The sequence below is a fragment of the Streptomyces sp. ATCC 21386 genome (assembly GCF_018728545.1).
GTDB lineage: Bacteria > Actinomycetota > Actinomycetes > Streptomycetales > Streptomycetaceae > Streptomyces.
On the sequence record NZ_JAAVVL010000001.1, the window covers coordinates 7726222 to 7783892 of the forward strand.

Annotated in this window: 45 protein-coding genes (2 of these 45 only partly in view); 30 read left to right on the top strand and 15 right to left on the bottom strand. The window is 71.8% G+C overall.

The window, feature by feature from the left end; translation table 11 throughout:
- The 3 genes from GWK25_RS33180 to GWK25_RS33190 form a co-directional block, all read left to right on the top strand.
- Positions 1-67 carry the 3' end of a hypothetical protein gene (locus GWK25_RS33180; protein ID WP_215455248.1) on the top strand. 539 nt of this gene lie to the left of the window's left edge, so only the last 67 of its 606 coding nucleotides appear in the window; the start codon falls outside the window, past its left edge; it ends in the stop codon at positions 65-67.
- Between the two features lie 170 nt (positions 68-237).
- Positions 238-1158, top strand: coding sequence for an MEDS domain-containing protein (locus tag GWK25_RS33185; RefSeq protein ID WP_215455249.1), 921 nt, complete (start codon positions 238-240; stop codon positions 1156-1158).
- On the top strand, positions 1155-1622 hold the full coding sequence (locus tag GWK25_RS33190) for an ATP-binding protein (protein ID WP_215455250.1): 468 nt from the start codon (positions 1155-1157) through the stop codon (positions 1620-1622). The genes GWK25_RS33185 and GWK25_RS33190 overlap by 4 nt, the downstream gene beginning before the upstream one ends.
- Here the strand turns inward: GWK25_RS33190 and GWK25_RS33195 are convergent.
- The 3 genes from GWK25_RS33195 to GWK25_RS33205 all read right to left on the bottom strand — a co-directional run bounded on the left by GWK25_RS33195 (position 1600) and on the right by GWK25_RS33205 (position 6276).
- A complete protein-coding gene (locus tag GWK25_RS33195; RefSeq protein WP_215455251.1) occupies positions 1600-4167 on the bottom strand; it encodes a LuxR C-terminal-related transcriptional regulator in 2568 nt (855 codons plus the stop codon). The two genes, GWK25_RS33190 and GWK25_RS33195, sit on opposite strands and share 23 nt — an antisense overlap.
- A gap of 130 nt (positions 4168-4297) precedes the next feature.
- Positions 4298-5185, bottom strand: coding sequence for a RimK family alpha-L-glutamate ligase (locus tag GWK25_RS33200; RefSeq protein WP_215455252.1), 888 nt, complete (start codon positions 5183-5185; stop codon positions 4298-4300).
- A gap of 239 nt (positions 5186-5424) precedes the next feature.
- Complete coding sequence (locus GWK25_RS33205; protein ID WP_308404374.1) at positions 5425-6276, bottom strand: DUF3152 domain-containing protein; 852 nt, start codon at positions 6274-6276, stop codon at positions 5425-5427.
- Between the two features lie 327 nt (positions 6277-6603).
- Between GWK25_RS33205 and GWK25_RS33210 the strand changes: the two genes are divergently transcribed.
- Complete coding sequence (locus GWK25_RS33210) at positions 6604-7674, top strand: MerR family transcriptional regulator (RefSeq protein ID WP_215455253.1); 1071 nt, start codon at positions 6604-6606, stop codon at positions 7672-7674.
- A 54-nt stretch (positions 7675-7728) separates the two neighbouring features.
- On the opposite strand, the gene GWK25_RS33215 is transcribed toward GWK25_RS33210, so the two are convergent.
- On the bottom strand, positions 7729-8439 hold the full coding sequence (locus GWK25_RS33215) for a FadR/GntR family transcriptional regulator (RefSeq protein WP_215455254.1): 711 nt from the start codon (positions 8437-8439) through the stop codon (positions 7729-7731).
- Between the two features lie 253 nt (positions 8440-8692).
- Between GWK25_RS33215 and GWK25_RS33220 the strand changes: the two genes are divergently transcribed.
- The 5 genes from GWK25_RS33220 (at position 8693) to GWK25_RS33240 (ending at position 15208) form a co-directional block, all read left to right on the top strand.
- Positions 8693-10093, top strand: a complete 1401-nt coding sequence (locus tag GWK25_RS33220; protein ID WP_215455255.1) for an SLC13 family permease — start codon at positions 8693-8695, stop codon at positions 10091-10093.
- 91 nt (positions 10094-10184) lie between these two features.
- Positions 10185-11654: an acyl-CoA synthetase gene (locus tag GWK25_RS33225; protein ID WP_215455256.1), complete on the top strand. Its 1470-nt coding sequence runs from the start codon at positions 10185-10187 to the stop codon at positions 11652-11654.
- Positions 11651-13156 (top strand): carboxyl transferase domain-containing protein, encoded by a 1506-nt coding sequence (locus GWK25_RS33230; protein WP_215455257.1) that lies wholly within the window; start codon positions 11651-11653, stop codon positions 13154-13156. Before GWK25_RS33225 ends, GWK25_RS33230 begins: the two co-directional genes overlap by 4 nt.
- A gap of 177 nt (positions 13157-13333) precedes the next feature.
- A complete protein-coding gene (locus tag GWK25_RS33235; protein WP_215457781.1) occupies positions 13334-14371 on the top strand; it encodes a rod shape-determining protein in 1038 nt (345 codons plus the stop codon).
- A 345-nt stretch (positions 14372-14716) separates the two neighbouring features.
- On the top strand, positions 14717-15208 hold the full coding sequence (locus GWK25_RS33240; protein WP_251829145.1) for a hypothetical protein: 492 nt from the start codon (positions 14717-14719) through the stop codon (positions 15206-15208).
- An 11-nt stretch (positions 15209-15219) separates the two neighbouring features.
- Here GWK25_RS33240 and GWK25_RS33245 read toward each other — a convergent pair whose 3' ends face one another.
- Positions 15220-16134 carry a DUF4231 domain-containing protein gene (locus tag GWK25_RS33245; RefSeq protein WP_215455258.1) on the bottom strand — a complete coding sequence of 305 codons (915 nt, stop codon included), beginning with the start codon at positions 16132-16134 and terminating at the stop codon, positions 15220-15222.
- A 258-nt stretch (positions 16135-16392) separates the two neighbouring features.
- Here GWK25_RS33245 and GWK25_RS33250 point away from each other — a divergent pair, with 258 nt between their 5' ends.
- From GWK25_RS33250 to fxsT, 5 genes are all read left to right on the top strand, one after another.
- Positions 16393-16575 (top strand): hypothetical protein, encoded by a 183-nt coding sequence (locus tag GWK25_RS33250; protein ID WP_215455259.1) that lies wholly within the window; start codon positions 16393-16395, stop codon positions 16573-16575.
- Between the two features lie 103 nt (positions 16576-16678).
- Entirely contained in the window at positions 16679-18841 is a 2163-nt protein-coding gene (gene fxsB / locus GWK25_RS33255; RefSeq protein ID WP_215455260.1) for a radical SAM/SPASM protein FxsB, inactivated metallohydrolase extension form, read from the top strand.
- The gene (locus GWK25_RS33260; protein ID WP_215455261.1) at positions 18834-19616 is read left to right on the top strand and encodes an AAC(3) family N-acetyltransferase; all 783 of its coding nucleotides are present in this window, start codon (positions 18834-18836) and stop codon (positions 19614-19616) included. The genes fxsB and GWK25_RS33260 overlap by 8 nt, the downstream gene beginning before the upstream one ends.
- 111 nt (positions 19617-19727) lie before the next feature.
- Positions 19728-21065, top strand: coding sequence for a TIR-like protein FxsC (locus tag GWK25_RS33265; protein WP_215455262.1), 1338 nt, complete (start codon positions 19728-19730; stop codon positions 21063-21065).
- On the top strand, positions 21062-25000 hold the full coding sequence (gene fxsT / locus GWK25_RS33270; RefSeq protein ID WP_215455263.1) for an FxSxx-COOH system tetratricopeptide repeat protein: 3939 nt from the start codon (positions 21062-21064) through the stop codon (positions 24998-25000). Before GWK25_RS33265 ends, fxsT begins: the two co-directional genes overlap by 4 nt.
- On the opposite strand, the gene GWK25_RS33275 is transcribed toward fxsT, so the two are convergent.
- Positions 24939-25940, bottom strand: coding sequence for an alpha/beta fold hydrolase (locus GWK25_RS33275; protein WP_215455264.1), 1002 nt, complete (start codon positions 25938-25940; stop codon positions 24939-24941). The genes fxsT and GWK25_RS33275 overlap by 62 nt on opposite strands.
- A gap of 288 nt (positions 25941-26228) precedes the next feature.
- Between GWK25_RS33275 and kstD the strand changes: the two genes are divergently transcribed.
- On the top strand, positions 26229-28022 hold the full coding sequence (gene kstD, locus GWK25_RS33280; RefSeq protein WP_215455265.1) for a 3-oxosteroid 1-dehydrogenase: 1794 nt from the start codon (positions 26229-26231) through the stop codon (positions 28020-28022).
- A gap of 7 nt (positions 28023-28029) precedes the next feature.
- Here the strand turns inward: kstD and GWK25_RS33285 are convergent, their stop codons facing one another.
- Positions 28030-28491 (bottom strand): GNAT family N-acetyltransferase, encoded by a 462-nt coding sequence (locus GWK25_RS33285; RefSeq protein ID WP_215455266.1) that lies wholly within the window; start codon positions 28489-28491, stop codon positions 28030-28032.
- Between the two features lie 73 nt (positions 28492-28564).
- Positions 28565-29245 (bottom strand): cyclase family protein, encoded by a 681-nt coding sequence (locus GWK25_RS33290; protein WP_251829146.1) that lies wholly within the window; start codon positions 29243-29245, stop codon positions 28565-28567.
- 71 nt (positions 29246-29316) lie between these two features.
- Between GWK25_RS33290 and GWK25_RS33295 the strand changes: the two genes are divergently transcribed.
- The gene (locus GWK25_RS33295; protein ID WP_215455267.1) at positions 29317-30240 is read left to right on the top strand and encodes a LysR family transcriptional regulator; all 924 of its coding nucleotides are present in this window, start codon (positions 29317-29319) and stop codon (positions 30238-30240) included.
- Positions 30241-30350: 110 nt separating this feature from the next.
- Here GWK25_RS33295 and GWK25_RS33300 read toward each other — a convergent pair whose 3' ends face one another.
- Positions 30351-31985, bottom strand: a complete 1635-nt coding sequence (locus tag GWK25_RS33300) for an MFS transporter (RefSeq protein ID WP_215455268.1) — start codon at positions 31983-31985, stop codon at positions 30351-30353.
- A gap of 268 nt (positions 31986-32253) precedes the next feature.
- Between GWK25_RS33300 and GWK25_RS33305 the strand changes: the two genes are divergently transcribed.
- Positions 32254-32472: a hypothetical protein gene (locus GWK25_RS33305; RefSeq protein WP_215455269.1), complete on the top strand. Its 219-nt coding sequence runs from the start codon at positions 32254-32256 to the stop codon at positions 32470-32472.
- Between the two features lie 106 nt (positions 32473-32578).
- On the opposite strand, the gene GWK25_RS33310 is transcribed toward GWK25_RS33305, so the two are convergent.
- Positions 32579-33253: a TetR family transcriptional regulator gene (locus GWK25_RS33310; protein ID WP_215455270.1), complete on the bottom strand. Its 675-nt coding sequence runs from the start codon at positions 33251-33253 to the stop codon at positions 32579-32581.
- Between the two features lie 384 nt (positions 33254-33637).
- Between GWK25_RS33310 and GWK25_RS33315 the strand changes: the two genes are divergently transcribed.
- Positions 33638-33925 carry a hypothetical protein gene (locus GWK25_RS33315; protein ID WP_215455271.1) on the top strand — a complete coding sequence of 96 codons (288 nt, stop codon included), beginning with the start codon at positions 33638-33640 and terminating at the stop codon, positions 33923-33925.
- Positions 33926-34030: 105 nt separating this feature from the next.
- Here the strand turns inward: GWK25_RS33315 and GWK25_RS33320 are convergent, their stop codons facing one another.
- Positions 34031-34900, bottom strand: a complete 870-nt coding sequence (locus GWK25_RS33320) for a PaaX family transcriptional regulator C-terminal domain-containing protein (RefSeq protein WP_215455272.1) — start codon at positions 34898-34900, stop codon at positions 34031-34033.
- A 360-nt stretch (positions 34901-35260) separates the two neighbouring features.
- On the opposite strand from GWK25_RS33320, the gene GWK25_RS33325 reads away from it, so the two are divergent.
- Positions 35261-35926 (top strand): response regulator transcription factor, encoded by a 666-nt coding sequence (locus tag GWK25_RS33325; protein WP_215453096.1) that lies wholly within the window; start codon positions 35261-35263, stop codon positions 35924-35926.
- A gap of 46 nt (positions 35927-35972) precedes the next feature.
- On the opposite strand, the gene GWK25_RS33330 is transcribed toward GWK25_RS33325, so the two are convergent.
- Positions 35973-37628, bottom strand: a complete 1656-nt coding sequence (locus GWK25_RS33330) for a histidine kinase (RefSeq protein ID WP_308404375.1) — start codon at positions 37626-37628, stop codon at positions 35973-35975.
- Positions 37629-37867: 239 nt separating this feature from the next.
- The gene (locus tag GWK25_RS33335; RefSeq protein WP_215455274.1) at positions 37868-39136 is read right to left on the bottom strand and encodes a DUF418 domain-containing protein; all 1269 of its coding nucleotides are present in this window, start codon (positions 39134-39136) and stop codon (positions 37868-37870) included.
- A gap of 498 nt (positions 39137-39634) precedes the next feature.
- Between GWK25_RS33335 and GWK25_RS33340 the strand changes: the two genes are divergently transcribed.
- Positions 39635-41566, top strand: a complete 1932-nt coding sequence (locus GWK25_RS33340) for a Xaa-Pro dipeptidyl-peptidase (RefSeq protein WP_215455275.1) — start codon at positions 39635-39637, stop codon at positions 41564-41566.
- 1125 nt (positions 41567-42691) lie between these two features.
- On the opposite strand, the gene GWK25_RS33345 is transcribed toward GWK25_RS33340, so the two are convergent.
- Together GWK25_RS33345 and GWK25_RS33350 are read right to left on the bottom strand one after the other, a co-directional pair.
- Positions 42692-44095 (bottom strand): cytochrome P450, encoded by a 1404-nt coding sequence (locus GWK25_RS33345; RefSeq protein WP_215455276.1) that lies wholly within the window; start codon positions 44093-44095, stop codon positions 42692-42694.
- 238 nt (positions 44096-44333) lie between these two features.
- Entirely contained in the window at positions 44334-45689 is a 1356-nt protein-coding gene (locus GWK25_RS33350) for a tol-pal system YbgF family protein (RefSeq protein WP_215455277.1), read from the bottom strand.
- 606 nt (positions 45690-46295) lie between these two features.
- On the opposite strand from GWK25_RS33350, the gene GWK25_RS33355 reads away from it, so the two are divergent.
- The 10 genes from GWK25_RS33355 to GWK25_RS33400 form a co-directional block, all read left to right on the top strand.
- Positions 46296-47396 carry a polyprenyl synthetase family protein gene (locus GWK25_RS33355; RefSeq protein ID WP_215455278.1) on the top strand — a complete coding sequence of 367 codons (1101 nt, stop codon included), beginning with the start codon at positions 46296-46298 and terminating at the stop codon, positions 47394-47396.
- Complete coding sequence (locus GWK25_RS33360) at positions 47393-48454, top strand: polyprenyl synthetase family protein (RefSeq protein WP_308404376.1); 1062 nt, start codon at positions 47393-47395, stop codon at positions 48452-48454. The genes GWK25_RS33355 and GWK25_RS33360 overlap by 4 nt, the downstream gene beginning before the upstream one ends.
- A gap of 244 nt (positions 48455-48698) precedes the next feature.
- The gene (locus tag GWK25_RS33365) at positions 48699-49724 is read left to right on the top strand and encodes a terpene synthase family protein (RefSeq protein WP_215455279.1); all 1026 of its coding nucleotides are present in this window, start codon (positions 48699-48701) and stop codon (positions 49722-49724) included.
- Positions 49721-51202, top strand: a complete 1482-nt coding sequence (locus GWK25_RS33370; RefSeq protein WP_215455280.1) for an FAD-dependent oxidoreductase — start codon at positions 49721-49723, stop codon at positions 51200-51202. The genes GWK25_RS33365 and GWK25_RS33370 overlap by 4 nt, the downstream gene beginning before the upstream one ends.
- Entirely contained in the window at positions 51199-52569 is a 1371-nt protein-coding gene (locus GWK25_RS33375; protein WP_215455281.1) for an NAD(P)/FAD-dependent oxidoreductase, read from the top strand. The genes GWK25_RS33370 and GWK25_RS33375 overlap by 4 nt, the downstream gene beginning before the upstream one ends.
- A gap of 145 nt (positions 52570-52714) precedes the next feature.
- Positions 52715-53713 carry a mevalonate kinase gene (gene mvk, locus GWK25_RS33380; RefSeq protein WP_215455282.1) on the top strand — a complete coding sequence of 333 codons (999 nt, stop codon included), beginning with the start codon at positions 52715-52717 and terminating at the stop codon, positions 53711-53713.
- Complete coding sequence (mvaD, locus tag GWK25_RS33385; protein ID WP_215455283.1) at positions 53700-54701, top strand: diphosphomevalonate decarboxylase; 1002 nt, start codon at positions 53700-53702, stop codon at positions 54699-54701. Before mvk ends, mvaD begins: the two co-directional genes overlap by 14 nt.
- Positions 54701-55903, top strand: coding sequence for a phosphomevalonate kinase (locus GWK25_RS33390; protein WP_215455284.1), 1203 nt, complete (start codon positions 54701-54703; stop codon positions 55901-55903). The genes mvaD and GWK25_RS33390 overlap by 1 nt, the downstream gene beginning before the upstream one ends.
- Positions 55878-56954, top strand: a complete 1077-nt coding sequence (gene fni, locus GWK25_RS33395; protein ID WP_215455285.1) for a type 2 isopentenyl-diphosphate Delta-isomerase — start codon at positions 55878-55880, stop codon at positions 56952-56954. Before GWK25_RS33390 ends, fni begins: the two co-directional genes overlap by 26 nt.
- Positions 56951-57671 carry the 5' portion of a hydroxymethylglutaryl-CoA reductase gene (locus tag GWK25_RS33400; protein ID WP_215455286.1) on the top strand. 356 nt of this gene lie beyond the right edge of the window, so 721 of the gene's 1077 nt are visible here — the first part of the coding sequence; its start codon is at positions 56951-56953; its stop codon lies beyond the right edge, outside the window. The genes fni and GWK25_RS33400 overlap by 4 nt, the downstream gene beginning before the upstream one ends.

The following is a 57671-nucleotide window of genomic DNA, read 5'->3' on the forward strand; positions in this document are numbered from 1 at the left end:
CGGGGACGGGGCGCGGCGGGAGTGTGTCGCGGAGTTCACGTGGGGGTTGTTGCAGAGGGTGGCCTGAGCGGAAACACCCGGTCACCCCCGGTCGGGTGGCGCACACTCTCGATCGGACTTCTCTCCGAACCGCCCTGAAATCCTCCCAAGCAGAAGATTGGCGATCATCCGGACGTCTCAGGCGCCGGTGGGCCTACTGTCCGTGCAGAGTTCTGATCCTCACGGGAAGGCGCCCCCATGACGACCCAGCACCCCGCGGAGCGAACCGTGCCCGTCGAGCGGCTGCGGCTGGGGGATCACGCGTGCATGGGGCCGAGGGACCTGGAGGGGGCCGACGAGTCACCGTGGAAGGTCTTCACCGCGTACACCCGGACGAGTCTGGCGCGCGGCGAGAAGGTCCTGCTGGTCATGGACCCGGACGATCTGAGCGACGACGAGGTGGTCGCGCTGCTGGACCGGGGCAGCGGGCAGGTGGCGGCGGCGCGGGACGCCGGGCAGCTGTCGCTCAGGCGCAACACCGAGATGTACGTGCCCGACGGCCGCTTCCAGGAGCGGCGCACGATCGACACGTACGCCGCCGAGGTCGACCGCGCCTGCGACGAGGGCTGGGCGGGGCTGCGGGTCACCGCCGACATGAGCTGGGCGCCCCGGGTCAACCTCGGCCACGACCGGCTGCTCGACTACGAGGCCTCGGTGGCACCGCTCTTCGCGGACCCGCTGTTCACGGCGATCTGCTGGTACGACCGCCAGCGCTTCGACGACGAGCTGACCTCCCGCGTCGGCAAGGTCCATCCGCTGCGGGTCTTGGAACGCCTGGACTCCCTGGACGTCACCGGCACACCGGACGGCGGCCGGATGGCCGGCACCGCCGAGCTGAGCACCCGCAGCGAGTTCGTCGAGGCGCTGCGCGAGGCACTGGAACACCGTGACGACTCGGGACCCGGTCATTTCGTCCTCGACCTCCGCGACCTGTGCTTCATGGAGGCCCACTGCGCCTGGCAGCTGATCAGCCTCGCCGCCTCGCTCCCGGCCGGCAGCGAGGTCACCGTGCGCTGCGGGGAACTGCTGGGGCTGGTGCTGGAGCAACTGGGCGCCGACGAGGTGCCCCAGCTCGTGGTCCGGGTGGAGGGCGAAGGAGACGAGGGGGACGCCGGGTGAGCGAGGGCCTGCGGCTGCGGATGGAGTTCCGTGGTCCCGAACTCCCCCTGGTGCGCGCCCTGCTGGAGGAGGCGTCCCTGCGCGCCCGTCTCCCGGCCTCCGCCAGGGGTGCCTTCCTGCAGGCCGCGGTGGAGATCGCCACGGACGCCGCCACCCGGGGCGCCGACCCGCAAGTCGTCGAACTCCGCGTAGAAGAGGGCGAGTTGCTCTGCGAGGTGGGGTACGGCGGTGCTGTCCCCCCGCCGGACCGGGCCGAGGGGCACGGCGCGGAGCTCGCGGAGTCGCTGATCGCCGGTATCGGCGCTCCCGCCCGGATCGACGTCCGCGACACGCCTCACGGCACCACGGTCACCCTGTCCGCCCCGCTCCCCGCCCCGCTGTCGGCTCCGTCGCCCGGCCCGGTGCCGGCTCTGTCGCCCGGCCCCGTGCGTACGCCGCCGGCTACAGCCCCGCCCGCGCGCTGAACCAGGCCGCCACCTGACTGCGGTTGTGGAACCCCAGCTTCACCAGGATGCGTTCGACATGGCCCTCGGCGGTACGGCGGGCGATGACGAGGTGATCGGCGATCTGCTTGTTGGTGCGGCCCTGGGCGACGAGGGCCGCGACCTGCAGTTCACGGCGGGTCAGCGGGACCGGGTCGACCACGGGCGCGGTGACGGGGGCCGGGGCCTTCGTCGACGCCAGGGCGCGGGCCGGACCCCCGGCCGCGAGGGCGTCCTCCCGGGGGCCCGGGGAGAAGTTCCGCACGTTCCGGCGTACGGCGGAGGCCTCCCCCGCACGCGAGCCGGGGCCCGAGGCGTCCCGCCCGTCGTCCACGCTCGGCCCGAAGGCCGCGCCGTCACGCCGTCCGCCGGTGCGGGAGGCCGGCCCGGCGCCGTCCCGTCGTCCGCCCGTCCGCGCGGCGGCCGTGCCCTCCCCCGGCTCGCCCAGGGCGTAGGCCACCGCCTGCTCGGGTGTGAGCCGGCCGCCCCGGCGGTGGGCCAGGGCGTAGGCGTGGTCGCCGAGGACGCGGCGGGCGTGGTGTTCGGCGGCGCGGGCGCGGCCGGGCTGGAGGGCCTCCATGGGGTTGCCGCCGATGTCGTGCCAGATCCGGTCGACGGCACCGCGCAGCACACCGGCCCGCTCGGCGTCACCCGCCAGCGCCTCGGCGGCGGCGAGCAGATCGAGGGTGCGGGCGAGACTCTGGTGCTGGCTGACGGTGTACGGCAGCCGCAGACAGGCGCGGGCGTGCTCGGCGGCCCGGTCGTACTGCCCGGCCGACCAGTGCGCGAGGGCGAGGGTGCGCAGCGCCCAGGAGCGGGCCCACTGTTCCCCGTGGGCCTCGCAGAGGGCGACGGCCTCGGCGCACAGCGGGATCGCCTCGTCGGCGCGGCCCCGGCTGACGAGGGTGCAGGCCAGTTCGACGCGGGTGAGGACGACGAAGGCGGTGGAGGCGCGCGCCCGGCCCGGGGCGAGGGCACCGGCCGGCACGGGCGGGGGCGCCGGCACCGGGAGTTCCTCGTCGGCCTCGGCCGCGGTCCGCACCGGGTCGAGGCCGGCCAGGACGGCGGCGGAGCGGCTGTGCACCAAGGAGGTCAGGGCGCCCGCCCACATGGCGCGGGTCAGGGCCACATCGGGCCGGGCACCGGCGCGCAGGGCCCCGTCCATCCAGTGCCGTCCCTCGCCCCAGATGCCGCCCGCGACCCAGTGGAACCACAGCCGGGCGGCGAGCCGCAGCCCGGCTTGCGCCTCGCCGGGGGTGGTGAGGCAGAAGTCCAGGGCGGCCCGGAAGTTGTCCTGGTCGATCCGGATGCGTTCGGTGATCTCCGTCTGGTCGGGGCCGAACCACGCCTGCTCGTACTCGGCCCCCAGGCGCGCGAAGTGGTCCCGGTGCCGTCGCCGGGTCTCGGTCGCCTCGCCCAGGGCGTGCAGTTTCTCCAGCCCGTAGTCGCGCAGCGACACCAGCAGCCGGTAGCGGACCTGACCGGCGTGCTCCTCGCGGACGAGGACCGACTTGTCGACGAGTCCGGCGACGGCGTCCAGCACCGCGCCCGGGGCGATCCGCTCCCCGCTCCTGCCGTCCTCCCCGGTCCCGGCGTCCTCGCCGGCGCAGACGGCCTCGGCGGCCGCCAGGTCGAAGCCGCCGACGAACACCGACAGCCACGCCCACACCAACTGCTCCTGCGGGGTGCACAGTTCGTGGCTCCAGTCGACGGCGGAGCGCAGGGTGCGATGGCGGGGCGCGGAGGTCGGGCTGCCACAGGTCAGGAGCTGGTAGCGGTCGTCGAGGCGTTCGACGAGCTGGTCCACGCCGAGGGCGCGCACCCGGACCGCCGCCAGTTCGATGGCGAGCGGCAACCCGTCGAGGCGGCGGCAGAGCCGGGCCACGGCCTGCTGGTTCGCCTCGCCGACAGTGAAGCCGGGGACCACGGCCGCCGCCCGGTCGGCGAACAGCCGCAGCGCGGGGAAGGACTCCACCGCCGACGAACTCGTGGGCGGGCTCAGCTCCTCCGGCGCGGGCGCGGGCAGCGGCGGCACCTCGAACAGCTGCTCCCCGGCCAGCCCCAGCCGATGCCTGCTGGTGGCGAGGATCCGTACGCCCTCCGTGGCCGCCAGCACCGTCCCCGCGAGGACCGCGCAACTACGCAACAGATGTTCGCAGTTGTCCAGGACGATGAGTAAGCGCCGCTCGCGCAGATGGTCGACGAGGATTTCCAGCGGGGGCCGCACGGTCTCGTTGCGGACGCCGAGCGCGTCGCCCACGGCGTGCGGGACGAACGCCTCGTCGCTCAGCGCGGCCAGTGGCACGAGCCACACGCCGTCCGGGAAGGCCCGTGCGACCTGTCCCGCCACATGCCCGGCGAGCCGGGTCTTGCCCACCCCGCCGGGTCCCGTCAGCGTCAGCAGTCTGCCTGCCGACAACAGCCGCCTGACATCGGCCGCCTCGTCCCGTCGCCCCACGAAGCTCGTCAGCTCCGCCGGGAAACCGGAAGTGCGCCGCGACTCCGATCCGCCCACGATGCTGGTCACGCCCTCAGTTGTGGTTCCCGTACGCGCTGTTGTAACCCCGAAGGGTAGGCAGCGGGCACGGGCGGGACGCCCGCTTCGTGGATTTCCCGCCTCTTCGGGTGAGGCGGCTCACGCGTGCGCGGGACGCGGGTCAGGCGGTCGCGGCGGCCAGGATCGCGTCCACGGCCCGGGGCAGCGAGTCCGGGTGCAGCCACAGGAAGAGGTTGGGCTCGACGAGCTCCAGCTCCATCACACACGGCTGCCCGTCGGCCCCGGTGACCAGGTCGACCCGCGCGTACAGCAGCTCGGGCCGGTCCGGTACGGCGGCCAACGCCCGCTCGGCCACGGCGAGTTCGGACTCTGTCGGGGTCCAGGGCACCAGGTCGGGGTGGGCGGTCTTCTCGGCGTCGTACGCCGTGTCGGGCGCGAGCACCGCGCCCTTGCGGCTGGCGTGCAGCAGTCGGCCGCCGAAGAACTGCAGGGCCCGCTCGCCCTCGGTGTCGATGCTGGTCACGAACGGCTGCACCATCGCGGTGAGCCCCTCGCCGTGCATCCGCTCGACATGTGCCGCCGCGGTCTCCCGCTGGTCGGGGGTGTAGCGGGCGGCGTACCGGGCGCCCGCGCCGGAGGTGGGCTTCACGACGTACGGGTGCGCCTCGGGCAGCCGCAGGGGGTCACCGGGTGCGAGATAGTCCGTCGGCACGACCGGCACCCCGGCCCGCGCGAGATCGCCGATGTACCGCTTGTCGGTGTTCCAGCGCACGACCTCGGCCGGGTTGGCGAGCCGGGTGGCCTCGCCGGTCTTCCCCGCCCAGGCCACGAACTCGGCCGCGCGCCAGCTGTAGTCCCAGGTGGACCGGATGACGACCAGGTCGTGTGCGGCCCAGTCGACCGCCGGATCGTCCCAGTGCACGGCCCCCGCGCCGGCCCCGGCCGCCCGCAGCGCCTCCACCAGCACCGGCAGATCCCGGTCGTGGTTGATCCCGGGCCCGGGATCGTAGGTGGCGAGGGCGATACGGGGAGCGGCTGTGCGGGCCACGGGAACTCCGATCTCGTACGTCTGGCTGCGCCCCGACGAGGGGCCCGGAAGGCGGATGTCCGCCGAGGCTAACAACCTCGGACACCATGCGGGGAAGGGGTTTCCGCGGGGCTCCGGGAACACGACCGGAGGATCTCCCGATCGAGGCGTGCACGGGGCCGCGGCAGCGCGGCGCCGTGCGTCGGCTCACCGTGTCGCGAGGGCCGGCCCTGCGTCCGCTCACCGTGGCGCGGCGCGGGTCACGGCACCGCCGGTCCCGTGATGAGGCGGCCGTCGCGGTCGTAGGGCCAGACGTTGGGGACGCAGCCCTTCATGCCCTTGATCTGCTGCATCATCGCCGGAGCGGGCTTGCCCTTGCCGGGGCACGTGACGTGGCCGTGGTCGAGGAAGTGGCCGACCTCGTGGTTGATGATCAGGGCTCGGTAGGCCTTGACGTCGTCGGCGTAGACGGGAGTCGCCAGCTCCCAGCGCTCCAGGTTGACCATGACGTCGTCACCGGCCCGGCAGTTGTACTCGCCCCGGGTGTTCAGCCCGGCCCGGCCGCAGACGTCGTCGACGGTACCCGGGGTCGCGACCTTGACGACGAAGTCGGCGGGACCGTCGGAGACCCGTCGGAAAGCCGACTTTCCGTCGGCGGTCCAGCCGCGCGGGTCGGCGAGGACGGCCTCCACCTCCTCGGCGACGGCGGCGGCCGACAGCGACAGCCCCTTCTCGACGTCGACCCGGTAGCGCAGCGGCGTCCCCTTCCCCACCTTGTCGCTGCCCCCGGACGCCGTGGTGAACGTGCCGGGCCCGGTTGCGGGGATGGTGATCGGCCCCGAACCGCTCGGGGAGGGCGACCCGGACGCGCTCGGTGAGGAATTCGACGGGGAACTGCGCGAGGAGCTCGGGGACGAGCTGGGTGAGGAACTGGGCGAGGAACGGCTTCCGGAAGGAGGGCCGTCCGCCTGGGCGCTCGGCCCGGACGAGCGCCCAGGCCGCTCGGCCGAGGACTCGGCGGACGCGTTGCTGCCGCGCTCGCCCGCCGACTCGCCCGTCCCGCCGTTCATCCACCCCACCGCGGCGAACCCGGCGACACCGACGACCGCCACCGCCCCGAGGCCGCTCCACAGAGGCGCCCTCGCGCGCGACGCGGGAGCCTTCCGCCGGCGGCTACGGGTTCGACTGCGGCTGCGAGAACGTGGTGCCTTGTGCGCGCTCATATTCCCTCAGAGTGTGATCAGCATGTGATCGGATGTGGCCGACTCGATCACGAAAAGATAACGGATGATCGACTGAACTCCGTACGACCGCTTGACCTTCACCTTCGGTGAAGCCCCAGCATCGATCGCGGAACGAGGACCGCCGGGACCGACCGGACCGACAGACCCGACGGACCCGACGGACCCGACGGACCCGACAGGAAGCCAGGGGGAACCATGCGGATGCTGACGATCGGGGCCTTCGCCAAGGCGTGCCGGCTGTCACCGAAGGCACTGCGGCTCTACGACGAGCTGGAGTTGCTGCGGCCCGCCCGGGTCGACCCCGACACCGGCTACCGCTACTACGCCGCCGAGCAGTTGGAGCAGGCCCGGCTGGTGGCCTGGCTCCGCCGGCTCGGGATGCCGCTGGCCCGCATCCGTACGGTGTGCGCGCTGGAGCCGGGCGCCGCGGCCCGGGAGATCCGGGCGTACTGGGCCGGGGTCGAGGCCGAGACGGCGACCCGACGCGACCTGGCGGCCTTCCTCGTGGACCACCTCACCCACACGTCCGAGGAGGACACCGCGATGCTCGAACTCCGTTACGCCGCCCTTTCCGACACCGGCCTCGTCCGCGCCGCCAACCAGGACACCGCCTACGCCGGCGCCCGCGTCCTCGCCGTCGCCGACGGCTTCGGCCCCGCCGGGGCCCCCGCGAGCACGGCCGCCGTGGAGGCACTGAAGACCCTGGACCGCGAGACCCTCCCGGCGGGCAGCGTGCTGAACCTGCTGGAGGACGCGGTACGGGGCGCGAGCGACGCCGTACGGGACGTCGCGGGGACCGGGGACGACGGCACGACCCTGACGGCGATGCTCTGGACCGGCTCGCAGCTCGCCCTCGTCCACATCGGCGACTCACGCGCGTATCTGCTGCGCGACGGCGAACTGTTCCGGATCACCCATGACCACACGGTCGTCCAGTCGATGATCGACGAGGGCCGGCTCACCCCGGAGGAGGCCACCGCACACCCCCAACCCGCCCTGCTCCTCAAGGCGTTGACCAACGGTGAGGCCACCGCGACACCAGACCTGCGCCTCCATGACGCCCACCCCGGCGACCGCTACCTCCTCTGCTCCGACGGCCTCTGTTCGGTCGTCGCCGACCCGGCCATCCGGCACACCCTGTCCTCGGCCACCGACCCCGACACCGCCGTACGCGCCCTCGTCACCGAGGCGAACGAGGCGGGCGGCCCCGACAACGTGAGCTGCGTGGTGGCGGACGTGGTGGGCCGGCGGAGCGGGGAGCGGTAGGGGCCAGAGGGCCGGGAGGGCTCCGGTGGACGCCCCGGGGGGCTCAGGGACTCCTCAGGAAGGCGATTCGCCTGGGTCCCAGTCCAGCAGGCGGACCTTGGCGACCGTGCGGACATGGCGGCGCATCGCGGCGGCCGCCTGCTGGGGCTGCCGGGCGGCGATGGCGTCGAGGATCGCCTGGTGCTGGGCGAGGGAACGGTCGGGGCGGCCGGGCTGGCGCAGCGACTCGGTGCGGCTCTCGGCGATCTGGTCTGCGATGGAGCGCATGAACTCGGCGAGCAGGCTGCTGTGCGCGGCCGCCGTGACCGCCGCGTGGAAGAGCCGGTCGCCCTCGACGCCGTGCCCGTCCCGCTCGATCTCCCCGACCATGTGCGTGAGCGCGTCCCGCATGGCCGCCAGGTCGTCCTCCGTACGGCGCTCGGCGGCCAGTTCGGCGAGCTTCGTCTCCAAGGCCTCGCGGGCCTCCAGCACATCGGGCAGCCGCCGACGCCGTTCGACCATCCGCTCGACCGGCTCGACGTCCAGGCTGTCCCGGACGAGATACGTGCCGCCACCGTGCCGGGCCTCCACCAGCCCCTGGACCTCCAGCACCACGATGGCCTGCTTGACCGAGGCCCGGCTCACCCCGAGCCGCTGGGCCAGGTCCCGCTCGGGCGGCAGCCGGTCACCGGCCCGCAGCCCGCCCTCGACGACGTACTGGCGCAGCCGGTCGAGGACCTGCTCGTAGAGCCGCTGCTTGGCCATGGGGCGCAGGGCGTCGCTCACGATTCCCCCTCGTGCTGCTCACGGCGCGTCGTCTCGTCCGACGTCGACGTCCGGAGCGTAACACCGGGGGTGCCGGTGGACCGGTGGTCGAGTGGCTGAACCAATTTCCGCACACCCTCTTGACGCCAGCGCCGTACGCCCCCACGCTGACGACCCGTAAGTGGCTCATCCACTCGACCACTCAACCACTCGGCACTCAACCCTCGCCTCAGCGCCTCCCCTGCCGTTCCGGGACCCAACGACGGGAGCCCGTATGTCCCCCGAACTGATCTCGATCCTCGTCCTCGCCGTGGTGTTCGTCATCGCCACGACCCGTTCCGTGAACATGGGCGCGCTCGCCTTCGCCGCCGCCTTCGGGGTGGGCGAACTCGTCGCCGACCTCGACGCGGACGGCATCTTCGCCGGCTTCCCCGGTGACCTGTTCGTCGTCCTCGTCGGCGTCACCTATCTCTTCGCGATCGCCCGCGCCAACGGCACGACCGACTGGCTGGTGCATGCCGCGATACGCCTGGTGCGGGGGCGGGTGGTGCTGATCCCCTGGGTGATGTTCTTCCTCACGGGCGCGCTCACGGCGATCGGTGCGGTGAGTCCGGCGGCGGTCGCGATCGTCGCCCCCATCGCCCTCAGCTTCGCCTCGCGCTACGGCATCAGTCCCCTGCTGATGGGCGCGATGGTGGTCCACGGCGCGCAGGGCGGCGGCTTCTCCCCCATCAGCATCTACGGCACGATCGTCAACGGCATCGTCGAACGCGAGAACCTCCCCGGCAACGAACTGGCCCTGTTCCTGACGTCCCTGATCGCCAACCTCGTGATCGCGGCCGTGGTATTCGTACTGTTCGGGGGCTTGAAGCTGAGGCCCGGCCCAGCTGCGGGCAGTCGTACCGCTGGGCCGGCACCGGTGGGCGCAGCCGCACCTCGCACCGACGAGCAGCGAACCCACTCCCCGGCCGACCCCACCCCCGGGCACCCGAAAGCCACCGACGCCGACACATCCACCGGCACCGGCACCACCCTCGCCGACACCGACACCGACACCGACGCCGACACCGCCCCCACGCTCACCCCCGCCCGCACGGCCACCCTCGCCTCCCTCGCCGCCCTGGTCATCGCGGTCCTCGCCCTCGACCTGGACGCCGGTCTCACCGCCGTCACCCTCGCCGCCCTCCTCAGCGCCCTCTGGCCGGACGACAGCCGCAAGGCCGTGACCCAGATCGCCTGGTCCACGGTCCTCCTCATCTGCGGCGTTCTGACCTACGTGGGCGTGCTCGACGAGATGGGCACCATCACCTGGGCCGGCGAGGGTGTCGGCGACATCGGCATCCCCCTCCTCGCCGCCGTACTCCTCTGCTACATCGGTGCCGTGATCTCGGCCTTCGCCTCCTCCGTCGGCATCATGGGCGCCCTGATCCCCCTGGCCGTACCGTTCCTGGCCCAGGGCGAGATCGGCGCGGTCGGCATGGTCGCGGCGCTCGCCGTCTCCGCGACGGTCGTGGACGTCAGCCCCTTCTCCACCAACGGCGCCCTGGTCCTGGCCGCCGCACCGGACGTCGACCGCGAGCGTTTCTTCCGACAGCTGATGATCTACGGAGGGATCGTGGTGGCCGTGGTACCCGCCGTGGTGTGGCTGGTGCTGGTGGTCCCGGGATTCGGGTAACCCCATCGGGAGCCCCGCCGATCGGGGCGCCCGAGGGCAGTGCGGTACCTCGAACGGCGAGGACCGAGGCGACGACCAAGGAGTGCAGAACGTGTCCTCTCTCTTCCCGGCCCTCACCGGCGAAGCCCGAACCCCCGGCCACCCCGCCCTGCGCTTCGGTGACCGCTCCCTGACGTACGCGGAACTCTCGGCGGTGACCGACGCGCTCGCCGCCCGAATCCGCGACGCGGGCCGCGTGGCCGTCTGGGCGACACCGACGCTGGAGACGGCGGTGGGCGTCGTGGCCGCGCTACGGGCCGGCGTCCCCGCCGTACCGCTCAACCCGAAGTCGGGCCAGAGCGAGCTGGGACACATCCTGAAGGACAGCGCCCCCACACTGATCCTCACCGCTCCCGACGTCGAACTCCCGTCCGCGCTGGCCGACTTGGAGCGTGTGGACGTCGACGTACGGGACCGCCCGACCTCGCGCCCGGCACTCTCGGACGAACCGGCTCCCACGGCCCCCGCCCTCATCGTCTACACCTCCGGAACGACCGGCCCGCCGAAGGGCGCCGTCATCCCCCGCCGCGCCGTCGCGACCACCCTGGACGCGCTGGCCGACGCCTGGCGGTGGACCGCCGACGACGTACTGGTCCACGCCCTGCCCCTCTTCCACGTGCACGGTCTGATCCTGGGCATCCTGGGCCCGCTGCGGCGCGGCGGCGCGGTCCGCCACCTCGGCAGGTTCGACACGGGTGCCGTCGCCCGGGAGCTGTCGTCGGGCGCGACGATGCTGTTCGGCGTCCCGACGATGTACCACCGCATCGCCGAGACCCTCCCCACCGACCCGGACCTGGCGAAGGCGCTCGGCCGCGCCCGCCTCCTCGTCTCCGGCTCGGCCGCGCTGCCGGTGCACGACCACGAGCGGATCGCGGCGGCGACCGGCCGCCGGGTCATCGAGCGGTACGGCATGACGGAGACGCTCATGAACACCAGCGTCCGCGCCGACGGCGAGCCCCGCGCCGGCACGGTCGGGGTCCCGCTGCCCGGCGTGGAGTTGAGGCTGGTCGAGGAGGACGGGACGCCCCTGACCGCGTACGACGGCGAGTCGGTCGGCGAGATCCAGGTGCGTGGTCCGAACCTCTTCACCGAGTACCTCAACCGGCCCGACGCCACCGCCGCCGCGTTCACCGCCGACGGCTGGTTCCGCACCGGCGACATGGCCGTCCGCGACCCCGACGGCTACGTCCGCATCGTCGGCCGGAAGGCCACCGACCTCATCAAGAGCGGCGGCTACAAGATCGGTGCGGGCGAGATCGAGAACGCGCTCCTGGAACACCCGGGCGTCCGGGAAGCGGCCGTCACCGGCGCACCGGACCCCGACCTCGGCGAACGCGTGGTCGCCTGGATCGTCCCGCAGGATCCCCAATCCCCGCCGCCAGCAGCAGAGTTGGCGTCCCACGTCGCCGCTCTCCTCTCCCCCCACAAGCGCCCCCGCACCGTTCACTACCTCGCCTCCCTCCCCCGCAACGACATGGGCAAGATCATGAAGCGCGCGCTGAAGACGGACGAAGCCGGATGACCGGCCGCCACTCGGCCCGCGAGGCCCTCGCCCTCCTGACCGACGACTTCGCCGAACTCCCCACACCCCAGCGGGAGTACGCCCCCGACGGGCCCCTGGCCTGGCCCGGTTACGACGCCTCCCACGCCCGCGCCGCCGAGCGCACCGGGGAGGAGGAGTCGGTGGTGTGGGGGCGAGCGACCGTCGGAACCGCCCAAGCGGTCCTGATCTCCTTCGAGTTCGGCTTCCTGGGCGGCTCCCTCGGCGAACGCACCGGCGACCGCCTGGAAGCCGCCCACGTATATGCCCGCGAGCACCGCCTCCCGGTCGTCTCCCTGATCGCGACCGGTGGCAGCCGTATGCAGGAGGGCATGCGCGCCCTCACCCAACTCCAGCGCGTGGCACGCCAGTCGGCGCTGACGGGCGAGGCCGGGCTGCCGCAGATCGCGGTCCTCCGCGACCCCACGACGGGCGGCGGCTGGGCCGCCCTCGGCGCCGCCGCCGACATCGTCCTGGCCCTCCCGGACGCCCAGGTGGGCTTCGCCGGCTCCCGCGTCCGCCCCCCGGACGCGGACCCGACGGCGTACACGGCGGAGTCGCAACTCGCGGCGGGCTCGATCGACGCGGTGGTCTCCCCGACCGACCTGCGCGACACACTGGCCCTCTGGCTGAGCCTCCTGACCACCCCGTCCACAGAACCGGCACCCCCACCCCACGCCCTCCCAACCCATGCCCTGCCACCCGACGCGGCCCTTCACGAAGGCCGCAGGCCCGCAAGGGGCGCGAGGAACTGCGCGCCCAGCCCTCACGAGCCGGCAGCCGCCGGGCAACCGAACCCCCCACCCCAACAGGCGCCCCTCCCCGCCCTCCCCACCACCGGCTGGGACGCCGTACAACGCGCCCGCTCCTCCCACCGCCCCCGAGCCGAGGCCTATCTGGACGCCTACTTCACCCGCCGAGCCCCCCTGCGAGGGGACCGCGCCGGCGGCACCGACCCCGGCATGCTCTGCGGCTTCGGTGAACACGGGGGCCGGACCGTCGCCTACGCGGCCCAGTGCGGCACCCCGACCCGCCCGGCGGGCTACCGCACCGCCGCCCGCCTCGTCCGCCTCGCCGACCGCCTCGGCATCCCCGTCCTGACCCTGATCGACACCCCCGGCGCCGCGAACGACGCCGACGCCGAACGCCAGGGCGCGGGCCCCGCCATCGCCGCCCTCTTCACCACCGTCGCCACCGCCCGCACCCCCGTCACCACCCTCCTCATCGGCGAGGGCGGCTCGGGCGGCGCCCTCGCTCTCGCCGCCCCCGCCCACACCTGGGCCACCCCCGACTCCTACTTCTCGGTGATCGCCCCGGAACTGGCGGCCGCGATCCTCAAACGCCCGGGGGACCAGGTGCGGGCGACGGCCGACGAACTCCGCCTACGACCGCAGGACCTGGTCGAGCTGGGCGTCGTACGCGGAATCGTCACCCCCGCGACGACCCCCACGACGACCCTCGCGACAACACCCCCACCCGACTGAAGCGAAGAGGCGCGGCCGTCCCGCCCCACCGAACCACCCGTCCAGCCGCACCCCCACCCGGCCCACCCCAACAGGCACCCCACCCCCGCCCCCCGCACGATGCAAAGGGAACCCGGAACCGCCGACCGGCGGCGGTCCGTACGGTCCGTGCTCTCGGGAGGATCCGCAATGACCGCGATGACCGCCAGTCTGGAGCAGCTGCGCCGCTGCCACTTCGGCGTCGACCTCGGGGCCGCGCGGACCCGGGTGTATGTGAAGGGGGCGGGCCTGGTCGTGGACCAGCCGAGCGTCGCCGCCGTGAACACCCGGACGGGCGCGCTGATCGCGGTCGGGGAGTTCGCGGAGAAGATGACGGGCCGCACGCCCGACTACATCCGCGTCGTCCGGCCCGTCTCCGGCGGTACGGTCGTCGACATCGAGATGGCCCAGCGGATGCTGCGTCAGCTGCTGGGCGACCGGGTGCGCCGCACCCTGCGCCGCAAGCCCGTGCTGCGCGCCGCCGCCTGCACCCCGCACGGCGCGGACCCGCTCGCCCAACGCGCCACGATCGAGACCCTGGTGGGCCTCGGCGCCCGCCGGGTGGAACTCGTGGACACCCTCATCGCGGCGGCGGTCGGCTGCGGCCTGCCGGTGGAGCAGCCCGAGGCCACCATGATCATGGTGTGTGGCGCGGGTGCCACCGAACTCGCCGTCCTCTCCCTCGGCTCGGTCGTCAGCGCGGTGCGCATCCCCGTCGGCGGCGAGACCATCGACCACGCGATCGTGCAGCACCTGCGCCTGCGCCACGAACTGACGCTGCCGAGCCAGTCCGTACGGCCGCTCCAGCTGGCCCTCTCCGGCAACGGCCTCACCCCGCACGGGCCCACCTCCACCGAGATCCACGGCCTGGACGTGGCGACGGGGCTGGCCCGTTCCGTCCAGGTGGACACCGCGGCCGTACGGGACGCCATCCAGACCCCCCTCACCGCCGTGGTCGACGGCATCGGCAAGGTGCTCCGCGACTGCCCGCCCGACCTGGTGGCCGACCTCGCCGACCGGGGCATCATGATGGTCGGCGGCAGCGCCCTGCTCCCCGGTTTCGACCAGATGCTGCGCCACGCCACCGGCATGCCGGTCCACATCGCCGAACGCCCCGACGTCTGCGCCGCGCTCGGTGTCGGCGCGATGCTCGACGGCCGGATCGAACCCATCAGCCTGGACCCGGTGGGAGACTGACCGACGCGCCCCGGCCGCCGCGCCCGCACCCCACCCCACCACACCACACCGCGCCGGACCGCACCGCACCGGACCGCACCGGCACCGGCACCGGCACCGGCACCGGCCCACTCCGGAGGCCGCCCCACCCGGCCCTCGCTCCTCCTCCTACGAACAGTTCTCCGAACATGCCCACGAGCGGCAGCACCCGGGGCACACGAGGGCGGTCGGCACCACGTCGGTCACCCGATCGTCGCCCCCGTGAGCCCGTGACGCCCCACCGAACGCCCGTACGTGTCGTTCTCGCCGAAGTCCCCCGACGCTAGGGTTACTTGGAGGAACACGGTCAGGGAGGTGAGCGTGCGGATGCCAGGGCCCGTGACCCGGATCGGTATCACCGGACACCGGGAGATCCCGGAGGCCGCCCTGTCCGCCGTCCGCTCGGGCATCCGGGCGGAGTTACGCGGCCGCCCCTCCACCACCCGGGCCCTCAGCAGTCTCGCCGCCGGCGCCGATCAGCTCTTCGCGGAGATCGCCCTGGAGAGCGGACTCCAGCTCACGGCGGTGATCCCCGGCATGGACTACGAGACCCACCTCGGCGACGACCAGGTCCGCGGCGCCTACCGCCGCCTCCTCAAATGCTGCACCGAACGCGAGCAACTGCCGTACGAACGCACCCACGAGGAGGCGTACTACGCGGCCGGGCGCTACATCGTCGACCACACCGACCGCATGATCGCCGTCTGGGACGGCGCCCCGGCCCGCGGCCTGGGCGGCACGGCCGACATCGTCGACTACGCACACCACACGGGCGTCCCGGTGACGGTCCTGTGGAGTCCGGGCGTACGCCGCGCCTGACCCCCGCCCCGTCAGGACCCGAACCGCACCAGCCAGTCCGTGTGCTGCGGCGACACCAGCCGCTCCGCCTCCGCGACCGCGTCGGCCCACCCGTCCTCCGTGACGGTCGTGACCATGGTGACACGGTGCGTGTCGAGGTCCTGCTCCACCAGCTTGTGGGCGTACGTGAGCGGGCGGTGCCGTCGCATCTCCTGCCAGGCGACGCCGGCCGCGGCGGCGGCACTGAGGACACCGGTCGGGTCCCAGCGGCTGCCGATCACCCCGGTGGCCCGCGCGACGGCGGTGGCCAGGGCCAGCGCCGTCAGGGTGGTGGTGACGCCCGACCAGCGCACGGACGCTTGGTGCGCCTCCCCGGCCTTGCCGCGATACCAGGCCAGTTGTTGCAGGACCCGGTCACGGAGATAGATGTCACGCCGCGTGGCGAACGCCTTGGCGCGCACCGCACGCATCATCGGCGTGATCTGCCCGAGTCCGAGTTCGGTGACGGTCTCGCGCGGGTCCTGCCACCCCACCTTGCGCAGCTCGCTGAGCCGTAGCTCCAGCCGTTCGGCGAACAGCGCCTCAGGGTTGACGAGCCGTGAGTGGAAGGGCCCGCCGTGCACCATGAACTGCCAGGCCAGCGACTTGACCACCTCGGCCGCCGCCCGATGGGCCTGCCACTGTGCCCGCGCCCGCCGACGGGACACGTACAGACCGATCCCGAACGTCAGGGCGTACAGCACGGCCGCGACGGCCGAGGGCACCCGGCTCCCGACCCGCTCGGCCAGCGAAGCGGTCGCGGTCGCGAGCAGCAGGACGACGAGTTGCCACCGGACGACCTTGAAGCTTTCACCCTGATGGGTCACCGCCTTCTCATCGCACACCTGGAACAACGGGGACAGATCACGATCACTCACCGTAGTACTGGGGCCGGGCGTCACAGCCATGCAGACCTCATACGGATACCGGGAAGCAGACGGAACGGTCATGCTCTCGTCAATTTTGAATTCGCGCCAGGCCGCCTGCCGGAGAACACGGCCGAGCACAGGCACCCTTTACCGTCGGAGGCGTGCGTGGTAAAGGGCGTGCATGATAGAACCATGCCCTACAGTGTCGTCCGAACCTCAATGACCAGGCCCTTGCCACGGGATCTCGTCGGCCAGGGGCTGATGACGCATTGGTCTCCTGAGGAGGACGAGAAATCCATGAACGTTCCGGGCACGAAGCCGATCCGCCGACCGGGCGCGACTCGACCGGCCACCAAGCGGACGGCCACACTCGCGACGATCGACACGCGTGAGCCCCGCGTCCAGCGGTTCACCGGTCGTGTGACCGAGGTTCGCGAGTCGCGCCCCGCAGGAGCGGGCGAGTTCAACTCGTCCATCTGACTCCCGAGCACGACATCCGAGACCCCAACCTTCTTGATCAACAAGGGCGTTGGGGTCTCGCGCCGCCTCCACGGGGACGCCTCGGCGCGTACACTTCCGGAAAGTGACGGACTTCCGCGGCCAGCGACCGATCCAGCAACTGGTCCTCAAGGTGCACAGCCGCTGCGACCTGGCATGCGACCACTGCTATGTGTACGAACACGCCGACCAGAGCTGGCGTGGGCGGCCGGTGGTGATCGCCGAGGAGACCCTCGGCCAAGTGGCTCGCCGCCTCGCCGAATACGCGGTCGAGAGCGAACTGGAATCCGTCGCCGTGATTCTGCACGGTGGAGAACCGCTCCTCGCCGGACCTGCCCGGCTACGGAACATGTGCGCGGAACTCACCCGCGTATTGGCGCCGGTCACGACATTGGACCTGCGCATTCATACGAATGGCGTACAGCTGAACAAGCGGCACCTGGAAGTGTTCCGGGAATTCGGTGTGAAGGTCGGAATTTCACTCGACGGTGATCGGGTGGCCAACGATCGGCATCGACTGGACCGCCGAGGTCGCAGCAGCTACGACCGGGTGTTGCGGGCGATCGGGCTCCTCCGCCTGCCGGAGTACCGGGACCTGTTCCAGGGCCTGCTGTGCACGGTGGACGTGGCCAACGACCCGGTCGCGGTGCACGACGCCCTGACCGCCCTGGAACCTCCCCGCGTCGACTACCTCCTCCCCCATTCGACGTGGGACAGCCCCCCTCCCGGACACGGCACGGGAACGCCCTACGCCGACTGGCTGCTGAAGGTCTTCGACCGCTGGGAGGAACAGGGGCGCCCCATGCCGGTCAGAACCTTCGACTCGGTGCTCAGCACCCTGCGCGGCGGCCCCAGCCTGACCGAGGCGCTGGGCCTCGCCCCGTCCGACCTGGCGGTGATCGAGACCGACGGCACCTTCGAGCAGGCCGACAGCCTCAAGACCGCCTACGAGGGCGCACCCGCCACCGGCTACGACGTCTTCCGGCACGGCTTCGCGGAGTTCGCCGAGCACCCCGGCGTCCGGGCCCGTCAGCTCGGCATCGCCGGCGTCAGCGAGACCTGCCGCCGCTGCCCGGTCGTCACGTCCTGCGGCGGCGGCCTCTACGCCCACCGGTACAGCGGCGAGCGAGGCTTCGACAACCCCTCCGTGTTCTGCTCCGACCTGCGGGGCCTGGTCGAGGGCATCGCCGAGCGGATCACCGAGCGCGCACTGCACCCGGCGGTCGCGGACACCGGCAGCCTCAAGCTGGCCCAACTGGAGCTCAACCGGACCCTGTTGGCCCGGCTGAACACCGAGCTGTCCGGTCACCCCGACTGGGCCGAGACCTGGGACCTGCTGGTCGAGCTGGACTCCGACGCCGCCACCGCGCCCCACCTCGACACCGTCCTCGCTCACCCGTATCTGCGTACCGTGCTGCTGCGCGCCCTGGAGGGGCACGCCGACCTCGCGCGGCTGGCGGCGACCGCCTCGGCGGCCGCCGTGCTCGCGGAGAGGGAAGCCACCCGCACCTGGTGGCAGCAGGACCGGGACCTGTACCTCCCGACCCTCGGGACCCTGCGCCTCTCGGCACCCGGACGGGTCGAGTGCGCGATCACGGCGGACGGCCTGAAAGTGACCGGAAGGGACCAGGACGGCGGCGAACTGCACGTCGAATGGCGCCCGTTGAAGTCGCTGAAGCCCACCGGCGGACCGACGCTCCTCATCGACGACGCCGACCCGTACCGCGACGGCTACCCGGCACCGGCCGCGGCCCCGCTGAACCCCAGCGACCTGGCGCTCTTCACCAAACGGCTGCGCGCCGCGTACGACGCGCCGGACGCACACGAACCGAGCCCGCGGCCCGGCCCGGACGTCTCCCTCTGCACCACCATCACCCCTCTCGCGGCCGGCACCGGCCTGCTGCCGGGAACGGACACACCGGGCGCGCTGGGGGTGGCCGTCGACTTCGAGCCCGAGGAACTGGCCCGCGAACTTCCCCTGCTGCTGCGACGGTCCAGGCTCGCCGCTCTGCGGCAGGTCGCGGACCTGAACGTGCCCGGCACCGGCGCCGGACGGCTCCTCGACGAGGCGAGCGATGCCATCGGCCGGGCCACCGTGTCGGCCGACCGGGCGGCCCGCACCGAGGAACTGCTCCGCGCCGGACACACCCTGGACCGGATCGGCGCCCTACCCGATGCCCAACTCACCGAGAGTGGAGTTCACTTGGCAGAGGAACTACGAAGAGAATGGGTGACGCTGCATGGCTGACGCCACTCGACCGCAGGGCCCGGCGGCCCGTCTCCACGACGACCTGGCCGAGTGGGGTGTCCGCCCCGGAGGCGTCCTGATGGTGCACTCCTCACTGAGCGGCACCGGCCTCGCCCCCGTCGCCGTACGCGACGCGCTGCTGAGCGCTCTGGGCCCCGACGGCACCCTCGTCGTCCCCGCCTTCACCCCGGAGAACTCCGACACCTCCCGCGAGTACCAGGCGTTCACGGAGGGCATGTCCGAGCGGGAGAAGGCCGAGTTCCGGGCGGGGATGCTGCCGTTCGAGAAGGACGCCACGCCCTGTCCGTCCATGGGCGCGCTCGCCGAGTGCGTGCGGAGCACACCGGGGGCCGTGCGCAGCGCCCACCCCCAGACCTCCTTCGCCGCCCTCGGTCCGCGCGCGGCGGAACTGCTCGCCGACCACGATCCACGCTGCCATCTCGGTGAGCGGTCCCCGATGGCGGCGCTCTACGCGGCCAACGCCCAGGTACTCCTGCTGCGCGTGGGGTTCGAGGTGTGCACCGCGTTCCACCTCGCCGAGTACCGGACGAGTCCGCCGCCGCCGACGCGGACGTACCGCTGCGTGCTGGAGGAGAAGGGCAACTGGTTCGCGTACGAGGATCTCGCCCTGTTCGACGGGGACTTCGGGGTGATCGGGGCACAGCTGCCGAGTGAGCTCATCAGCGTGCGGGAATGGGCGGGGAAGCCCGTCCTCCTCCTGGACATGCGGGCCGCTGTCGACACCGCAGCTCTGGTCATGTCCGGATATCGCTGACAAATGACGTGAAACAAGCCATGCGGTCACGGGGGTGGTCGGGCACATTGTTGGTTCCGGCCAGATGACTCTCCGGCGGGGGAACAGAGGGCATCGACAGGCGGGGGGCGCGTGAACAGACATGTACGAGGGCGAGGCGCACCGGACAACCGGCCCTACTTCTTTCTGAGCTATGCCCACACTCCGTCCGGCCCCGACAGCGGGGACCCGGACCACTGGGTGTACACGCTCTACAAGGACCTGTGCGCCGACATCCTGGCCATCACCGATCTGCCGGCGGGCACGCCCCCGGGCTTCATGGACCGGGAGATGCGCTCGGGAGAGGGCTGGCCCGTCCGGCTCAGCGACAACCTGGCGCACTGCCGGGTGTTCGTGCCGCTGTACTCCCCGCGGTACTTCAGCAGCGAGGCCTGCGGTCGGGAGTGGTTCGCGTTCAGCGACCGCATACGTCAGGCCAGGGACGCCGGGGCCGGCGACATCCCGGCGATCGTGCCGGTGCTGTGGAGTCGCGTCGGCATGGACCGGCTGCCCGAGTCCGTGCGCCACCTCCAGGTGGAGCGGAACGCGTTCGGGGAGCGCTATCTGGACCACGGGATCTACGGGTTGATCAAACTCAAGCGGCTGCGGGACGAGTACGACGAGACGGTGTTCACGCTCGCCCAGCGCATCGTGCAGGTAGCCGAGGAGTCGCCCCTGCCGTCGAGCACCCCGAGGCCCTTCGAGTCCACACCGAGTGCCTTCGCTCCGCCGGGCGACGGGCCGCGCCGTATCCATCTGACCGTGGCGGCACCCGCCCGTCACATGGTCCCGGAGTCCCGCAAGAACGGCCGCTATGGCGAGAGTTCCCTGCAGTGGAACCCCTACGGCGACGAGACTCCCCGGCCCATCGCCACGCTGGCGGAGGAACTGATCCGGTCGCTGGACTACCGGATCACCGTGTCCGACTTCGACAACGAGGATCCGACCACCGAGGACCTCGTGGCCGGCGGTTCCGACGAAGACCCCGAGGCCGAGGAGCCCGACCCCGGCCACCCGGCGATCCTGCTGGTCGACTGCTGGGCGGTCCTCGACGAGGACCGGCGGCGCAGACTCAAGGCGTTCGACGCCAACGCCCGCCCCTGGGTCGGCGCGATCGTCCCCTGGAACCACAACGACGAGGAGTGTCACGGCGCGGAAGGACGACAGGTCAAGGCGAAGCTGGAACGCACCCTCCCCCTGATCCTGGAGCGGGGGCGCCGGACCGACTGCCGGATCGCGGCCAACGGCGTGCCCTCGCTCCAGGTGTTCGCCGACGTGCTGCCGGCTCTGGCGGCGCACACGACCCGGCAGTACCTCAGGCACGCGCAGGCGCATCCGCCCGAGGGCCCACAGTTGCCACAGCCCCGTCTCATGGGCCCCACCTACCCGCAGCAGCCCGCCGCGGGTTCCGATCACGGAGGAGAAGCATGACGGCCGGGGAGCGTGGACGGATCATCACCTTCTATTCGTACAAGGGTGGTACGGGCCGCACGATGGCCCTGGCCAACACGGCGTGGATCCTCGCCGCGAACGGCAAACGGGTCCTGACGGTCGACTGGGACCTGGAGGCCCCGGGTCTGCACCGCTTCTTCGAGCCGTTCCTGGACCCGAACGTGCTCGCCGCCACCTCCGGCGTGATCGACATCATCACCGAGTACTGCTGGGCCGCGACCACCGGCGGGCCCCGGTCCGGGGCCTGGCACCGGGAGTACGCCCGTGTCGAGGACCACGCCATCTCGCTCGCGCCCGAGCGCCTCAACCTGGCTTTCCCGAAAGGCGGTTCGCTCGACTTCCTGTCGGCCGGGCGGCAGAACCGCGAGTACTCGGCGACCGTGTCGTCCTTCGAGTGGGACAACTTCTACGAGCGGCTGGGCGGGGGCCTGTTCCTGGACACGCTCCGCGAGGACATGAAGGCGTCCTACGACTACGTCCTCATCGACAGCCGGACGGGACTGTCCGACAACGCGGACATCTGCACCATCCAGATGCCCGACGTGCTGGTCGACTGCTTCACCCTCAGCGGCCAGGCGCTGGACGGCGCGGCCGCCGTGGCGCACAGCGCCGAGAAGGGGTACGGCAAGCGGTGGATCCGGGTGCTGCCCGTCCCGATGCGGGTCGACGAGGCCGAGAAGGAGAAGGCCGACGCGGGACGGGCCCTGGCCCGGCTGAAGTTCGAGGGGTTACCCAAAGGGGCCGACCGCCAGGACCTGGCGCCCGAGGAACTGAACACGTACTGGGGCAAGGTCGAGATCCCCTACCGCCCTTATTACGCCTACGAGGAGACCCTCGCTACCGTCGGCGACAAGAGCGGCAACGCGAACTCCCTGCTGTCCGCCTTCGAACGGCTGACCTCGGTGCTCTCCGACGACGAGGTCACCACACTGCCGCCCGTACCGGAACAGGCGCGGCTGCGCTGTCTGGAGGCGTTCACCCGGCAGTTGCCGCAGACCCAGGCCGTGGAGGTCCTGGTGGTCCACGCGGCGGAGAACCGTATGTGGGCCGAGTGGGTGGAGGGGGTGCTCAAGCGGTCCGGCTGCCGTGTCACCCTGCACGACGTGGCCCTCGGCCCTCCGGAGCCCCCGGACCCGGACACCCGCGTCCTGCTGCTGCTGTCGCACGCCTTCGACAAGTCCCGGCACGCGGGCAGAGTCCGCCAGGCCCTCACCACCGCCGCACCGAACGCCCCGACCGCCCTGCCGGCCCTGGCCCGCGTCGAGGAGGTCCGGCCGACCGGCGCCTACACCGAGGTGGTGGACCTGCACCGGCTCGGCGAGGCGGACGGCGCCGACGGACTCCACGAGATCCTGCGGCTGCGGGCAGAGCCCGGGGCCCCCGCCGGGTCGGACCCCAGGTTCCCGGGCCGGGCACCCGACATCTGGGACGCGCCCCAGCGCAACACCACCTTCACCGGCCGGAGCGTGATCCTCGACCAGCTCCGTGAACAGCTGCGCGGCGGCATCTCCGTCGTACTGCCGCGCCCCCAGGCGCTCTTCGGGCTCGGCGGTGTCGGCAAGACCCAGGTGGCGCTGGAGTACGTGCACCGCTTCATGGCCGACTACGACCTGGTGTGGTGGATCTCCGCCGAGCACATCGACAACGTCGTGGCCTCGCTCGCCGAACTCGGCGCCCGGATCGGCGCCCCCGGTGGCGAGGACATGGCGCTGGCCTGCCAGGAGGCCGTACGCATGCTGGGCCGGGGGGTACCCACCAAGCGCTGGCTGCTGGTCTTCGACAACGCGGACACCCCCGAGGAGCTCACCCGCTTCTTCCCCACCGGCGGCGGCGGGCACATCCTCGTCACCTCCCGGAACCAGGCCTGGGCGCAGCAGGGCGCGTCACTGCCCGTCGACGTGTTCCTCCGCCAGGAGAGCGTGGAGCACCTCTCCCTGCGGGCACCCGGCCTCAGCCCCGAGGAGGCCGACCGGGTGGCGGAGGCCGTGGGCGATCTCCCGCTCGCCGTGGAACAGGCGGCGGCCTGGCTCGCCGAGACGGCCACACCGGTCGAGGAGTACCTCAGCGAACTCGCCGAACAGACCACCCATGTGCTCGACCTCAACCAGCCCCCCGACTACCCCACCACGGTGGCCGCGACCTGGAACATCTCCATCACGCGGCTGCAGGAACGTTCTCCTGCCTCGGTGCGGCTGCTGCAGCTGTGCGCGTTCATGGCGCCCGAGCCGATATCGTCCCGCCTGCTCTACAGCAAGGAGATGCGGGACGAGCTGCGCAAGGTGGACCCCGCTTTCCAGGAGAGCCTGATGGTGGGCCGGGCCATCAGCGAGATCGCCCGGCTCGCCCTCGCGAAGGTCGACCAGGTCAGCAACAGTGTCCAGATCCACCGGCTGGTGCAGGCCGTCATCCGCTCCCAGCTCAGCGAGGAGGAGCAGCGGCACGCCCGGCATGTCGTCCACACCGTGCTCGCGGGTGCGCGGCCCGACGACGACGAACCCACGGACAATCCCGAGGACTGGCCGCGGTTCGAGGTGATATGGCCCCATCTGCGCGCCTCGGACATCCGTAACTGCGTGGAGGCGGAGCCCCGTCGGCTCCTCATCGACCGCGTCCGGTACATGTGGAAGCGCGGGGACTTCCCCGGCGCCCAGCGCCTCGCCGACGATCTGCTGGCGCACTGGAAGCCCGAACTGGGCGAGAACCACCGGCAGTACCTGTATCTGCGCTGCCAGCTCGCCAACGTGCTCCGTTCGCAGGGGCGTTACGTCGAGGCCGAGGAGATCGACCGGGATCTGCTGGACCGTCAGCGCCGCGTGCTGGGGCCCTCGGACGCCCATACGTACATCACCACGTCGTCCCTCGCCAGTGACTACGCGGCCCTGGGCGAGTACAGCAAGGCTGAGAAGCTGGCCCGCGAGGCACGGGAGGGCTTCAGCCGCACCTTCTACCCCTCGCACCCCCGGACCCTGAGCGCGGCGAACAACCTGGCGCTGGCCCTGCGCATGGTCGGGCGTTACGACGACGCGCGGGACATCGACCAGGACACCTACTTCCGCCGCAAGGACGTTCTCGGACCCGACCACCCCTACACCCTGTCGTCGGCCTCCAGCCTCGGCCGGGACCTGCGCGAGGTGGGCCGCTACACCGAGTCGGTCACGCTGCTGTCGGGGGCGTACGAGGCGCACAAGCGGGTGCTCGGCAAGGATTTCCCCGGCACGCTCAGCTGCGCGAAGTCGCTGGCCGTGTCGCTGAGGCGGGCGGGCGAGTTCAAGGACGCGCACCGCCTGACGCAGGCGACCCGGGACCAGTACCACGCGCAGTACGACGCCCACACCCCCGACTCGCTCGCCTGCGACCTGAACCTGGCCGCCGACCTGTATGCCGCCGACAAACGGGAGGAGGCGCGCCGGATCGCGCTGGAGGCGCTGGCCGAGTACCGCAAGGTACCGGGCGAGGAGCATCCGTACACCCAGGCCGCGCTGAACAACCTGGGCGTCTACCACTGGGGCTGCGGCGACGCGGAGGAGGCGGAGAAGGTGTTCCTGCGGGTGATGCTCCGCATGGTCGAGGTGCTGGGCGACCACCATCCCCACACGCTCTTCTGCCGCACCAACTACGCCAACGTACTGGCCGAGCAGGGCCGCGCGGAGGAGGCGTGGGTGCTGGAGGAGCCCGCCCGCGAGGCCCTGACGGAGGTGCTCGGTGAACACCATCCGGAGGCCCTCGCCGTGGTCGCCAACTCCACGCTGACGCTGCGCGCGCTGGGCCGGGTGACAGAGGCGGACCGGCTGCGCGAGCAAGTGGTAGCCGAACTGGCCAAGCTCAGGCGGCAGTTGGGCGAAGGCAGCGGTGTCACCCAGCTGGTGGCACAGGGTCGGCGGGTCTACCGCGACCTGGAACCCCTGGCGGTGTGACGGCCCCGTGCACGGGGCCGCGCGCAGGTCGGACCGGCGGGGCCAGGGACAGCAGCGTGCCCCGCTGGAGCCAGCTGAGGACCTCCGGCAGGGCGCGGAGCGAGGCGAAGTGGGCGGCGGCGGGTTCGAGGACGGCGGTGGCGCGGGGGACGCGGTCGGCCAGCCAGGAGGAGTGGGCGGCCGGGGAGAAGACGTCCTTCGCGCCGTACCAGAACAGCACCGGCACCCGTATCTCGCCGGGCTCGAACCCCCAGGGGGAGGTCAGCGCGAGGGCGTCGTCGATCCATCCGTAGGGTGAAGTCCGCACCGCCTCCTGATAGTTGCGCAGCAGCATCGCCCGGATGCCGTTGTCGGAGACGATCAGCCGGTCCTCGTCGGTGAGGTCGTCGCGCAGTTGCTCCAGCAGCCGCGCGGGGTCGGAGCGGATCGCCGCGGAGCGTGGGATCAGCCGGGCGGTGAAGCCCTGGGGGTCGGTGTGCGCGGATTGGAACTCATGGACGTTGGAGGGGGCCATCCCGGCGTACCAGTCGAGTCCGGCGGCGTCCTGCGGCGCCAACGTCACCAGCGCCGCCGCTCGCGTCACCCGGTGCGGCAGCAGTGCCGCGCAGGCCAGGGCGTGCGGGGCGCCGCCGGAGCGGCCCACCACGGCGAAGCGGTCCACACCCAGCGCGTCGGCGACGACGGTCACGTCCTCGACGGCGTCGACGACCCGGCGGCCGGGTCTGCGGTCGGAGCCCCCGTACCCCGGTCGGTCGTAGCTGATGAGCCGGGTCCCCCGCTGGTAGAGGAACATCGGCCGCGGCCGGGGGCCGACCCGGCTGCCGGGCATGCCGTGGAACAGGAAGACGGGCCGCCCGGCCGGATCCCCCGAACACTCGACCCTCAGCAACCGCCCGTCGGGCGCCCGGACATGGGTCGGTGCCCGTGCCAGGTCATACACAGCGCTCCCCTCCCTCGGCCCGCGGGCCGAGAACACGCTGCCGGAAGATTTCCCGGCCGCCCACCCCACGAAACGAACCGCGCCGGCGCTCCTCTCCCCCGGGGACGGGCACGCGTGCGTGCGGCTCGCACCCCACAAGCACCATGCCCGACGCGTGTCTTGACTTCACCATGCCTTCACGTCAGATTCGAGGCTTCGCACACAGCCCGGGGGCGTACGGGAGCGTTGCCGCCGGGGGATCAGCACCGCCACCCGTCCCTTCGCGAGGCTGGAGCGTCCCGCATGTCCATGAGCGCGGATCCTGAGAGACGTACGGGGGCCGAGGGGGGCCCGAGTCGGCGGCGGGTGCTGGGGACGGCCGCGGGCGCGGGGGCCGCGATCGCCGCGGGCGGGGGGCTCGCGGGGACCGCCGTCGCCGCAGCGCCGCCCCTGCTCGGCACCTACGACGTGGTCGTCGTCGGTTCCGGCGCGGCCGGGATGACCGCCGCGCTCACGGCGGCGAAGCAGGGGCTGAGTTGTGTCGTCGTGGAGAAGGCGCCGACCTTCGGCGGGTCGGCGGCGCGCTCGGGCGCCGGTATCTGGCTGCCGAACAACAGCGTGATCAAGGCGGCGGGGGTGCCGGACACCCCGGCCAAGGCGGCGCAGTACCTCGCGGCCGTGGTCGGGGACGACGTGCCCGCCGACCGGCAGAAGGCGTTCCTCGACCACGGGCCCGCGATGCTGTCGTTCGTCATGGCGAACAGCCCGCTGAGGTTCCGCTGGATGGAGGGGTACAGCGACTACTACCCCGAGCTGCCGGGCGGGCTGCCGAACGGACGGTCCATCGAACCGGACCAGTTCGACGGCAATCTGCTGGGGGCCGAGCTCGCGCGGCTGAATCCCGCCTATCTGGCGACCCCCGCCGGGATGGTGGTGTTCAGCGCCGACTACAAATGGCTCGCGCTGACCGCCGTGAGTGCGAAGGGGCTGGCCGTCGCCACCGAGTGCCTCGCCCGGGGCACGAAGGCCGCCCTGCTCGGGCAGAAGCCGCTCACCATGGGGCAGGCGCTGGCGGGCGGGCTGCGGGCCGGGCTGCTCGGCGCCGACGTCCCCGTGTGGCTCGACACCCCGCTGACCGACCTGTACACGGAGAGCGGGGCGGTGGAGGGAGTGGTCGTCAGCAGGAACGGCTCCCCCGGGCTCGTCCGCGCCCGCCGCGGCGTCGTCGTCGGCTCCGGCGGCTTCGAGCACAACGCGGCCATGCGGGCGCAGTACCAGGAGCAGCCCGTCGGGACACGGTGGACGGTGGGGGCCAAGGAGAACACCGGCGACGGGATACGGGCCGGTCAGCGGGCCGGTGCCGACGTCGCGCTGATGGACGACGCCTGGTGGGGACCGGCCGTCGACACCCCGGGCCAGGCCTGGTTCTGTCTCGCCGAACGCACGCTGCCCGGTGGGCTGTTGGTCAACGGGTCCGGTGCGCGGTTCGTCAACGAGGCCGGCCCGTACAGCGACGTCGTCCACACGATGTACGAGAAGGACACCTCGTCCGCCTCCCACATCCCGGCCTGGCTGATCGTCGACCAGAACTACCGCAACCGGTACCTGTTCAAGGACATCGCGCCGACCTTCCCGTTCCCCGACGAGTGGTACGACGCCGGGGCCGTCCACAAGGCGTGGACGCTCGACGCGCTGGCCGGCGCGATCGGCGTACCGGCCGCCGCCCTCCGCTCCACCGTCGACCGCTTCAACTCCCTCGCCCGGCAAGGGGACGACAGCGACTTCGGGCGCGGCGACAGCGTGTACGACCATTACTACACGGACCCGTCCGTGCGCCCCAACTCCTGCCTGGCACCCCTGTGGTTGCCGCCCTACTACGCCCTGCGCATCGTCCCGGGCGACCTCGGCACCAAGGGCGGGCTGCTTACCGACGCCCGCGCCCGCGTCCTGCGCCCGGACGGCACGGTGATCCGCGGCCTCTACGCGGCGGGCAACGCCAGCGCGGCCGTGATGGGCCGCAGTTACGCGGGCGCCGGGTCGACGATCGGACCGGCGATGACCTTCGGGTACGTGGCCGCACTGGACCTCGCCGGGAAGCTGTAGCCGCGCACTAGCCGAGGGCGGCGTCGAGCCTGAGGTCGATCCACGGGATCGTGTCGCCGTCCAGCAGATAGCGCTCGGTCTCCACGAAACCGTGGTCGAGCGCGAACCGCAGGCCGTCCTCGTTCGAGGAGAGGACGCAGGTCTCGATCGTCCGGGCGCCCAGTTCCCGCGCCCGCCGCACGGCCCGACCGTACAGCTGCTCGCCGAACCCCCGGCGCCGGTGTTCGGCGAGCACGCGCGCGATCACTGTGGCCGTGGCGCCGTCCCCCTCGGGCGGCCGGACGGTGGAGTTGCCGACGAGGACGCCGTCGACGTACGCGAGTTCGAGATGGTTGCGTACGGCGCGCTCCCGGACGTCGTCGAGGGAGAGGATGTGGGCCGGGATGATCGTGTTGTGGACGTGCCGCCAGGCTTCGAGTTCCTCGTCCCCGGCCGCACCGTCCACGCGCTTGATGTCGAGGTCGGTCACGGCGTCAGCCTAGACAGAGTCCTGGGTCGGGGACATCGGCTTTGTTCGCTCGTCTTCGCCCGCTCGTCTCCGCCTACTCGTCGAGGAGTGCGTACGCACGTACCGGGAAGGTACCCATGCCCTCGACCGCCGGGGGCGCGGCGAAGAAACGGAAGCCCTGCGGGGGCAGTTGCTCCAGGCCCCGCAGGTGTTCGACGACGGCAACGCCGGCGGCGAGGAGACCGGTGTGGGCCGGGCGGGTGCCGTCGTCGGTGTCGTCGATGTTGAGGGTGTCCATCCCGACGAGGACGGCGCCCTGCTCCACCAGCCAGGCCACGGCGTCGGCGGTGAGGTAGGGGTGGCCGTGGCCGTACCGGTCGGTGCCCCAGTGCCGGTCCCAACCCGTATGGATCAGCACCGCCCGGCCGCTCACCTCGTACGGCAGCAGCGCCGCCCGGTCCACGGCCCGGCCGCGGTCGGCGACACCCTCGACGCGCACGACGACTGCGTCGAGGTCGATCAGCCGGTCGAGCGGCAGGCCCGCGAGGTCCTGACCGTCGTCGAAGCGGTGGTGAGGGCTGTCCACGTACGTGCCGGTGTTCGACACCATCGAGATGCGGCCCATGGCGAACTCGGTGCCGGGCGCGTAGATCTCCCGTGACGCCTCACGGGTGAGGTGCTCGCCGATCTCGGGGCCGGGGAGCCCGGGATAGGTGATCATCCCGTGTCTGATGGGGTGGCTGAGATCGACGATCCGCCGTTGCCTGTTGCTCATGCCACGCATCTTCCCTGTAGCGCCACTTCACCACAAGCAAGAGTTACTGAAGCAGTACTACAGTGAGGCTTATGGAACTGGATCCCCGTCGGCTGCGTGTCCTGCGCGCGGTGGCGATGCGCGGCGGTGTGGTGGACGCGGCGAAGGTGCTGCATCTGACGCCGTCGGCTGTGTCGCAGCATCTGGCGCAGCTGGAGCGGGAGGTGGGGCAGCCCCTGGTGGACCGGTCGCGGCGCCGGGCGGGGCTGACCCCGGCGGGGCGGTTGCTGGCGGCGCGGGCCGAGCGGATCGAGCGGGAGCTGGCGGAGGCCCGCCGTGAACTCAGCGAACTGACCGGGCGTTCGACGGGGCCGGTGACGGTCGCCGCGTTCTCGTCGGCGGTGTGCCATCTGCTCGTCCCGGCCCTCACCGCCCTCGCCCGGACCCACCCGGAGCTGGCGCCGAGAGTGGTGGAGGCGGAGGGCCCGGACGCCCTGCGCGAGCTGCGCACCGGCGGCCTGGACCTGCTGGTCGTCGAGTACGACGGCGACGACCCCGACCCGCACGAGCAGTGGCCCGACCTCGCGTCCGCGGCGGTCGCCGACGACGAGTACCGCGTGGTCACCCCGGCCGACTGGTCACCACCGCCCCGCTCGGTCAGGGACCTGGCCGAGCGGCCCTGGGTCACCGCCCCGCCCGGCACGGCGTGCGGCAGGGCACTCGCGCGCATCTCCGCGCAGTACGCCTTCACTCCGCGCCACGCCCACACCGCCCTGGAGTTCCCGACCTCACTGGCCCTGGTGCGGGCGGGCCTCGGCGCGGCGGTGGTCCCCACCCTCGCCCTCACCGACGCCCCTCCCGCGACCGTGGCCCTGCCCATGGTCCCGGTAGCGGGCCACCGCCGCATCGCCGCCGTCTGGCCCGCCTCCCCCTCCGGCCCGCAGCCCCGGACCTCGGCCGTGGTCGAGGCCCTCCGCAGGTCGGCCGAGAACTTGGGGCTCACACCTGCGCCGTGACGGGGTGTGGGGTCGGGAGGGGCGCGATTTTCGCGAGGGGCGTGGGGCGCGACTGGGGCAGCTTCGGGCACAGCCGCCCGGCAGCTCGGCAACGCCCTTGAGCACAACGCCTAGCGGGTGGACCCGGCGTGCTCCCGTACGCCCGCCTCGCTCGCCGTCCCGGCCTCGCGCTCGGTCCGCTCGGCGTCCTTCCTGGCGAACCCCCACCGGCCCGGCAGGACCGCGAAGACGATCAGCGTTCCGACGGCCATGATGACGCCGCCGACGAGGCTGGTCTGGGCGACGCCGTGGGCGAACGCCTGGTGGACGGCGTCCACGACGGCCTGGGCCTGCTGAGGTCCCGCGGACGGTTCCTGGGCGATGCGCTCGGCGACGGCCAGGCCACCACCCACCGAGTCCTTGGCCGTCTCCATCGCCTCGGCCGGGAGCCGGTTGCCGACCAGGTCGGTCAGCTCGTCCCGGTAGGCCGTGCCCAGCAGCGAGCCCAGGACCGCGATACCGAGCGCACCGCCCAGCTCCAGCGCGGTGTCGTTGGCACCGCCGCCGACGCCCAGCTCGGACTCGGGGAAGGAGTCCATGATCGTGTCGGTCGCCGGGGAGACGCTCAGTCCGATCGCGAAGCCCAGCATCATCATCGGCGCCAGGAAGTCGCCGTACGTCGAACCCTTGTCGATCTGGGTCAGCAGGAAGACCCCCGCCGTACCGATGACCATGCCGGTCACGACCATCGCTTTCACGCCCAGCCGCGGGGTCAGCTTCCCGGTCACCACGGCCCCGAGGAACACCGCTCCGGCCAGCGGCAGCAGCCGTACACCCGTGTCGAGCGCGTCGTAGCCGAGGACGAACTGCAGGAACTGGGTCGAGTAGTAGATCGCGCCGAACGTACCGAAGAAGAAGAACAGCACCGCGAGCATCGAGCCGCTGAAGGGCCGCAGCGTGAACTTGCGGACGTCCAGCATCGGGTGCGGGTGCCGCAGCTCCCAGGCGACGAACGCGACCAGTCCGACACCGGCGACCACGGCCGCGGTGACGGGGCCGGCACCCCAGCCGAAGTGCGGGCCCTCGATGGCCGCGTAGACCAGGGAGCCGACGGAGACGATCGACAGCAGACCACCGACGTAGTCGATGCGGCCCATGCCCTCCGCCTTCGACGGCGGCACCAGGGCGAGCGCGCCGATGACGGCGACGAGGGCGATCGGCACGTTGATCAGGAAGGTCGAGCCCCAGGCGTGGTCCTCCAGCAGCCGGCCGGCGACCAGCGGTCCGACGGCTATCGCCAGGCCGGAGGTCGCTGTCCAGGCGGTGATGGCCTTGACGCGCTCGCTCCGGGGGAAGGTCGCGACCAGCAGGGACAGCGTGGCCGGCATCACGACCGCGGCACCGACGCCCATGATCGCGCGGGCCGCGATGACCAGCGAGGTCTCGTCGACCATGCTCCCCATCACCGAACCACCCGCGAAGACGAGCAGCCCCAGGACCAGCGCACCACGCCGGCTGTACTTGTCGCCGATCGAGCCCAGCACCAGCATCAGCGCCGCGTACGGGACGGTGTAGCCGTCGACGACCCACTGCAGATCGCTGCTGCTCAGACCCAGGTCGGTGGTCATGTCGGGGGCGGCGACGATCAGCGACGTGTTCGCCATCACCACGATCAGCAGGCTCAGGCACAGCACGAGCAGCGCCCACCAGCGCCGCGCGTACGGCCCGGTCATCTTCTCCACGGGGGTGTTCGCGAGGAAGGGCATCGGAAGCTCCTAAGAGGACGGGGCGACGAGCGGAAGCACTTAATTGCTCATCGATGTGCATGTTATTTTATTGCCCGTCGATGAGCAAATATCGCGTCGCCCCTTCTCCCGCCCGCCCCGAGGTACCGCTGTGACCACCCACCGAGCACCGCCACCACCGACGCCGACGCCGTCGCCGTCGCCACCCGCATCGATACGCCGCCGTGCTCACGCCCCGGCCCGGGCTCCCGCCCCACAGCGTCGTGACGCGCGCGCCACTCGGGCACGGGTGTACGTCCACTTCGCCGGCCGCGCCGCGCTCGTGGAGGGCCTGGCCATCGAGTCCCAACTGCTGACCCTGCTCGACTGCGTGAGCCGTGGCATCTGGTCCGACGACGGCACCGGTGCCGCCACCGCCGCCCTCATCACCGCCGGAGTCGCCCCCGACACCGCCGCCGCGAAGGTCGCCCACGTACGCGGGACCGGGTCGCCCCCGAGCCCTTTCTGAAACCCCGGGTCCGTGCCCTACTCACACGTCGGGGCCGACCGGGTAGTCGCGCAGGTACACGGCCCCCGTGATCGCGCCGCGGAACATCCCGGCCGGGTACGTCGGGTCAGGCCTCGTCGGCCGGGGCCGCGCGCATCGCCGACGCGACCTCCTCGACCACGGCACTCGCCCGCTTCTCCGGTACGCCGGCCGCGATGAGGATGGCCGTGGCGATACGGTGCCCGGCGTCCTCCAGCGCACCGGTGTTGACGGACTCCAGCAGGGAGACGTGCATCGCTTCCAGTCCGGCGCTCAGCACAGCGGGGGGCAGATGGGAGTGGAAGACACCGTCGCGCTGCCCGCGCTCCAGGATCCCGGTGGTGGCCTCACGGGCCGGGGCGAGCACTTCGGCGACGCGTTCGGAGCCGAGGTCCCGCCGGGCGAGTGCCAGCAGCATCCGGTAACGGTCGCCCACGGGCCACATCCGGAACACGAACCGCGCCAGTGCCCGCTCGGCCGATTCCTCCGGCTCCTCCGCCCCTGCCGCCGCTCCCTCCCCGGCCCCGGCCTCCACCGTGCTCCGCAACGTCTCGGCGGCTTCCTCCGCGAGCGCCTCCAACAGGGCCGCCCGCCCCGGAAAGTGACCGAAGAGCGTGCGCCGGACGACTCCTGCGGCCCGCGCCAGCTCCTCCAGCGTGACATCGGGGTTCCGCCCCAGCTCCTCACGGGCCGTGGCCAGAATGCGCGCCCGGTTGGACCGCGCGTTACGACGCAGCGGCTCGCGGGCCACGGGCTTGGTCACAGAGAACCTCGAAGGACTCGAAGGAAGCGAAGGACTCGATGGAATCGGAAGGTGGACCGAGTTGACGGAGGTGACGGAGGCGAAGGAGGTGACGGAGTTGAAGGGATCGTCGGGTGCCGAGGAAGGGGCAGGGCGACCCATTTTGTCACGCTGAGCCGGAGTCCCCACCCCGTCTCCCGCCTGTCTGGCTCGCAGGCCGCAAGTGCCCCCGGCCGGAGGGCATTTCGTGAGATCTACGGGCGAGCCGGTCCAGGCTCTGGCAGGCAGCCCCCACCGCCCACTGAGGCCACCCGCTACAACGGGTCACAACATGGCGACACAGGGGTTGCCCCACCACCGCCACGCGCATGATGCTGCCCTGACAACCGCCTCACAGGGAGCCCCATGCGCCGCACCGCAAACGTCCTGATCGCCGCCAGCCTGCTCCTCGTCGCCTGCGGCACCAGCGACGACACGACCGCCTCGACCCCCAGCAGCACCGCTCCCACAGGGGACGAGGCACGCTACGACGAGATCTGGAACGCCCGGAGCCCCGGGATGCAGGCAACGGTGTGCAAGCTGCTGGTGGCGGACGACGCGAAGGGCGCCGGCGATCTGCTGCGCGAAACCCTCGACGACGCGTCGGTGGACCTGGATGCGCTGACCGCGTACATAGGCGACAAGAAGTGCTGAGAAGGGACGGCCGCACGCTTCGGCGCCCGAGCCTCCGTCATGTAACCGTATCCGCCGTGCAGTTGTAGGCACGGAGCACCGAGTTGCTGCTGGCGTTCGCACCGCTCAGGAAGACTCGAGAAGCGCCGTCTCCAGCAGTTCGGCGGCCACCCGCCGAGCGGGCTCCCCCGTCTGCTCGGCCATGCGCCGGAAAATCCCTTCTGCCGAGCGGGCGGGCCAGTTCGGGGGCAGGTGCCGGGCGGGCAGCCGGGGATCCGTGCGAATGATCCCCAGCCACTCGGCCACCAGACGCAGGTGGGTGGCCAGCGGGTCGCCGGAGTGATCTCCGAGGTGGGTGATCCAGCGCTTCTCGAAGGCGGCATAGCGAGCCGCGACGGTTTCCAGGTCCCACGTGTCGCGGATCATCACGTCGATGTCGGTGGCGGCGTCGGCGCGCGCGTGGAAGATCTTGACGTGGGCGGCGATGCCCAGCTCGTTGACGATCTCGGAGATGTCGACGTCACCCGGGGCGATCCACAGCCCGCTGTAGAGGGGGCCGAAACCGGCCCAGGTGAGCCGGGAGCGCAGGTCGTGCCGCCGGTGCCGCCAGGCTTCGGGCAGCGAGAAGCCGAGCAGGGTCCAGGTGCCGTCCCAGTCGTCGTTGACCGCGCTGGTGTGCCAGAGTCGCTTCCGCCCTTCGTGAAGGATCTGCGCAGCGTGCGGGGTCAGACCGAAGTACATGCGGCGCCCCTGCCGCCGACGCTGGAGCAGGCCGCGGTTCACCATGCGGGTGAGGGTGGAGCGGACGGCGTGCTCGCCGACTCCCACACGTCCGAGGACGTCGATGATGCTGCCCGAGTACACGCACAGCGGGCCCTCTTCCAGGACATGGTCGCCGAAGAAGGCGAGTAGCAGCGACTGCGGGCGCAGTTGTGGACTGCCGGGCGCGGTCGGCGCGACACCGAGGTACCCGTCATACGGGTCGGAAGAGTTCATCTCGGAGAGTGTCACGTCGGCAAGGGTAAGGCCGCCCACCGTGGGCATAGCGGGCGGCATGGCGTGGTGTCAGGACCGGTACCGGTCGGGGTGGACGATGCGTCCACGGCGCCGAGGCGACGGTCCGATGCCGAGCGGGTGTGCTGAGCGGCTACCGCGGCGGCGACGGGGCGACGGGGCGACGGGGCAGGAAATTGTCATCAGAACAGGCTGAAATGCCGTACTTTGCCGTTCGGTGCGCGCCGCCACGCCGTCCGTCGATAATGGGGTGCCAACGCCTGCGGCACTCGCGGTGTTCTGACCGGAGTCGGCCGGCGCGTCGGCCGTCGGGGGCGTCGCGGCCGACCTGAGGGGTGGCAAGTGATTCGGGTGCTCGTGGCCGACGACGAGGCATTGATCCGCGCCGGGGTCCGGTTCGTGCTCGATGTCGCCGATGACATCGAGATCGTGGCCGAGGCGGACAACGGTGCCGGCGCCGTCGAACTCGCTCGCAAGCACCTCGTCGACGTGGCACTGCTCGACATTCGCATGCCCGGCGTCGACGGGCTGGCCGCGGCCGCCGAGATGAGAACGGTGGCACCTCGGACAAGCGTGGTCATGCTGACCACCTTCGGCGAGGAGGAGTACGTCACCCGGGCCCTGCGCTGCGGCGCTGCGGGGTTTCTGCTCAAGGACACCCCGCCCGACGACCTGATCAGGGCTGTCCGGGCGGCGGCCGCCGGTGAGCCCGTCCTGTCGCCCCGGGTCACCAAGCAGTTGATCGATCGCCACGTCAACCGCGACGTGAGCCAGGCCGACGAGGCGCGGCGCCGTGTCGCGGCTCTGACCGACCGCGAGCGCGACGTGCTGTGCCTGCTGCGTGAGGGCTGCTCGAACGCTGAGATCGCCAAGGCGCTGCTGATGAGCGAAGGCACCGCCAAGTCTCACGTCAGCCGCATCCTCTCCGTCCTTGGCTGCACCAACCGGGTCCAGGCGGCGATCCTTGCGCACGACGCCGGAGTTCTTCCGCCCAGCAGCCGTTCCTGATCCGCCTCGTCGAGCCCACGCCAAGCATCGGCTTGCCGGGTTCCGCCTACGACCTCCCCAGCTCGTCCTTCTGTGCGAGCCTGCCGTGTTGGAAGCAGAACCGGAACACGTGCCCGAAGCCCTCGGCCAGCGCGTACTCGCACGTGGTGCCGGCCGGCGCCGCCGGTTGCTCTGCCTGGCTCACTGTGCGGGCGGTCATGTTGTCGCCGCCGGTCAGCTCGCGCACTCTGTGCTGGGTGTCGCCGATCTTGATCTGCCGGTAGGTGTGCGGCGCGACGGCGGACTGGAGGTAGTCGTAGACGCTGAAGCCGAGGCCGCCGCAGACCGCAACGGCCGCTCCAGTGAGGGCGAGGAAGGCCTTCTTGGTCTTCCGTCGTGATGCGTCGTGGTGGGGCCCGTCCTCGGCCCCGGTACGGGAGGGGAGCATCTGCCGGTCCGCGGGGGCGGATCGATCGATGGTCGGGCTCATGGTGCCGGGGCTTTTATGGCGCAAGGGGAGGGTGGCGGTGAGGGCGTGGTTGCCGGTGATCGGGTCTGTGCCGGCGGTGAAGTCGCCGCCGGCCAGGCGGGCGCGTTCGCGCAGGCCGGCCAGTCCCAGGCCGCTGCTGGGCGGTGGGACGGCGGGCGGGCGTGCGACGTTGCGTACGTTGATGGTGAGTTGTTCGGTGTCGACGGTGACGGTCAGCCGTGTGGGCGCGCCCGGGGCGTGTTTGTGCACGTTGGTGAGGGCTTCGCGCACGATGCGGTTGACCGCTCGGCGGATGCCGATGTCGGCGTCGGTGAGGTCGTCGCCGCGCCAGGACAGGGTGATGGGCAGGCCCGCATGCTGGGCTTCGGCGACCAGGTTGCTGACATCCTCGCGTGTGCCGACCGCCGATTCGGTGCCGTCCGGTGGTTCGGCGCCGTCGAGGCGCAGGATGCCCAGCACGGTGCGGAGCTCGTCGAGTGCGGTCCGGGAGGTGGTCCGTAGCAGGTCGGCCTGCTCGTTGACCTCGGGGGCCGCGGTGCGGGTGCGCATCTCCAGGGCCCCGGCGTACATGACGATCAGGCTGAGCCGGTGCCCGAGCAGATCGTGCATCTCGCCGGCGATGCGCGCCCTTTCCTGCATCCGGGCCTGCGACTCGCCGAGCAGGTTGGCGCGTTCCAGCAGGGCGTTGCGTTCGTGCAGGGCATCCATGGCCAGGGCTCGCTCCCCCTGCCGCATGCCGATGGCGCCCGGCAGTACCACCAGCAGCACATTGCTGACGACGATGCGGCCGACATCCTCCGGGTCAACCGTCAGCCCGGCGAGGTCGACGAGGTCGGCCGCGGATTGCACGCCGGTGGCGAGCGCCAAGGCGGCCACGGCGAGGCGGGTTTCCGCGACCTGGCGGCCCACCGCATAGGCGAGCATCACGCTCACCGGCCAGATAAAAGCCGACAGGGTCGTGCTCTGCAAGATCAACGCCACTGTCGCGACGCCGGTCCCGGCCAGCAGTGAGGTGATCGGCCAGGTGAATCGGCAGAGCAGGGCGACCGCGGCGGTCAGCAGGCCGATCGCTGTTGCGGGCTGCCCGGGCACGTTGATGACGGCCGTGACGATCGCCGTGGCGGGCAGGAACAACCACCACGCCAACAGCAACCGTCCCTGTCGTGTCAGGTGTTGCCAGGTCGTCACCGCCTCGGCGGTGACGACCTCGGCGAGTTTCGCCCAACCAGCCACGACACCTCCACGACGACGGCGGTGGCCGCCGAGCCGGGCGGTCGACCGACCGATGAGCGCAGCCGTGTCCGGGCCACGCCGGCCGGGGTCACCAGCCACAGCAGTGGAGCGGTGATGACCGGCAGCAGGTGATCGGCGCCGACCGTACCCGAGGACGGGGGCCGTGGTCATCGTATCCGGGCCCGGCCAGGGCCGACCTCGTTCGGGCGAAGGGCGAACGGGCCCTGACACGCCGCGTCTCACCGGACGAACTTCGCCAGTTTGGTGGTGCTGTTGAGCAGGTACTCCAGCGGTCCGCGGCGGAAGAAGCGCGACCAGACGGTGGCGAACAGGATGGCCCCGGCGATGAACCCGAGCAGCGTCGCCAAGGTGTATCTGGCGCCTTCGGGCAGCATGGCGTAGGCAGCGACGTGGGCGACGTAGAGCGTCAGGGACATGGTGCCCACGGCGATGAGCGGGCTCGCCAGCCGACGCAGCCACGCCAACCGGGCCATGGCCACGGTCGCGCAGACGAGCACGGTGATCGCCACGCCGAGGCCGCCGATGATCTCGAAGGTCGTACCGCTGTGCGGCTCGGCTCCCAGCAGCGACACGGCCATTTCCGCGCTGTCCGTAACCTTGTTGTTGATGTAGTCGAAGGCCGGCGATCCCGGTCGCAGGGATTCGATGGACTTCGGATCCAGGTTCGCGAAGGCTTCCTTCAGAGCGCCCTTGTTTGCCTGAATGGGCGGGTACAGCTTTGCTGCCAGCCAGGCGGTGCCGTACCCGAGCGCGATCAGCGCGGGGCCGAGCGCGGCCAGCCGGCGTTGCACTGCGCCGGCGGCCAGGTCGAGCCTGGCCAGCGCCATGCCGGCGATCACGAACGGCATCCAGGTGATCGCGGGGTAGTTACCGTGGAGCAGCAGGCCCAACAGTCCGTCGCCGCCGAGCCGGGCGATCGGGTCGTACGCGTCGATGCTCTTCGCCCCCGACTCCCCCAGCAGCCACTTCAGGCCGAACGCCGCCTGCGGGCCAACGACCGCGAGCACGGCCGCGATGATCGCGAGGGTCCTGGCCCGCAGCCGTATCAGGGGCAGCGCCAGCAGGAAGTACACCCCGTAGAAGGCGAGAATCACCAGGATCCCGGTCTTGAGCATCGTCAGCGCGGTGCCCAGTGCCAGCAGGACCAGGGCACGGATCACGATCCGGACCTTCGCCTGCCGGCCGGCCAGGCCGGTCTTCGGCTCCCGGCGGCCGGCGATCAGCATCAGTGAGAACCCGGCGAGGGTGGCGAACAGGATCGACGACCGGCCCTCGGTCAGTTCCAGCAGCCAGCCGCCGAAGCCACCCACGTCCTCGGCAGGTGGGGCGACGTGGACCGCGAACATGCCGAACACGGCCAGCGCGCGGGCCAGGTCCACGCCGACCAACCGCCCCGCCGACGGCTGCTGTTCGACCACACCGGCGGGTTCAGCCGGTGCCCCGTGCCGCGGGGGTGGCGTTTCGTGCGAGATCTCTGTCTGAGTCATGCGCCCAACGTCGCCGGTCCGGTCCCCCCGACGCGTCTGCCGAGCTTCCGAACCACGCCCGCCGAATGGCAGAGGTCGCCGAGCCGATCGGCCATCACCAAGCACCTGTGAATCGGCCTCGCCCGGCGGGCCCGCCCAGGGTTCCCACACTCTGATCACGGCGGTGCTCTTCCAGGCTCTGCCGGCGGCATCGTCGCCGCCATCGCCGTCGAGGCCGGTGTCCGGTGCGGTACTCGTGCTCTGGATCGCCGTCGTTCTGATCGACCGTCATGCCAGGTGTGCGCGCCGACCACGACCCATGCCTCTCGCACGGGGCGGGCTACCGGCCCGGACGGAGGGGCTGCGAGGGCACGCTGCAGGCGCGTCTCGGCTCCTGCTGCGGCACCGGAGTCGCCCCCGGTGATGGCCGATCGGCTCGGCGTCCTCCGCCGTTCGTCGGGGCGTGGTCCGGAAGCTCGGCAGACGCGTCAGGGCGTCCGGACCGGCGACGTTGGGCGCATGATCAGAACATACGCGACCGCGTCGGTCGCCGCCCTGCTGGCCGCCCTCCTCACCCCGGCGGCGGCCCAGGCCGCCCCCGCCCCGAAGGAGAGCCGACCGGTCTACTCCTACGCCCATGCCGTCCGTAAGTCCGTCTGGGTGGACACCGGCCTCGACGGCGACGGCGACGGCAGGAACGACCGCGTCGCCGCCGACATCGTCCGGCCCCGCGAACCCGCCCGGCAGGGCCGCAAGGTCCCCGTCATCATGGACGCCAGCCCTTACTACGCGTGTTGCGGGCGCGGCAACGAGAGCCAGAAGAAGACGTACGACAAACGCGGGCGCGTCGACCGGATGCCGCTGTTCTACGACAACTACTTCGTTCCCCGCGGCTACGCCTTCGTCGGCGTCGACCTCGCCGGCACCAACCGCTCCGACGGCTGCGTCGACGTCGGCGGCCGCAGCGACATCCGGTCCGCGAAGGCCGTCATCGACTGGCTGAACGGCCGCGCAAAGGCCTACTCCAGCCGCCGCGGCGGCACCGCCGTCGAGGCGACCTGGACCAACGGCCGCACGGGCATGATCGGCAAGAGCTGGGACGGCACCATCGCGGGCGGCGTCGCCGCCACCGGCGTCAAGGGCCTGAAGACCATCGTTCCCATAGCCGCGATCTCCTCCTGGTACGACTACTACTTCGCCAAGGGGGCCCCGTTCTCCGAGTTCGGCCCCGACTGGCTGTCCTTCGCAGTGCAGAGCGACGACGCCTCCAGGCACTGTGCGGCCATGGAACGCAAGCTCATCGACGGGGCCCCGCGCAGCGGTGACTGGACGCCCCTGTGGACTGAGCGCGACTACGTCAAGGACGCGGCGAAGGTACGCGCGAGCGTGTTCCTCGTGCACGGGACGCAGGACCTCAACGTCCGCGCCCAGCACTTCGGGCAGTGGTGGGACGCCCTCGCGAAGAACGGCGTCGAGCGCAAGATCTGGCTCTCCCAGACCGGTCACGTCGACCCCTTCGACTTCCGGCGCGCCGACTGGCTACGTACCCTGCACCGCTGGTTCGACCACGAACTCCTCGGCTACGACAACGGCGTCGACCGTGAGCCCATGGCCGACATCGAGAGCCACCCCGACCGCTGGGCCACCTCGAAGCTCTGGCCGCCGCGCGCCACGCGCACCACCACCCTGTACCCGGCCACCGGCAGCCGGCCGGGCGTGGGGACCCTCGGCCTGAGCAAGGGCACCGGCACGGAGAGGTTCACCGACAACCGGGCGCGCGGCGAGACCGACTGGGCGGCACGGATCGGCAGCACGACGCCCGAGAAGGCCGGCTTCGTGACCACACCGCTCACCCGTGACCTGCGACTGTCCGGCTCCTCCAAGGTCACCGTCACCGCCACCCCGACCACGTCGACGGCCCACCTGTCCGCCGTCCTCGTCGACCTCGGCCCCGCCACCATCCGGGACTACGCCGACAAGGCCGAGGGCATCACCACCCTCACCAACCGCACCTGCTGGGGCAGCAGCACCAAGCAGGACAGCGCCTGCTTCAAGGCAACGCGGGCGAAGAAGAAGTCCGTCGACCACACCGTGTTCAGCCGCGGGTGGGCCGACCTCGGCAACCACGCCTCCGACCGCAAGGGCGTCCCGCTCACCCCGGGCAAGGCCCACACCATCACGCTCGACCTCGCGGCCACCGACCACGTCGTCCCCAAGGGCCACCGCCTGGCCCTGATCCTCGCTGGCACGGACAAGAACCTCATCGAACCGCCGTCCACCACCCCGACGCTCACCCTGGACCTGGCCCGTACATCGGTTCACGTCCCGCTCCTCGGCGGCGCCACCGCGTTCGCCCGCGCCACCTCGGGCGGCACCTCCGCTCCACCCGAGGCCACGGTCCTGGACGGCGTCCGGGCACCGCACACCGCCCAGCGCATCCCCGCCAACTGACCGGCTCGGGCGCCGACACCCACCGAGCCTTCCAGGGCCGCGGTGCTTGTTCTGAGAGGAAGCGCCGTCTGGCGCTGGGACGTTCGCTGATCACCATGGGGTCCCGGAAGGGGGCTGCCGGCTGCGGGCCTGCCGCGGGGGCTTGCGGCGGGTCAGTGCCGAGCCCAGTGCGCGGGCCGGCTCACGGCGCAGTACACCGCGGCCCTGGACGCAGAGGGTCTGGTCGACCGTCACGCGGGCCACATGCATCTCCGGCCGGTCGTCTCGCAGAACCACCGGTCATCCAGCGCATCCTCATACGCCTCGGGCCGGCCACCTCCACGGCGATCGCAACGTCCTCGGGCACACGGCTCGCCGAGGGTGCTGATTGCTGGAATTCCTGAGGGGAAGGCTCATTCTCCTCGCCCTCGCCCGTGTCCTCGTCAGGCTGCCACGGCAGCCAGGTAAAGGGATCGTCGGTGGCGAGCGGTCCGGACAGGTCGCGTCCGGACGTGATGCGGCGTGAGGTAGTGACGATTGCCTGCGGCATCGCCAAGGCATCGTTGTTTTTCTGCGCGACCTGCTCGGATCTCTTGAACAAAGGCGATTCACCGCCGATTCCTGTATCCCATCGAGGCTCCGAACGAAGGTATGCGCCACGCATTTCAGGGGACTGACTTCGCGCCACCTCACCATGCCGGATTCGGCTCGATGCATCATTTAGCAGTGATGAACAGGTTAAGGCAGCCTCTAGGTCGAGACAAGCGACAGCTGCAGGAGAGAAATGATTGACCAGAATCGGCCGAGTTCCAATGACCGCTGCCGGGCATCTTTCCGTTCATTGCCCGCACGTTGAAGACGCAGGGTATTCGCGGGTTTGTGGTGCTGTCTCTTCGGACGGTCACGCCTCCCTGGGGTGCCGGGGTGCCCGTATGGGGTGATGTGGCGGACCGGTTCAGGTCCGTTTCGGCTTCCTGGCGGGTCACCGACGGCGATATCCACTCCGCCCGGTGTCGGGGGTGCAGCGCAGGAGCCGCGGGCGATGCCCGCACAGTGGACGTCCGTCACCGCTCGTCGGCTCCGACGGTCAACGGGCCACGGTCAACGGGCCACGGCGGCGGGCTACGGCGGCGGGCCTGGCCGGACTCAGCGGGACCGGGAAAGCGTGTCCGCCGTAACGCGGTCGACCGGGAACAGGCTGCAGTTCACGGCCCGCGCCGCCCGGATGGTGACACCCACCTCCAGGGGGACGTCCGGCGGTGGCTCGGTGAAGCGGTACCGCTGAAGCAGCGTCGCCACGGCGAGTTTCATCTGCAGCATGGCGAAGTGGTTGCCGATGCAGGAGCGCGGGCCGCCGCCGAGCGGGAACCACGCGTAGCGCGGCCTGCTGCTCTCCTCCTCCGGGTGGAAGCGGTCGGGGGCGAACCGCTCGGGGTCCGGCCAGTAGGAGGGATGGCGGTGCGTCACCCAGGGCGACACGTACACGTAGGCGCCGGCCGGTATCGCGTACCCGTCGATGACCGTCGACCGCACCGCCCGGCGGATGAGGACCGGTGCCGCCGGATAGAGGCGCATGGCCTCCTTCAGTACCCGCTCCACGGAGGGCAGGGCGTCCAGGTCGGCCGGGGCGGGCCGGCGTCCGCCGAGGACGGAACGCACCTCGTTGCGGACGGAGTCCTGGACGTCCTGGTGCTGCGCCAGCAGGTACATGGTGAACGTGAGTGACGTGGCCGTCGTGTCCGAACCTGCCAGCAGGAAGACCAGCACCTGGTCGCGCAGCTCCTCGTCGGTGAGCGGAGTGTCCTCCGCGCTGCGCGCGTTGATGAGCAGGGTCAGCAGATCGGTCCCCGCCGCGTTGCCCGAGGTTCCGCTGCGCCGACGTTGTTCGATCAGGCGGTCACACAGTGCGTGCAGTTCCCCCTGCGCCGCACGTGCCCGGCGGTTGGCGGGTGTGGGGCAGGACCGGGGCAGGTTCACGGGCATGAGGCCGCGCCGGAGGGTGTACGTGCTGAGGGCGGGCATGCAGCGCCGCACCACCTCCGCCGCCTGCTCGGCATCCGAGCCGAACAGGATGCGGGTGATCATCCTTACGGTGAGTCGGCTCATGTCCTCGTTCAGATCGGGACGCCCGCTGTGATCGGCCTCCCACTCCGCGCACAGGATGTCGGCCTCGTCGCACACGGCCGTGGCGTAGTCCGCCACCCGCTTCTTGGTGAACAGCGGGGAGAGAAGTCGCCGTTGCCTGATGTGGTCGTCGTCGAGGCTGCTGAGCAGGCCGTTCCCGAAGGTCTGCCGCATCTCCTGCGAGAAGCGGTCGTCCTTGCGGAAGTTGGCCGACTGGCCCGCCAGCACCTGCTGGGCGCCGGCGGCAGAGAAGACGAAGTGGATCGTCGTACGCAGCCCGGGTGGCCCGGACACGATCCGCACCACGTCACCGTGCTCCCCGCGGGCCCGCTCGTACATGCCCAACGGGTCTCGCCGCAGGTCCAACAGAGAGCCCAGAAGGGGCAGTCCGCCGACAGTGGGCACCTCGGCCGGGTTCGTCTCCATCCCTGGCATCCCTTTCCGTGATTCGGCGTGGCAGGCGGCGAGCGGCCTGGCCCCGCGGGGCGTCGGCCCGCCGACCTCTCCTTCCATTGCATGCGGACCGCTCGCCGTCCGGCAGGGGTGCCCGGCTCGTAGGTGTCCTCCGCGGCTCACGCTTGTGACCTTGTGTGCCGTGATGCGGTCGGACAGACGGCGACGGTGCCGCACGTGCCCGTCCGCCACGGGGTCGTCGGGGCACCGTTCATGCCGCGAGGCGCTCAGGGGAGCTCTGGTAGGTGGTGTAGTCGCTCAAGCGGCCGAGGGTCGACCGTACCGACGGCCGCCGTGCGTAGGGCAGCAACCGAGCGCGCAGATCCTCGAGTCGGCCGGCGGTGCGCGGGCAGCGGATCCACCCGTAGTGGTCGAGCAGCTGGTCGGTGACGGCGCAGGCCTGGTCCAGCCGTCCCTCCAGCAGATGGATCTCCCCGAGCCTGGCGAGCGTCAGGGCGCGGGCGCGGTGTGCGCGCGGCGGCCGGTGCCGCAGGGACGCGGAGAGCGCCTGAGCGGCCCGGCCGTAGTCGCCGAGGCTCTGGTGCACATGGCCCCGCTGGTAGTGCAGGGCGGCCACGGGATAGCCGCTGAAGGGGGAGGAGGGGTCGTCCTGCCCGCCGTGCAGCGTCATCGCGTCCGAGAGCTCCGAGAGCGACCGGTGTTCCTCCCCCGCCGTCGCGTGCACCACGGCGAGATGACTCATCAGGTACGCCCGGATGGGCGGCGGGGCGTCCTCGGGCGCGGCCGACCACGCCGAGCCGGCGAGCACCGTGTCCCGATGCCCGAGCTGACTCGACAGCGCACTTATCGCCCGCAGGGTCACGGCGTACTGCGTGCGGTCCCCGGCCTCGATCGCCAGCTGCGCGGCCACGTGGAAATACTGCTGGGCCACCCCGCTCTGACGGCAGTCCGCGCACATACGGGCCAGCAGGTGGGTCAGCCGGGACAGCTTTCCGAGGAGCAGCGAGTGGGTCCGCCGGTCGGTTCGGGCAGCGAGGAAGGCGGCACCGTCCGTGGCCAGATAGGTGGCCAGCGCGGTGCGGCCGTGGGCGCCGCCGTAGGTGTCGATGGTCTCCGCGTAGTGCGTGATGGTGTGCGTCAAGGCTGCCAGGTCGCCCGGCCCCAATCGCCAGTCGCCCACGGCGGGACGGGGCTCGGTCTCGGTCCAGGCCGGAGGAGTGCTGCCCAGCCGAAAGGGAAGGGCGCGAAACGTCGCCCGGGTTTCCGAACCCGTGTCGGCCGTGGTCAGCATCGCCAGTGCTTCCCGGCCCCTGCCGCCGGTCGCGCGTAATGCGTCCGCCGGTTCGTCCGGCACCCGCGCCAGTCCGGTCTCCTGGACGCTGACGTGCCGGCCGAGCCGCCGGGTCAGGATCTCGGCCACCAGTACGGGTACCGGGGCAGGAGGGCGGGAGCCGGCCAGCCAGCCGGCCACCGCCTTGCGGTTGTACTGAAGCACCCGCTTGTTCTCCGCGGCGGCGAGATTGACGGCCCGGGCAAGAGCCTCGCCCGACAATCCCGCCTCCCCTATGAGCCGCTTCAGCTGCTGATTCGGATGGCTGCGTGCCACGAAAACTCCTTGAACGTTTTTTGTGACAGAAACGGAAACCCGCCGTGCCGGTGGCTGCCGTCACGCTGTGACTGCCTGCTGATCCCGTCTCACGATCAGAACACCTTTATCGGTTGACCGCGTCGACCGAATGTTTAACGGGTGTTTCTAGCCACTTCCCGTGGGTGACGGCTGCCGCCGGAGCGGTGGCGGACAGAATTTTCGATCACGAGTTCACAACTTCACAAGTGGGCGACCCGTGGGACACCGGCATGTCGGGAATCCCTTGGAATTGTGCAGGAGCGGCTGCTTGACTTCAGGTGTCGGCAGATCAGTGAATTCGGTTCTCGAATTGCGCGCCGTTTCTCGCTCAGGATCGCGCGGTGCGCCTCTCGGACCACCGGCACGGACAAGCTCAGAGAAGAACGCGGCGCCCGCGAGGAACGGGTGCGCCGCCGGCACCGGAGCCGGGCCGAGCGCGCCGTGCGACCGCGCGAGCCGGTCCTGAGCGCGTCGGTGCCCGCGGTCACCGCACGACGCGCCGCCCCCTCGAAGATCGGCCCGGCGAGTCCGCGGGCCTCGCGGCGCACCGCCATGACCTGACCAGTGGGAGTGGAGACGACGTCCATGAACCAGACAGAGGTCCTCAGCGCCCCGGCTGCGGACACCGTCGGGAAGACGCTGGCCGAGTGCAGGGCTGCCACGCTTCCCGCCCTGCGCACCGTGGTGGGGGGCCTGCATCCCCAGCTGGCTCGCATCAGCGCCTATCACCTGGGATGGTGCCGTCCCGACGGCACACCCACCGACGGCCACACGGGCAAGATGCTGCGCGCCGCTCTGGCCGTGCTCGCGGCGCGGGCGTTCGGCGGGAGCACCGCTTGCGCGGTGCCCGGCGCGGTCGCCGCCGAACTGGTGCACAACTTCTCCCTGTTGCACGACGACCTGATGGACGCCGACGAACTACGGCGGGGCCGCCCCACCGCCTGGGTGGTCTTCGGGCGGGGGCCCGCCGTACTGGCGGGAGACGCGCTGCTGGGCCAGGCGCTGCGGGTCGTCACCGAAGTCCGGGGGACCGCAGGGCGGCCGGCGACCGGGGCGATGACGTCGGCGGTGGACGCCATCATCCAGGGACAGGCCGCCGACCTGGAACTGGACGGCGGCCCGGTGGACGCGGTGGACACCGATGGCTATCTGGCCGCGTGCGCCAAGACCAGCGGTCTCCTCGGCGGCTGCCTCGAAGTAGGAGCGGTTCTCGCTCACGCCCCCGCGACGGCGGCCCGCATGCTCCGCTCCGCCGCCTGGGACCTGGGCGTGGCGTGGCAGATCGCCGACGACATCGAGAGTCTGTGGGGTGATCCCGCCGCCAGCGGCAAGGACGCCTACGGCGACCTGCGCAGGGGCAAGAGGACGTACCCCGTCATTGCTGCGCTGCGCTCCGAAACCGCAGCCGGCTCCCGGCTTGCCGCTCGGCTGAGCGCCACCGAGACCCCCGCGGAGGCCGAACTGGCCGCTCTGGCCCGCCTCGTCGAGGAGGCGGGTGGTCGCGCGGCGGCCGAGCGGACCGCCCGCCGCTACCTCGACCAGGCCCTGCACACGCTGAGCCGGGCGGGAGGAGAAGCCGGCCCTGTCGACACCCTGTCCGCCCTGTTCCGCCACGTGCTGGCCCGCCACGAACAGTGGACCACCCGGGTCCCGACCGCCCCCGCCCCGAAGGGAGCAGCCCTGTGAACGCGGCTGAGGCCACAGACGCGAGCACCAGCACCGCCCCCGTCGGTGATGCCGGTCCCGAGGCATGGCTCCGCCACGCCAGGGAGGTGACCGACCCGCTGCTGCGCGAAGCGGTCGGCTCCCTGCACCCGCAGGCACGGATCGTCGTCGGCTACCACCTGGGATGGTGGGACGCACACGGCCGGCCCGTCACCGACGGCTGGGGCAAGGCGGTACGCCCCGCTCTCGCCCTGCTCTCCGCACGGGCCCTCGGCGCCCTTCCCGGAACCGGCGCGCACTGCGCCGCGGCCGTGCAACTCGCCCACGACTCCTCGCTGGTGCACGACGACATCATCGACGGAGACGACACGCGCCGGCACCGGCCCGCCGCCTGGCGTGCCTTCGGCGTCGCCGGCGCACTGCTGGCCGGGGACGCCATGCTCGCCCTGGCGATCTCCCTGGTCCAGCACGACGGCCGGGGCGCATCGGCCACCACGGCGCTGAACGAGGCCGTGCAGCAGTTCATCGGCGGACAGTTCGAGGACATCGGCTTCGAGGAACGGGCCGACGTCTCCCTCGCCGAGTGCACCACCATGGCAACGCGGAAGACCGGTGCGCTCATGGGCGCCGCGTGCCGTCTGGGCGCCCTGGCCGGCGGGGCGGACGAGGGGCAGGCGGCGGAACTGGACGCCTTCGGCCGCTCCCTCGGCCTGGCCTTCCAGCACGTGGACGACCTGCTCGGCATCTGGGGCGACCCCCGCGCGACGGGCAAACCGGCCGGCGCCGACCTCCACGCACGCAAGAAGAGCCTGCCCGTGGTGGCCGCCCTCGGCTCGGACGCTCCCGAGACCGCCGAGCTGGCCGAGCTCTACGCCCGCGACCCCGCCCTGGACGACGCCGACACCCTCCGGCGTGCCGCTTCTCTCGTCGAGCGCGCGGGAGGACGGCAGCGGACCAGCGGCCTCGCGCACCGACACCTGACCGAGGCGCTGGACCATCTCGACGCCATCCGCCTGCCCGCCGACGACACCCGGCCGCTGCGCACGCTCGCCGCGTGGCTGGCCCTCCGAGATCACTGACACGGATGCCCGGATGCCCGGACGCTTCGGCGGACCTCTAGACCGCACCACCACAGCTGGGCACACGCGGACGCGTATCACCGCAGGCCGCTCGGCGGTGCGCCGTGCGTCCCTCCGCCCGACAGGACCGGCCCCGGTCGTCCACCACGGTCCGGTCGACATCCCGACCGTTCTCCCAGTCCCTGCCGCGCCCGCTCGCGGGCCGGCGCCCAGCCCGGCCGACGGCCGGGAAAGGAGAGACATCGTGCACAGCCCGGTCTCCGATCCGGTCCTCGACACCGTCCTGCCCCGCTGGCCCTTCCCTGCCGCACCCACCCGCGAACCCGACGACATCGCCGCCGTCGAGACCGGCGGCGCGGAATGGGCCAGGCGCCTGGGGCTGATCGACTCCGGCGACCCCCGGCATCCGCTGCGCCGCCTGTGCGCGGGTGAGCTGGTCAGCCACGGCTATCCGCGGGCGGACACCGGTATCCGCGTACTGATCACCCAGTGGACGATGTGGTACTTCAACCTCGACGACCACTTCGAGGACGGAGCCGCCGGCGCCGGCGCCGCCGCAGCCGACCGGGCGGCGGCCCCGCTCAGGCGCCTGGTGGACGCCGCCAGGCGCCGCGAGCCGCTGCCCGTCCCCGAGGACGCCCTCCAGCGCGCGCTGGCGGACCTGCTCGAGCGGACCGCGCAGCACATGGCGCCGGTGCAGTTCGGGGAACTCCTCGCGCACCTGGACGACTACTTCACCTCCCTCGTCGTGGAGTCCGACTACCGGGCGCGCGGTGTCCTGCCCGGTGTCGACTCCTACATCGCCCTGCGCCGTGACACCGGACCGGTGCTGCCCTTGCTGGACTTCGTGGAGCAGGCCGAGTCGGTACGGCTGCCGGCGCGCTTCTACGGCACCCCCGAGTACACCGAGATGATCGGCTGCGCGGCCGACATCGCCTCCTGGATCAACGACCTGTGCTCGGTGTCGAAGGAACTGGACCGGCCGGATGCCTACAACCTCGTGGTCCTGCTGCACCGCCTGGAGAACATGTCGCTGCAGGACGCCGCCACCGAGACACTGGACCGCATCGAGCAGCGGGTGAGGTCACTGAAACGGGCGCTCGAGCAGGCCGGTGGCCCCGCCGGAACAGGTGGCCCCTACACCGCCGGCGAGAAGGCGGCACTGGAGACCTGGGCCGACGGACTGCTCAGCTTCCAGAACCACGTCGAGTGGTATCTGCGGCACAGCCGCTACGACCGGGACGAGCTCCGCTCGGAGGTCCCCGCGTGACCGGCGGCCGGCCCGCACCGAACGGTCCGTCCTCCGCGGCATCCCCAAAGGCCGGGCCCCAGCTGCCCGGACGCCCCCACGTCGTCGTGGTCGGCGCGGGCATCGCCGGGCTCACCAGCGCATTCCTCCTGCAGCGGCGCGGCTGCCGGGTCACCGTGCTGGAAAGCTCCGGACCCGAGTACGTCGGCGGCCGGATGGGTTCGGTGCGGCGCGGCGGGTTCTTCGTCGACACCGGTGCCTCCCTGCTGTCGCGGCGCTACCACGCGATGCTGCGGCTCGCGGAGCTGGCCGGCGTCGGCGACCGGCTGCTGCCGTCCTCCGACGTCATCGGACTCATGCGCGAGCGCCGGGTGCACCACGTACGGGTCGGCTCCCTCCCGCGTATGGCGGCCGGGCTGATGCGGTTCGCGCCGTTCCCGTCCGACCTGCCCAAGCTGATGCTGGACCACCTGCGCGTCCGGCGCTCGCTGGACTGGTACGACATGTCCGCGGCGGCCCGCCACGACGGCGAGTCCGTCGCCGGCTACGCGGTCCGCCGCGGGCTGAGGCCGGGCACGGTCGACCACCTGCTGGACCCCCTGTGCATGCTCGCCTCGCTCCAGGACGTCGAACGCACCTCGTCCGTCGCACCGTTCATGCTGCTCAACTCCCTGCTGGGCGGCGGCGGCCTGTTCACCTTCCGTGACGGGGTCGGGGTGCTGCCGCGGCTCCTCGCCGCCCAACTGCCCGTCACCTACCACGCCACGGTGCGCCAGGTCGAGGAGAGCGCCGGCGGGGTCGCGGTCACCTGGCAGGCACAGGACGGCACGGGAGAGCACACCGAGCGGGCCGACGGCTGCGTGCTGGCCGTGCCCGCGTCCCGGGCACCGGATCTCTACGGCCAGATGCAGGCGCCGTTCAGCGAGTTCTTCCGGCGCGTCGAGTACACCGGCAGCGTCCACGTGGCCTTCGGCCTGGACCGGCCCACCGCTGAGCAGGCCGTGATGGTCAACGTCCCGCGGTCCGAGCACCCCGCTCTGGTGGGCGTGATCCTGCCGCACAACACCGCTCCCGGCCGGGTGCCGCAGGGACGGGGGCTGGTGATGGCGCACTTCCGAGGCTCCTGGTCGGGCCGCCACCGTGACCAGTCCGAGGAGCAGCTCGTCGATCACGCGCGGTCGGCTCTGCGGACCGTGGGGCTGACGCCCGAGACCGAGAACCACACCGTCATGACGCACGTCATGCGTCCCGGTCACTGCGTGGTCTTCCGTCGTCCCGGCGACTACCGGGAGATCGCACGCCTCAGCTCGGCATGGCCGGCCACCTCCCGGGTGCGGCTGGTCGGCGGTGACTTCTTCACCCAGTCCAGCACGCATCACAGCATCTGCTCGGCCGTGCGGGCGTCCCGCCAGCTGTGGGAGCGGCTGGAGGCAGCACCCCCGCCGGCCCCGTCCCACCTCCGCGTACCCGTCTCCGCTCGGACGAAAGGAACACAGTGAACGCCACGGGCATCAAGGAACCGATCATCGTTGTGGGGGCCGGCATCGCCGGTATGACCGCGGCCTTCCGCCTCCAGCAGGCCGGGCACCCGGTGCGCGTCCTGGAGGCCGAGGACCGTGCCGGCGGCCGGATGCGCACGGTGGAACGCCGTGGCTACCACATGGACCTGGCCGCGATCCTGCTGATCGAGAACTACACGCAGATGCGCGACCTCGTCCGCGACCTCGGCATCGAGGACACCACCCTGCGGACCAACAACCTCGTCGGGATCCGCCGCGAGGGCCGCGTCCACCGGCTGCGGGCGAACCGGCCCACCGATCTCAAGCGCTCGGGCCTGCTCCCCTGGACCTCGCTGCCCGCCATGGTGCGGCTGCAGTCGGACCTCAACAAGTACGCGAGCCGGTTGCGCTGGGACAGCGACATGGGCGAGGCGGCCGCCCTCGACACCGAGACGGCCGCCGCCTACGCGGAACGCCGGCTCGACACCCGGTTCCGTGACTGGGTCGTGGACCCGATGAGCGCCATGTTCTTCAACTCGCCCCCCGACCTGTCGGTGGTCAACTTCCTGTTCTCGATGCCGGCCGTGAACTCCACCTGGTTCAACTTCCACGACCGGGTGGACACCCTCACGACGACACTCGCCTCCCGGCTGGACGTGGAAACCCGCGCCGAGGTCACCCAGGTGGAGGAGACCTCGGACGGAGTCCGGGTGCACTGGCAGCGGGAGGGCGAACCGGAGCACACCGAGGAGGCCGCCGCCGCGGTGGTAGCCCTGCCGGGGCCGGTCGCCGCGCGGCTGTGCCCTGGACTGGCCCCGACGACACGGGACTACCTGGCGAACGTGCCGTACGTACCGGACATCCACGTGTACTTCGGTGTCGACCGCGTCCCGGACGAGACGGCCACCTGCGTGCTCTTCCCGCAACGTGAGCACCCCGACCTGGGGGTCATCACCTTCAACCACAACTTCGCCCCCGGCCGCGCCCCGCAGGGCCACGCGCTGCTGACCAGCTACTACCGCTATCCGTGGGCGATGCGGCACTGGGAGGCCGACGACGAGGAGATCGAGGCGCGCACCCACGAGGTGCACCGGCAGGCGTGGCCGGAGATGGCCCGGCACATCGAGGACCACCAGGACATGGCGTACGTGCAGCGGTGGAAGAACGCGGTCATCCTGCGCAAGCCCGGTGACTACGCACGGCTGCGTGACTTCAACCGTGGCCTCGACTCCCGCTCGCGCATTCAGCTCGCCGGGGACTACCTCGCCTTCAGCGCGACCAACTCCAGCCTCGTCACGGGCGAACGCGCTGCCGAGCGGGTGAGCGAGGTCGTCACGAGGGGCGCGGTCGCCGCCGGCCGCCCTTAGGGCTCGCCCCGTCGACCGCGGGCGAGTGGGAGAAGCGCGTCGCAGGCCTCGTCCCTGGGCGGCCGAAGCGACAACACCGGCCGTCGCACGGTGTGAGGGACCGCCGCCCCGACCAGTCGCCTGCCGGAAGAAAGGAATGCGGATCATGTCCACGCACTGCACGTCCACGACCGGCGTTCAGCGGGTCGCGACGGGCGAGGCGCACGGCAAGGCCATCCTGCTCGGCGAGCACGCGGTGGTCTACGGCGCCCCGGCACTGGCACTCCCGCTGCCGACGCTGACATGCCGGGCCACCCTGCGCCGTACGCCAGGACCCGGCACCGGTGTCTCCCGCCTGCGACTTCTCGCACCCGGCCCGCACGGCACCCCCCAGGAGGCGGAAGGACCCGAGGAACTCCGGCTGCTCCTCGACGCCTTCGCCGAACGGGCGGGCCTGGCCGCACTCCCTGCGCTGGAGATACGCCTCCACAGCCGCGTCCCGCCGTCCCGCGGCCTGGGATCCAGCGCCGCGAACGCCCGCGCGCTGGTGCGCGCGCTCGACGCCTTCTTCGGGACCGGCCTGGACGAACAGGAGACCTTCGACCTCGTGCAGGTGTCCGAGCGGTCGACGCACGGTCTGGCCAGCGGCATCGACGCGCTGGCCACCGGCCGCGAGCGGCCCGTACTCCTCGACGACGGGCGGCCCCGTACCCCGTCGGTCGGCGCCGGATTCCACGTCGTCGTGGCTGACAGCGGCAGCGGCGGAGGTACCGGGAAAGCCGTCAGGATGCTGCGGGACGCCTTCGCACGGAACCCGGACCACCGGACGCGGTTCGTCCACCGGTCGACCGGGTTCACCCGAGCCGCACTCGACGACCTGGCGGCCGGTCGCCTCCCCGCGCTGGGCCGGCATCTCACCGACTGTCACCGGCTCCTCGCCGACCTCGGTCTGACCACCGGCCGTACCGACGCGCTGGTCCGTGCCGCCCTCGACGCGGGCGCGCTCGGAGCCAAGATGAGCGGCGGCGGACTCGGCGGCTGCATCGTGGCCCTGACCACGACCGTCGAGCACGCCGGGGCGGTGTCCACCGCACTCGCCGACCGTACGGGCGCCCGTACGTGGACCACCGCCATCGAAAAGGGAGAGGGACATGACAGCCCGTGAGACAGCGGTGGCCGTGGCCCATCCCAACATCGCCCTGATCAAGTACTGGGGCAAACGTGACGAACGTCTGGTCCTGCCCTTCACTGACAGTCTGTCGATGACGCTGGACGTGTTCCCCACGACGACCGCGGTCCGGCTCGCCCCGGACGCGGCGACGGATCACGTCGTCATGGACGGCGCGCCCGCCGAAGGCGAGGTACTGCGCCGCGCCACCACCTTCCTGGACCTGGTGCGCGAGCGTGCCGGGCGCCGGGAACCGGCCGTCGTCGACACCCGCAACACGGTGCCGGTGGGAGCCGGACTCGCCTCCTCCGCCGGCGGATTCGCCGCGCTGGCCCTGGCAGCCGCACGCGCCTACGGCCTGCCCGGCGACGCCGAGCAGCTGTCCCGGCTGGCGCGCCGCGGATCCGGATCGGCCGCACGATCCGTCTTCGGCGGCTTCGTCGTCTGGCACGCCGGCGATCCCGACGCACCCGATCCCGACCGTGCCTCCTACGCGGAACCGGTCGCGGACGCCCGCCTGGACGCCGCGCTGGTCGCCGTCGTCCTGGAGGAGGGCCCGAAACCCGTGTCGAGCAGGGAGGCCATGCGGCGCACGGTCGCCACCTCGCCGCTGTACCGAGACTGGGTGTCGGGCAGCCGCGCCGACCTCGCCCGCATGTACACGGCGCTGCACGACGGCGACATGACAGCCGTCGGTACGATCACCGAGCGCAACGCCCTCGCCATGCACACCACCATGGAGGCCGCGCGACCCCCCGTCCGCTACCGCACCACCGCCACGGACGCGGTCCTGGGCCACGTCCGCCGTCTGCGCGCGGAAGGCATCGGCGCCTGGGCGACGATGGACGCCGGGCCCAACGTCAAAGTTCTGTGCGCTCCCGCCGACGCGCGACGGATCGCCGACCGGATGCGAGAGGTCACCGACGCCCGGGTGGTCGTGGCGCACCGCGGCCCCGGTGCCCGGCTCCAGCAGGTGACGGCCTGATGGCGGCCCCGACCACTCGCCGCGCACCCGGAAAGCTCATGGTGGCGGGGGAATACGCGGTCCTCGAACCGGGACGGCCCGCCATCGTCGCCGCGATGGACCGGTACGTCACCGTCACCGCCTCGGCAGCCGCCGAGGAAGCGGACGTCGTGATCGGCTCGGACCTGCTCGAGCACGAGGTGCGGCTCCGCCGCGGCCCACAAGGGCTCGAGGCACTCCCGGGACAGGATCCGGCGCCCGTGCGCGGTGTGCTGGCCCACGTCGTGTCGGCCGTGGAGACGATCGAGCAACTGCGGACCGAACGAGGGCTCGGCCTCGCGCCGGTACGGCTCTCGGTGCGCAGCGACCTGCACCGCGCAGGCGTCAAGACCGGCCTGGGATCCAGCGCGGCGGTCACCGTCGCGTCCATCCGGGCCCTGGCGGACCACTACGGAATGCGGCTGTCCACCGACGACCGCTTCCGGCTCGCGTTGCTGGCCGGCGTCCGGGTCGACGCGAGACCTTCCGGCGCCGATCTCGCGGCCTCGACCTGGCAGGGGTGGGTGTCCTACCGGTCACCCGACCGGCAGGCCCTGTTGAACGACCTGCACCGGCACGGCGTCACCCACACCCTGGAGCGGCCCTGGGCGCACGTCGCCGTCCGGCCGCTGCCGCCTCCCACCGGACTCACCCTGCACGTGGGCTGGAGCGGCAGCCCGGCGTCCACCACCGCCCTCGTCGCCGACCTCGCCACCCGGCCGGAGTGGCACGGCGCTCCCCGTACCCGCTTCCTCGACGACAGCGAGCAGTGTGTGTCGGCCGCCGAGCGGGCTCTGCGGGACGAAGAGACGCAAGCGCTCCTCGACGCCGTGCGCACCGCCCGGAGTCTGCTGACCCGGCTCGACGCGGAGACCTCCCTCGGCATCGTCACCGCACCCCTGCACCGCCTCTGCGAGGTGGCCGAATCCTGCGGCGCCGCCGCCAAGCCCTCCGGCGCGGGCGGCGGCGACTGCGGCATCGCCCTGCTTCCCGCCGGCCGCTCCGCCGAACTGCTGCGACGGCGCTGGACGGCGGCCGGCATCACCCCCCTGCCGCTGCGGGTGACCGCGGACGTCGCCGACGACGCCGGTCGCGAAGCGCGTGCCGTCCCAGGCCGCACGACAGGCACGTCCCCCCTTCCCCACGAGGACACATCCGATGACCGCACACCACCGCAAGGATGACCACGTACGGCTCGCCCACGCCCAGCACACCAGCGAGGGCGAGCCGCCACCCGGCAGGCCACCGAGGCCGAACCAGTTCGACGAGGTGTGCTTCGTCCACCACGCTCTCGCCGGCACCGACCGCGAGAAGGTCTCACTGGCGACCCACTTCGCCGGAGTCGGCTGGCCGGTACCGCTGTACATCAACGCCATGACCGGCGGCAGCCCGCGCACCGGTGAGATCAACCGCGATCTGGCCATCGCCGCCCGCGAGACCGGACTGCCCATCGCCACCGGCTCCATGAGCCCCTTCCTCAAGGACCCCGGCACGGCGTCCACCTTCACCCCCGTGCGTCGCGAACACCCCGACGGCTTCGTCCTGGCCAACCTCAACGCCGAGGCCACCCCCGAGCAGGCCCGCCGGGCCGTCGGCCTGCTGGACGCCGACGCCTTGCAGATACACATCAACCCGGTGCAGGAGACCGTCATGCCCGAGGGCGACCGGTCCTTCGCGCACTGGGCCACCGGTATCGAACGCATCGCTGCCGCCGTCGACGTGCCCGTCGTCGTCAAGGAGGTCGGCTTCGGGCTGAGCGGGCGCACCGTGCGCGAACTGGCTTCGCTCGGAGTGCGTGCCGCCGACGTGGCCGGCAGCGGCGGAACCGACTTCGCCCGCATCGAGAACGGCCGCCGGGACCGGCCCGACTACGCCTATCTGGAGGGCTGGGGCCTGAGCACCCCGGCCGCGCTCCTCGACGCCCGTGACTGTGGCCTGCCGCTGCTCGCCTCCGGAGGCGTACGCAACCCCCTGGACGTCGCCCGGGCACTCGCTCTGGGCGCACGCGCGGTCGGTGCCTCCGGTCCCTTCCTCACCACACTCCTCGACGGTGGTGTGGACGCCCTCGTGCGGCACATCACCACCTGGCTGGACCACCTCACCGCCCTCATGACCCTGCTCGGCGCGCACAGCCCGGACGCCCTCGCCGACTGCGACGTGCTGCTGACCGGATCGCTGCGCACCTTCAGCCTCGACCGCGGCCTGACGACCGCGGAGAAAGGAGTCACCTCATGACCCTCACGGCAGAACCGTCCACCGACCTCACGGCGGCGGGAGTCCCCCTGCGCTGGGTCGGCCCCCTGCGCATCTCCGGCAACGTCACCGTCACCGAGGCCGAGGTGCCCCTGGCCACCTACGAATCGCCGCTGTGGCCGTCCGTCGGCCGTGGCGCGAAGATCTCCCGGCTGGTCGAGGGCGGCATCCGCACCACGCTCGTCGACGAGCGGATGACGCGGTCGGTCCTGGTGGAGGCCGACGACGCGGCCGCCGCGTACGCCGCCGCCCGCGCCGTCCAGGAGGACCTTCCGCGGCTGCGGGAGATCACCCGCGCAAGCAGCCGCTTCGCCCGGCTCCTCGACGTCCGCCATGAGATCACCGGGCCGCTGCTGTTCATCCGCTTCGAGTTCGCCACGGGCGACGCTTCCGGCCACAACATGGCCACCCTCGCCTCCGACGCCCTGCTGGCGCATCTCCTCGCCACCGTCCCGGGCATCCGCTACGGCTCCATCTCCGCGAACTACTGCACCGACAAGAAGGCCACCGCCATCAACGGCATCCTCGGCCGCGGAAAGAACGTAGTCGCCGAGATCCTCGTGCCCCGGCACATCGTGCAGGCGCGCCTGCACACCACCGCCGACCGGATCACCGCCCTCAACATCAACAAGAACCTCGTCGGCACCCTGCTGGCCGGCGGCATCCGCTCGGCCAACGCCCACTACGCCAACATGCTCC

Bases quoted from the DNA above. Each gene is read 5' to 3' on its own strand.
- mvk (WP_215455282.1), top strand. From the start codon at position 52,715: ATGTCCACGCACTGCACGTCCACGACCGGCGTTCAGCGGGTCGCGACG.
- GWK25_RS33220 (WP_215455255.1), top strand. From the start codon at position 8,693: ATGTCCCCCGAACTGATCTCGATCCTCGTCCTCGCCGTGGTGTTCGTC.
- GWK25_RS33235 (WP_215457781.1), top strand. From the start codon at position 13,334: ATGACCGCCAGTCTGGAGCAGCTGCGCCGCTGCCACTTCGGCGTCGAC.
- fni (WP_215455285.1), top strand. From the start codon at position 55,878: ATGACCGCACACCACCGCAAGGATGACCACGTACGGCTCGCCCACGCC.
- GWK25_RS33315 (WP_215455271.1), top strand. From the start codon at position 33,638: ATGCGCCGCACCGCAAACGTCCTGATCGCCGCCAGCCTGCTCCTCGTC.
- GWK25_RS33355 (WP_215455278.1), top strand. From the start codon at position 46,296: ATGAACCAGACAGAGGTCCTCAGCGCCCCGGCTGCGGACACCGTCGGG.
- kstD (WP_215455265.1), top strand. From the start codon at position 26,229: ATGAGCGCGGATCCTGAGAGACGTACGGGGGCCGAGGGGGGCCCGAGT.
- GWK25_RS33240 (WP_251829145.1), top strand. From the start codon at position 14,717: ATGCCAGGGCCCGTGACCCGGATCGGTATCACCGGACACCGGGAGATC.
- GWK25_RS33230 (WP_215455257.1), top strand. From the start codon at position 11,651: ATGACCGGCCGCCACTCGGCCCGCGAGGCCCTCGCCCTCCTGACCGAC.
- mvaD (WP_215455283.1), top strand. From the start codon at position 53,700: ATGACAGCCCGTGAGACAGCGGTGGCCGTGGCCCATCCCAACATCGCC.
- GWK25_RS33335 (WP_215455274.1), bottom strand. From the start codon at position 39,136: ATGACTCAGACAGAGATCTCGCACGAAACGCCACCCCCGCGGCACGGG.
- GWK25_RS33390 (WP_215455284.1), top strand. From the start codon at position 54,701: ATGGCGGCCCCGACCACTCGCCGCGCACCCGGAAAGCTCATGGTGGCG.
- GWK25_RS33320 (WP_215455272.1), bottom strand. From the start codon at position 34,900: ATGAACTCTTCCGACCCGTATGACGGGTACCTCGGTGTCGCGCCGACC.
- GWK25_RS33295 (WP_215455267.1), top strand. From the start codon at position 29,317: ATGGAACTGGATCCCCGTCGGCTGCGTGTCCTGCGCGCGGTGGCGATG.
- GWK25_RS33210 (WP_215455253.1), top strand. From the start codon at position 6,604: ATGCGGATGCTGACGATCGGGGCCTTCGCCAAGGCGTGCCGGCTGTCA.
- GWK25_RS33245 (WP_215455258.1), bottom strand. From the start codon at position 16,134: ATGGCTGTGACGCCCGGCCCCAGTACTACGGTGAGTGATCGTGATCTG.
- GWK25_RS33340 (WP_215455275.1), top strand. From the start codon at position 39,635: ATGATCAGAACATACGCGACCGCGTCGGTCGCCGCCCTGCTGGCCGCC.
- GWK25_RS33345 (WP_215455276.1), bottom strand. From the start codon at position 44,095: ATGGAGACGAACCCGGCCGAGGTGCCCACTGTCGGCGGACTGCCCCTT.
- fxsT (WP_215455263.1), top strand. From the start codon at position 21,062: ATGACGGCCGGGGAGCGTGGACGGATCATCACCTTCTATTCGTACAAG.
- GWK25_RS33250 (WP_215455259.1), top strand. From the start codon at position 16,393: ATGAACGTTCCGGGCACGAAGCCGATCCGCCGACCGGGCGCGACTCGA.
- GWK25_RS33300 (WP_215455268.1), bottom strand. From the start codon at position 31,985: ATGCCCTTCCTCGCGAACACCCCCGTGGAGAAGATGACCGGGCCGTAC.
- GWK25_RS33260 (WP_215455261.1), top strand. From the start codon at position 18,834: ATGGCTGACGCCACTCGACCGCAGGGCCCGGCGGCCCGTCTCCACGAC.
- GWK25_RS33290 (WP_251829146.1), bottom strand. From the start codon at position 29,245: ATGAGCAACAGGCAACGGCGGATCGTCGATCTCAGCCACCCCATCAGA.
- GWK25_RS33185 (WP_215455249.1), top strand. From the start codon at position 238: ATGACGACCCAGCACCCCGCGGAGCGAACCGTGCCCGTCGAGCGGCTG.